This is a genomic window from Barnesiella sp. An55 (genome assembly GCF_002161555.1).
Taxonomy (GTDB): Bacteria; Bacteroidota; Bacteroidia; order Bacteroidales; family Barnesiellaceae; genus Barnesiella; species Barnesiella merdipullorum.
The window spans coordinates 1-54633 of the sequence record NZ_NFHZ01000019.1 but is presented as its reverse complement, the minus strand read 5'-3'; the positions used below and the strand labels follow the sequence as shown (position 1 = coordinate 54633).

Below are 54633 nucleotides of genomic sequence, written 5' to 3'. Positions count from 1 at the left end.
TGTATATCTTGTTTATTTATTTTCATACCTTCGAAGATCTCCCGGCCGAATTGACTTCGTTCTCTTTTCTCTCTTGTACTACACTTGCTTCTTTTCAGTCTTGTCAATGAACTTTATCTCCCTCGCTTTCCCGGGGCTTCGTGGCCCCTTTTCAGCGGCGAAAGTGATGCAAAGGTACACCCTTTTCCCCTTTCACTCCAAATTTTTTACCAACTTTTTTTCAAAAAATTTTCGAGCATTTTCTGAAAAAATCTACAACATTTTTATTCTCTGATTGTTATAGAAAGTTATGTCGTTTGTCATTTTTATACAAAACCCCTCTCCGACAAAAGCCAGAGAGGGGTTTATGTATCTTTTTCGGGCATTACAGCCTATTGTTTATAGCAATTTGAATCGCAACCGCAATATGCCGTCGTTGTAGTCGTGACTGATGATTTTGAATGTTCCTATCTCGGCGGTATTCTCGACATGGCGACCGATGCAGAGGCACTCGTCGTAATCGCCCACCTTGACTACGCGCACCGTCTCGGATGCATTTTGAGGCAAGCGTCCCAGATCGAAACGATCGCGAGCTTCGGCCTGGGTTATGTATTGGGTGGTTACGGGCAAATGTTCCTGGATGATCCGATTGACACAGATCTCGATTTGCTGTATCTGTTCTTCTGTGGGAGGTTGAGACAACTTGAAATCGAGTTTGCTCTTTTTCTTTTCGATATGTGCCGATACGGCACGACCACACCCGAAGAGGCGAACCATCGTCTGATTGACGATGTGCTCGGTGGTGTGCATGGGTGGATATTCTTCTTTGTTATGCTCGTTGAGTTGGGGTATATTGTCCATAGGGGGATGTATTTATTTGGGGGATTTCAACAAAAAGTCGTATCGAAACGAGAGCAGCACGCGGGTAAAGTGGATGTTGTCGTTGAGCGGGATGGATAGTTCGGGTCGCACCCATAGCTTGCGGGCTCGAAACAGGAGACCGGGTACGATGCGGTGCTCGGGCATACGATACTCGGGGATATTGGTGAAGTTTACGACAATCGACGCCTCCTGAATGATGCGACAGCCGGCATGCACCGTGTAGCAGGTGTTGTAGCCCATCTCGGAGTCGTAAAGTGCCATGGCTCCGGCTCCGAAACTGAATCGACCCAGGGTTTTGTCGAGGCCGACTTTTAAGCTGCCATCATAGAAACGACCGGCATAGTTAACGCCGGCAAAGGCGTCGGCCGAGAAAATTACGTTCCACAACCCCGTGTTCAACCGATACCCTCCGGTGGCCCGGATGTACTGCTCTTTGGGAGTGCGTGTCCACAAGGTATTCTCGAGTCCTACCGACCACGACCCTGACTGGAAGCCGATGCAGGCATACTCGTTGTTGCGCAGCCCTACGTAAATGGATTTTGTGGAGAGGGAGTCGGTCTGTGCCCAACTGTTCCACGAGAGAAGGGCGGCGAGAAGAAGTAACAGATGACGTGTTTTCATAACTCTTTCGACAATCTTACGTTGAGTATATTATATCCTAAATTATTCAAATGGAGACCGTCGAGCGAATAGTTCATGTTCAAGGCACCTTCGTATAAAAAGCTATCATAGACATCGACAAATACGCCATATCCCAATGAGGCAACCATCTGGGCAAGCGCTGTATTCAACTCTTCGATGCAGGTGTTGAAAAACTCGTCGTCGCCTTCGAAGTTCCGGGGCAAAATCGAGAGAACAAAGACCCGACGAGGTGCCAGCGTCTCGATGGTGTGCCGATACTCGGCCACAAAATCGGCAATAAACCGGGGGCGCGTCTCTTCGTTGAGAAGTTCGCCGCCCAGATTGTTTGTACCGATGAGCATGACTACGTTTTTATCCCGATAGTTGAGATTCCAGGTGAGAATATCCTCTATTCTGGCACCACTCACCCCGTCGTTATGGGTGAGATAGGTGGGAAACGACGACTTCACATCCCACCCGGCGACCAGCGAATCGCCCACAAAATACAGTTCGGAAACGCCATCGTCGGAGCACGATGTCACGAGAGCTAAAATCGCCAGCATGGCTCCCCAAATTTTAGTCCTTACCCGTTTCATTGTTCTTATTTTTTACATTTCGATAAAAATCGCTTTTCAAAATCTGGTTGATAAACATCTCAGTAAAGAGCCGAGCCCCATCGCCATTGAGGTGCATGTTGTCGTAAAACAGCTCGGGCCTTTGCGTGGAAAGACAAAGATTAGCACACAATTTACCACGGCGTACAACACCCGAAGAGCTTTCACATTCGGAGATAGTCTGTTTTCTCGAGGCCCACAATCCATGCCCCAATTGACAAATATCCCAACAAGAAAGAGAATATGTGCGCCACTTGAGACCCGGCAGCAGGAAATAGACCACACAGACTATGGGGAAAAACAGAATAAATTCTAAGGAATTGAACAGCACAATCTCGAATCTTTATTTCATCCAATGAATAATTTGACCCACAAATGTAATATTATTTTGAGAAGGAATGAGGCAATTGGGTCCAAATTTACATTCCCTGAAGCATTTACCTCAACCCCGCCTTTCTCTTATATATAAATAGAAGGGAAAGGCAAACCGGCATATCCGAGCTCGAAATTCCACAGGGATTTCGTTTGTCTCTGCACTCGCCTTTCACTATCTTTACAAAAAAATATTTGAGCGATGGAAAAGGAAAACTATTCACGCAAAGTGCCCGGCTGGTTCAAAGTATTGATACTGATAACCGCTTTGCCAATCTTCGCCTGGCCCTGGCTCATGAGCCGGGCTACCGAAACGTTTACCAACAGCGGCACCGACAACAGCCTGCCGTGGGCATTTGTCATGTTATTGCCGCTGTATGTGGTACTCTCTACCTGGATTAGCTATCGAGTTTACGCTTCACGCCGCGAGGTATCGTGGATTCTGCAGGGGCTCCAGATTCTGGTTTACATAGCCATGGCCATGCTGGTTGCATAGGGATTCGGGATCAAGGGTTATAGAGGTCGGGATTGGAGAAGTTGATAATCTCCATTACCATCTCGTAGGCTTGCCGGGCAGGGCTCTCGGGGTTGATTTCGGTAGCCTTCAGATAATTCTCGATAGCCAGTTTCCAGTTACCCTGTTTCCAGAAAAGCGACCCTTTGAGGTAATAAGCGGCATCGTCCTGCGGGTTGCCGGCCAGGCGTTCCTCGAGGTGGACGAGAGCCTGCTCCAAGTTATTTTCGCCAATAAGCTTGTTGATATCTTCGATTGAAATCATATCCTTTTTCGTTTTATCATACGGCAAAGATAGTGAAAGGCCGGTGTAGAAACAAACCGAGACAAAGGATTCACGCAGGGAAACGACTCAAGCACATCGACATCGGCATCGCCCGAATACTAACAAATTTGAGATTAAAAAGTAAAAAAGGTGTCAATATAAAAATTTGGTGTACCTTTGCCCCCAAATTCAAACACACAAAAAATTATGTCAACTTATACCGAAGACACTCGTAAAGTAACGACTCACCGCCTGATGGAGATGAAACTCCGCGGTGAAAAAATCTCGATGTTGACCGCCTATGACTTTTCCATGGCGACTCTTATAGACCAGGCCGGAATCGACGTGATTCTGGTAGGCGACTCGGCCTCCAATGTAATGGCGGGCAATGTGACCACCCTGCCCATTACCCTCGACCAGATGATTTACCACGGCAAGTCGGTCGTGCGCGCCGTCAAACGGGCCCTGGTCGTGGTCGATATGCCTTTCGGGTCGTATCAAGGTAACTCGAAAGAGGCTGTAGCTTCGGCCATCCGCATCATGAAAGAGACACACGCCGACTGCGTGAAGATGGAAGGCGGTGCCGAAATTCGCGAATCGGTAGAGCGCATACTCAGTGCCGGTATCCCCATCATGGGTCACCTGGGACTCACCCCCCAGTCGATCAACAAATTCGGCACCTATACCGTGCGGGCTCGCGAAGAGGCCGAAGCCAACAAGCTCATCGAGGATGCTCACTTGCTCGAAGAGATTGGCTGCTTTGCCCTCGTGCTCGAGAAGATTCCAGCCACGCTGGCAGCCCGGGTAGCTCAAGAGCTGACTATCCCCGTGATCGGCATCGGAGCCGGCGGCGGTGTGGACGGTCAAGTGCTCGTGATGCACGACATGTTGGGTATCAACAAAGGGTTCTCGCCCCGGTTCCTCCGTCGGTATGCCGACTTGAGCACCACCATCACCGAGGCCGTACAAGCCTATATCAAAGATGTAAAGACCCGCGACTTCCCCAACGAGAAAGAGCAGTATTAAATCGCTACGCGACAAACACATATACCCGAGAGAGACCTCCTGCCACCCGGCGAAGGTCTCTCTCGGTGTTTCATAGCCCTGCTATTTGGACTCCTGAGCCTTCAACAGGTCCCTGATCTCGGTGAGCAATTTCACCTCGGGCGAAGGCTCGGGAGGAGCCGCCTGAGCCTGGGCCTTTGCTTGAGCCTTACGCTTCTCGGTGATACGAGTTACCAGTTTGATAAACAGGAATATCGAAAAAGCGATAATGAGAAAATCGAACGTCGTCTGCAAGAAATTCCCATAGTTGAGCGTAACAGCCGCCTGCTCCACCCCGTTGACCTCGCGGGGAGCCTTCATCACCCATTTCAAATCGGTAAAGTTGATACCCCCCACCAGCACGCCCAAAACCGGCATGATGATATCGGCCACCAGCGACGAGACTATTTTGCCAAAAGCCCCACCAATAATCACACCCACAGCCAGGTCGATCACGTTGCCTCGCATCGCAAAATTTTTAAAGTCGGTCCAAAAAGAACTTTTCATAACGGTACAATTTAGTATGATCAGATAGATTACTCACATTCAAGGATATGCAAATAAAGAAATTTTTCTTTTATTTTCACATTCGCATACATTGTATTCAAAAAAAATATATACCTTTGCACTGCAATTTTAGGAGTAAAGTATAAAATTATGAAATATAAAATTGCCTTCTTGCTGGTTTTGCTCCTCCTCATGAGCAGTTGCGCAACTCCATGCGGTTGTTAAACAATAGGACAAGAGCAATTGTTTTTAAGAGAGCAAGGCAAAAGAGAAGAAAAAACGCGAGACATTATTTTTATTCAATAAACACTTAAAGTTTTATTACAATGATTAAAGTAGGTATCAATGGTTTTGGCCGCATCGGACGTTTCGTTTTCCGTGCAGCACAAACAAGAAACGACATCCAGATCGTAGGTATTAACGACCTTTGCCCGGTTGACTATCTGGCATACATGTTGAAATATGACACGATGCACGGTCATTTCGACGGTACGATCGAGGCTGATGTTGAGAAAAGTCAATTGATCGTAAACGGTAAAACGATTCGTGTTACCGCCGAAAAGAATCCTGCCGACCTGAAATGGAACGAGGTAGGTGCTGAATATGTAGTAGAATCTACGGGTCTCTTCCTGACCAAAGAGAAAGCTCAAGCTCACATCCAAGCTGGTGCCAAATATGTAGTTATGTCGGCTCCCTCCAAAGACGATACCCCCATGTTCGTTTGCGGTGTAAACGAGAACACTTACGTTAAAGGTACTCAATTCGTATCGAACGCTTCTTGTACGACCAACTGCTTGGCTCCTATCGCCAAAGTATTGAACGACAAATTTGGTATCGTTGACGGTCTTATGACGACTGTTCACTCGACTACCGCTACTCAAAAAACCGTTGACGGACCTTCGATGAAAGACTGGCGTGGTGGTCGTGCCGCTTCGGGCAACATCATCCCCTCTTCGACGGGTGCTGCCAAAGCCGTAGGTAAAGTTATTCCTTCGTTGAATGGCAAACTGACCGGTATGTCGATGCGTGTTCCGACTTTGGATGTTTCGGTTGTTGACTTGACGGTTAACTTGGCTAAACCGGCTACTTATGCCGAGATTTGCGCCGCTATGAAAGAGGCTTCTGAAGGCGAACTGAAAGGTATTCTGGGTTACACCGAAGATGCAGTTGTTTCTTCTGACTTCCTGGGCGACACCCGCACCTCTATCTTCGACGCCAAAGCAGGTATCGCTTTGACCGACACCTTCGTAAAGGTTGTTTCTTGGTATGACAACGAGATCGGTTACTCCAACAAAGTTCTCGACCTGATCGCTCACATGGCCAAAGTAAACGGTTAATCATTATCTCACAGATAATTCACAAGAAAGCCGACCCACTGCTGGGTCGGCTTTTTTTGTCTCAATCCGACAGGTACACCCTCGCTATATACCCTCAAAGGCATCCTTCTTTGTGCCACGCCACACCTCTCGGATTTACCACAAAAACACATCGTTCACACATATACAACACCATAACTCGACAAAAAGTTATTCAGCACCGGCAAAATATCGCCCACGGCCTTACCCATGTTGCCGGTCACACGCACCGGCATATCGGTATATTGCGGTTCAATGCCACAAATCATCGACACGGCCCGATGCTCCCGCTCGGCCAAACCAATCTCACACATCAGCATGTAGGCCACACCGTCAAACTCAATCTCGGTCTCATGCCGCACCCGCTTCCGCGGTGACTCGTCGCGCTCATAGGCCACCAGCCAGTGCGATACAGCCAGGGCTGCCAGGGCCGGTGCTTCCCATTCAATCGTCATCATATCATTTGCTCCTTTCTTTCGAATCCATTCTGCCAGGGTATATTCACACTGCTTTTACCTGTTTTGCCTGTGCAACTCTCCCTCTGTTTATAAATCACATAGGTAATATACCCCGGCAGAATATCATCAAATATGTTAATTATTAGTCGATTATTTCGTTTATCCAAAAAAGTTTCATACCTTTGTGTGTGGTATTAATACCACACAAATATACCACATAAAATCACAGTATGCAAATTATTAAGGGTAATTTTACCATTTAAAATTTATACCCGTATGAAGAATGACGATAAAATAATCAGAATCAAAACCTTAATCGAGAATCAAGGAATCACCCAATCGGAGTTTGCCAAACGTATTGCCATCGACGCATCCAACTTTTCGAAGCATTTGACTGGTAAATTACCCATAAGCGACTCGCTTATCAACAAAATCGTAGTCGAGTTGGGGGTCTCGAAAGAGTGGCTCTGTACGGGAACAGGCCCCATGTACAGCTCCAACATAGTTGATACGGGGAGTAACGACACCCACACCCACATACGCACCCTCACCCTTCCCTCGGGGGCCATCGTACCCGAGGTGCGCAACGGGGCCAAAGTATATGGACTCGACGTCACGGCCGGGAATCTGGGGCGCGAACGCATGTTCACCGACGACCTGGTTATCGGCAGTATCGACGTTCCCTTCATCAACCCCGACTGCAGCATCGTCAAGGTAAGCGGCGACAGCATGAAACCGGTCATCAACAACGGCGACATGATTGCCATCCGCGAAATCAAGAACCCCAACCTCATCTTCTGGGGTCAGATCTACGTCGTGCTGCTCGACGACTACCGCATGGTCAAATATGTGCGCAAGCACGAGAACCCCGACCGGGTAATCCTGCGCAGTGAAAACAAAGAGTATGACGATATCGAAATCGAGAAGCGCGACATCCGCGACCTCTTCATTGTCGAGAACATTATCCGCATCGATAACCGCATTTAACCACCCGTAAAACGACTGAATCATGCGCACCTTAAAACAGGTTATCATCGAGTCGAACGACGATATCGAACTATGGTCGTCGATTACCGTATGGGAGGGTCCGCGGCACGAGCTGGCCATCCAGCTCGAGTTTATCGACCACGACGACCACACCCGAGACCACAAAATCACGGCCACGCTCGATCGAGGCGAAGCTACCCTCCTGGCCGACCGTCTGGGAATTGCTCCCGAAGCCATACCCCAAACGCTATTCGACCGGTATGGCGACACCAGCAACACGTCCGTACCCTCGGGAGTCGAAGCGCTCTTCGAGGAGATTCTCAACTTTATCCTCGACCACGGTGCCCGCTACCGGCTCATCCGGGAGTGAGACCAATAGAGAAAAGGAGCAAGTTGGCCCGACACATAGCGGCATACCCGGGCACAATCCCCGGCAAATAAAACTTTTTTTCTCTCTCTTTTTTGTGCTATCTTTGCACCCAAATCACGAGCGGTTTATTACAGGGATGAAACAGTTACTATATATCACACTACTACTGTTCTGCGGGCCCGGTTTGCTGGCAGCCCCCTACACCTGCCGCACCGAAGCGGGCGAACTGCAAAGCCACATCGCCACCTCGGGCCAATCGATTACCCAGCTCACCGTCTCGGGCACCATCGACGCACGCGACCTGACCTACATAAGCGACTCGCTCACCCACTTGACCGATATCGATCTGCGGGAGTGCTCGATTGCCGCCTACGACAGCCGCGACACCTACCTGGGCAACCAATCGCGATTCGAGGCCAATGCCTTCCCAAGCTATACCTTCATGGGATTCCAATCCCTCATAGCGGTAAAATTACCACAATCCACGCAAGCCATAGGCTCGGCTGCCTTCGCCGGATGCCCGGCCCTGACTACTGTCGAATGGGGCGACCAGCTGCAAACAATAGGCGACATGGCCTTCTCGGGCTGCTCGGCTCTCGACTCGCCCCTCCCGGCCACCCTGCAACACATAGGCGAATACAGTTTTGCCCAATGCACCGCTTATACCAGTCTGGACCTCGAGGAGGCTCCCCTGCAATCGATCGGAGCAAACGCATTCCAAAACTGCACACGCCTGTCCTCGGCGACCTTGCCCGCCTCGTTGCAGACGATTGGCGACAAATGTTTTGCCGGATGCTCATCGCTCACAGCCATCACACTCCCCTCGAACCTGCAAAAGTTGGGCGAAAGTTGCTTTGCCTACTGCACCTCGCTGACACAGGTCGAGATGGAGCAAGTCTCACTGCCCAGCCTGCCGGCCTACACCTTCGACCACTGCACGAGCCTCACCTCGGTAGCGGCTCCCCAGACAATCGAACGAATCGACGAAGGGGCCTTCTACTATTGCACGGCTCTCGTCGAGTGCAGCCTGCCCGCCTCGCTGCGCCAGATTGGCGACTATGCCTTTGCCGGATGCAGCCGCATGATACACCTCACGTTCCTGCCCGAGGGGCTCGAACAGATAGGGCGATGGCCTTTCTACGGAATGCGGCAGCTCTACACGGCCTCGATACCCTCGACGGTAACCTACATTGGCGACCACGCGTTCGACAACTGCACACGCCTGGCAGCGCTCATGGCCTACCCCACCGAGCCCCCGATGCTGGGCGAGGCGGTCTTCTGTCAGGTGCCGCAAGCCAATTGCAAGTTGGGAGCTCCCGACGAGAGCTTCGAGCTCTATCGCACGGCACCTCAGTGGCAGGAATTCGACATCCGCCACTTCTCCGACAAGCAGGAGGTAGCCGCCGACAACTCGCTCCAGGCCTACTTCGTACACGAAACACTCGTAATCAAATCGACCACCCCCATGCGGCAAGTTGCCCTCTACACCCTCGACGGGCGCCTTGTACACCGCGGAGAGGGAGAGACTACCGAATGGAACATCGACACGACACCATACACAGGGCGCCTGTTTGTCCTCTCCATACAAATGCAATCGGGCAAATACCATCACCTGAAGGTGGGTCGATAATCCGCCGAAAAGAGCTAAATTCAATATGGGAAAAAACAAACTGAAAAAATTTGACGATCTGCAGGGTTACCCCCACGTATTCCAATACCCCTTCGCCCTGTTGAAGGAACGGGAATTTGAGATGCGAGGCAAATGGGGCGAGAGTTTCTTCAAGAACAGCAACCCCATCGTGCTCGAGCTGGGCTGCGGCAAGGGCGAATATGCCGTGGGGCTGGCCAAACGATTCCCCCAAAAGAACTTCATCGGCATCGACATCAAGGGGGCCCGCATGTGGAGCGGGGCCAAACAGGCCCTCGAGGAAGGTATCCCCAATGTAGCCTTCCTGCGCACCCACATCGAGCTCATCGATCGCTTCTTTGCCCCGGGCGAAGTGTCGGAGATATGGATTACCTTCCCCGACCCGCAGATGAAAAAGGTGCGCAAGCGGCTCACCTCGACCCGCTTCATGCAGCTCTACCAGCAGATTCTTACCCCCGACGGGCTCATCCACCTCAAGAGCGACAGTCCCTTCATGTACACCTATACCTGCGAAATGGTCAAGGCCAACGGCTACCCCGTGCAGGTGGCCACCGACGACCTCTATCACTCGGGTATCGCCGACGACATACTCGAAATAAAAACCTTCTATGAGCAACAATGGCTCGAACGGGGCATGACCATCAAGTACATACGGTTTGTGTGCCAGCCTCGCGAACAATTTGTCGAGCCCGACGTTGACATTCCCTACGACTCCTACCGGAGCTTCAACCGGGGGAAACGCAGCGGCAAACAGAGCAGTCAAGAAGATACAACCTCAAAATAACTTTATATCATGCAACTATATCCTAAACTGATACTCGACGCACTGGCCAAGGTGCGTTATCCCGGCAACGGAAAAGACCTCGTCGCCAATGGTATGATCGAGGACGACATCCGCATCGACGGCAACAAGGTGAGCTTCTCCATCATCTTCGAGAAGCCCAATGACCCCTTCATCCGCTCGGTCGTAAAAGCCGCCGAGACGGCCATCCTTACCTTCGTCAGCCCCGACGTGGAGATCAAAGGCAATATCAACGTCAAGAGCAAACAGATAGCCCGACCCAACCCCGAGAACCCGCTCCCCGGCGTGAAGAACATCATCGCCGTATCGTCGGGCAAAGGCGGTGTGGGCAAATCGACCATCGCCTCGAACCTGGCAGTGGCTCTGGCCCGGCTGGGCTATAAGGTAGGACTGCTCGATGCCGATATCTTCGGTCCCTCGGCACCTACCATGTTCGATATCGAAGATACCGATGTCTATACCGAGAACATAGGCGGCCGCGACCTCATCCTCCCCGTCGAGCGCTATGGGGTGAAGATTCTCTCCATCGGCTTCTTCGTGCGGAAGAACGACGCCGTGCTGTGGCGTGGCGGCATGGCCAGCAATGCCCTCAAGCAGCTCATCACCGACGGCGCCTGGGGCGACCTCGACTACTTCGTACTCGACCTGCCGCCGGGCACCAGCGACATACACCTCACCCTCGTGCAGACACTCGCCATTACCGGCGCCATTGTCGTGACTACCCCGCAAGAGGTGGCTCTGGCCGATGCCCGCAAAGGCATCAGCATGTTCACCGGCGACAAGGTGAATGTGCCCATCCTGGGTCTGGTCGAGAACATGAGTTGGTTTACCCCGGCCGAGTTGCCCGAGAACAAATACTACCTCTTCGGCAAAGACGGCGGCAAGCGGTTGGCCCAAGAGGCCGGCGTACCCCTGCTGGGACAAATTCCCATCGTGCAGAGCATCTGTGAGAGCGGCGACTCGGGACACCCCGTAGCCCTCGACGACTCGGTCACCGGGCTGGCCTTCAAACGGCTGGCCGAGGCTGTGGTCAAGGCTACCGACGAGCGCAACGCCACCCGCCCCTCGACCCAACGGGTAGAGGTTCACAAGTAACTCCCTGCGAGCTGTAACCCTATAAACAAGAGGCTGTCTCAAAATAGAATTGCAAAAGTAAAAATCTTATAGATTAAAACCTAGAAGTAAAAAATCTCCTGCTTTAGCCCTTGTTTATTGCAATTATAGGACTAAAAGCAGGAGATTTTTATGTTGTAGCTTATAGATTGTAAGTAACCCTATCTCTATTTTCTATTTTGAGACAGCCTCTTGCTGTTTTTTTACATTGTCTTATATTATGCCTCGCCGGCCAGCAAACGCGCTATCGTAGCCGGATAGAGCTCATGCTCGGCAGCATGCACCAGCGTGAAGAGCTCATCGATATCCTTCCCCTCATAGGGCACGGCCCGCTGGGCGATGATACGCCCGCCATCGACCGTCTGATCGACATAGTGGATGGTCACGCCATAGACCTTCACCCCATAGGCCATAGCCTGCTCCACCGCCCGGGCTCCGGGGAACGCGGGCAACAACGAAGGGTGAATGTTGATGATGCGTCCGCCGTAGCGCGACAGCAGCGTATCGGTGATGATGCGCATATAGCCGGACAGACACACCAGGTCGATGCCGGCCTCGTCGAGACGGTCGGCAATGGCACTCTCCATATCGGCCTTCGTGGCAAAAGACTTGGGCTGGAAAGCAAAGCACTCGATGCCATGGCGGGCAGCCCGTTCGACCACGGCCGCGGCCGGTTTGTCGCAAACCAGCAGGGCCACCTCGGCGTCGATGCGACCCGATTCACAGGCCGCCGCTATCGCTTCGAAGTTGGTGCCGGTGCCACTGGCAAATATAGCAAGACGTTTTTTCTGAGACATATTGGACTATCCTTTCTTGATTATAGAAATTGAAAATGGCGCTCAAAGAGTCGGTCATACCGTCGGTTCGAGCGCCATATAGGGTTTGTGGAAACCGGGAATTACTTCACCTCCCAGGTCTCTCCGCTCAACAGGAATTCATGCAGCGACTTGTAGGGAACCTTGGCGGTTACCTCTTTCACCTGGCGAGCCACCTCCTCGTCGTAGGCGGGAGCATCGACATTGCGTATCACGCCGATGGCCAGCGGCAGGTCATGGCCGTCCATCATGGCCAGACTCTGGTGCAGGAAGTTGCCGGGCGACTTGGCATCGTGTACCAGAATATCATCGAGCGTAACGCCGTTCTCGCCAATGGTTACTGCCTTAAGTTTATAACCGTCGAGTACAAGCCCCCGGTTGTGATCCTTGCCGAAAATCATCTTCTCGCCGTGGCGCAGATGGATGGTACGATCGGCACGGAACTCCTTGTCGGCCACATAGCTATGAATATTGTTGTTGAATATCACGCAATTCTGCAACAGCTCTACGACCGAGGTGCCTTTGTGACGGGCAGCCTCGACCAGCACCTCCTGAGAAACCGGCAGCTCCACGTCGAGCGACCGGGCGAAGAAGGTACCCCGGGCACCAAAGACGAGCTCGGCGGGAATGAAGGGATCTTCTACCGTACCGTAAGGCGACGACTTGGTCACGAAACCACGGTCGCTCGTAGGAGAATACTGTCCTTTGGTGAGGCCATAGATTTTGTTGTTCATCAGCACCACGTTGATATCGACATTACGGCGCACCGAGTGGATAAAGTGGTTACCACCGATGGCCAGGCAGTCGCCATCGCCCGACACCTGCCACACGGTCAGGTCGGGGTTGGCCGTCTTCACGCCGGTAGCCACAGCAGCGGCACGCCCGTGAATGGTGTGGAAGCCGTAGGTATTCATGTAGTAGGGCAAGCGCGACGAGCAGCCGATACCCGACACGACGACGGTCTTGTGCGGCGGTATGCCCAAGGTGGCCATCGCCTTCTGCAACACGTTTACGATCGAGTGGTCTCCACAGCCGGGACACCAGCGCACATACTGATCGCTCTTATAATCTTTTGCCGTATATTCTTTTTGTTCTTCCATATCTTATTCCTCCTCCAAAAGCTTTGTAAAATGGTCAATCAACTCGCTCACCATAAAGGGTTGTGCCTGAATCTTGTTGTACCGCAGGAAGGTCTTGCCGGGAACTTTGCCCGACAGATAGGCGGCAAACTGACCGTTGTTCAGTTCACACACAACCACCCGTTTGTACCGGCGGAGAATCTCCTCGGTATTCAAGGGCAGAGGATTGATATAGTTAAAGTGGACGAATGCTACCGGTTTGCCGGCGGCGTTCATGGCCTCAACAGCCGAATAGAGATGACCGTAGGTTCCGCCCCAGCCCACTACCAGGAGGTCGGCATCGGGGTTGCCCTGTACCTTGAGCAGCGGCAGGTCGTTGGCAATGTTATCGACCTTTTGCTGACGGGCCCGCACCATCTTCTCGTGGTTCACGGGGTCGGTAGAGATGGCACTGGTCTTGCTGTCTTTTTCGAGACCGCCCAGGCGGTGCATGAATCCCTCGATACCGGGTTTGGCCCAGTAGCGCACCGAACGCTCGTCGCGGTCGTAGGGTTTCCAGGCACCCAGTTGCTCGGGTTTCACATAGTTGGGTTTTATCTCGGGATACTCGTCCATGTCGGGGATACGCCAGGCCGAAGAGCCGTTGCCGATGAAACCGTCGGTAAGCAGGATGACTGGCGTCATATGCTCGAGCGCAATCTTGGCAGCCTGGAAGGCCATGTCGAAGCAGTTGGTCGGCGTCGAAGCGGCCACCACAACCACGGGGCTCTCGCCGTTGCGACCATAGAGCGCCTGCAACAGGTCGGTCTGCTCGGTCTTGGTAGGCAGACCGGTCGAAGGTCCACCACGCTGAACGTCGATAACTACCAGCGGCAACTCCGACATCACGGCCAAACCGATACCCTCGCTCTTCAGCGCCAAACCGGGACCCGAGGTTGAGGTTACGGCCAGATTACAGGCAAACGAGGCACCGATAGCGGTACATACGCCGGCAATCTCGTCCTCTACCTGAATGGCTTTCACACCCAGGTCCTTACGCTTGGCCAGCTCGTGCAAGATATCGGTAGCAGGAGTAATGGGGTAACTGCCCAGGAAGAGGGGGAGCCCCGATTTCTCCGAAGCGGCAATCAAGCCCCAAGCCGTAGCCGTGTTGCCGTTTACGTCGGTATAGATACCGGGGCGAACCTGTGCCGACTCTACCCGATAGGTCGATACCGATGCATGTATGTTGTGGCCATAGTTGTAACCGTCGCGCATCACTTTGGCATTGGCCTCGTAGATGGCCGGTTTCTTGGCAAACTTGTTCTTCAGCAAATGTTGAGCCTGCTCCAGCGGACGGTCAAACAACCAGCACACGAGACCCAGTGCAAACATGTTTTTGCACCGCACAATCGACTTGTTGTCGAGGCCCGAGTCGGCCAACGAATCTTTCACCATCTGGGTAATGGGCACCGGCACCACCTGTGCATGTGACAGCCCGGCCTCCTGGATGGGATCGTCGGTCTTGAAGGCCGCTTTCTCCAAATCGCTGGCCCGGAAACTGTCCGAGTCGATAATGACCACTCCCCCCCGCTTTACATGGCGGGCGTTTGTCTTCAAGGCGGCAGGGTTCATGGCCACCAGCACATCGGCCAAATCGCCCGGCGTATGAACGCCCCGTCCTATATGAACTTGAAAACCGGATACCCCTCCCAGCGTACCTTGCGGGGCCCGAATCTCTGCCGGATAGTCGGGGAAGGTCGAAATTTCATCTCCGATACCGGCCGAAACATTGGAAAAAATATTTCCGGCCAGCTGCATGCCATCGCCAGAATCGCCGGAAAATCGTACTACGACTTCTTCCAATACTTTCACTTTCGTTTTTTCTGTCATGTTTAGATTACATTTTTAATTCAACAGAGCTGTTTTTGATTTTATATTAAAATCATTTTGACAAAGATAGTGTTTTTTTGTAAGCATTTGAAATATTTTCATAGAAATGTGTAAGTATCCTTACCTCTTTCTATTTAAAACATGGCCATGAAAAGTGCCATGTCGTAATAGGGCAGCCCCAGTCGTATGCTCAACTCTTTATGGGTAAGTTTCCCACCAAACAGATAGACGGCGTTGCGCAACCGGTCGTCGCTCTTGATGTGTCCATAAATCATGGCGGGGTCGTTCAGCGAAACCAGCAGGGGCACCAGCAGGTTGCTCAGCGCCATCGAGGCCGTGCGGGCCACGGCGCTCCCCACACTCGAGAGGCAGTAGTGCAGCACGCCGCACTGTTCATACACCTTGTTGCAGGGAGCCTCGCTGCAACTCGAAGTTTCGAAGCAGCCTCCCTTGTCCATGCACAGGTCGAAGAGCAGGGCTCCCCGTTTCATCATCTCGACATAGTTCATGCCCAGCCGTCCCTGTTCGGGCACCTCGGTACCAATCACGACGTCGGCCGAACGCATGGCATTCTCCAGTACATGAGGATGCATATTGGAGGTGAACAGCGACGGACCCACCTCGAGCTGAGTGGCCCGCAGCCGATAGAAATCGTTGTCGAAGATACGCACCAGTGCCCCTAATCCACTGGCGGCACGAGCTGCCGCGCGGCCGGCCAATCCGCCCCCGATAATCAGCACCTCGGAGGCAGCCACCCCGGGCACACCACCCAGCAGCACACCTTTGCCGCCGCTGCGGTTGCTCAGCAGCTCCGAGGCCAGCACGATGGCGGCCCGACCGTCAATCTCGGCCAGAATGTCGGCAAAAAGATAACGGCCCTGCTCGTCGGTAACCCGATCGATAGCTACGGCCGTGACCCGTTTCTGCATCAGCACCTTGAGTACCGAAGCCGACTGGTATTGGGGTTGCAGAAGGGTGAGCAGCAGCACGCCCGGCCGAATGAGAGCCGCCTCATCGCCGTTCAACGGGGTAATCTTAAGCACCACGTCGCATTGGAACACCTCGGCAGCCTCGACCGCCTGGGCCCCCGCTTCGGTATAGTGCAGGTCGCTGTATTTGATACCTTCGCCCGCACCGCCCTCGACCAGCACGACAAACCCCTGTCGGGTGAGCAGGGCCACCCCCTCGGGAGTCAGGGGAAAACGCTTCTCTCCACCATTATGCTCGGCCGGCAACCCTATCGACAAATGTCGGCCACCGGGTTTGACGCCCAGCAACTGTTCCTGAAGCGCCACCCCCACCTTCGATTCGCAAGCAATACCACCAGCCATACGTGATTCGTTTTTAGATTTATCGGGACTAATATACAAATATACTTTGGTAAAAACCGGTTTGCCTCGCGATATTTATTCGACAGGCTCATCGCCGGCCTCTCCCCGCATCAGTTGCGAGAGTCGTTGCACCGCCTCATCGACCGAGGGGGCCGATTCGTAACGGTCGGCCTCGAACGTATAATCGGCCTGCCGATAGTAGGGTTCACGCTGCGCCAGCATCCCGGCGATGCAATCGTCCAGCTCTTCGGCCGTCTTGCCGGCTACCAGCGGACGCTTGACCCGCGCCCGCAACAACCGCCGGCTCAATGTAGGTACCGAGGCCGACAGATAGACCGTGACGCCCCGGCTGCGCATGTATGCCATGTTGTCGAAGAAGCAGGGGGTACCCCCGCCCGTAGCCACCAACACGTTGTCAAACTCGGCCACCTCGTGCAGCATGCGCCGCTCGATATCGCGGAAACCCGCTTCGCCTCGCTCGGCAAAAAGGTCGGAGACCCGCTTGCGATACCGTTCCTCGATATAGGCATCGAGGTCGATAAACTCCACATTGAGGAGTTGTGCCGCCCGCCGACCCAGCGTGGTCTTGCCGGCGGCCATATATCCGACGAGGAAAACAGGTTTCATGACTGCGTGGTATTAGAAGTACTATCGGCCGGGGCTTCGGCAGCACTCTGCCCGCCACCCACCAGAGCCTCGTGCTTGGCTCGCCACGTCTCGCCGAACTGGCTGAGCTCGAAACTGGCCAGACTTTCGGTGAGCATCTGCCTGTCGGTCTCCTTCACCGGCAGACCCGCGATAAACTCGAGGGCCTTTTCCTTGCCTTCGAGGCCCGCCACCAAAACGGTCTTGTTGAGCAGATAATCCAGATTGGCCGGCTCCTCCTGCAAATACGACTCGTAAAGGGCCAGCGCCTGCGACAACTGTTCACGGGTTTCAGCCTCGTCGCCCCGGTCATAGGCGATGAATCCCTTCACGGTATAGAAGTAGGCTTTCAACCGATTCTTCCCTTCGGGGCCAATCTTCTCGATAGCGACCGAGGCGGTATGGTAGGCACTATCGGGGCGCCACAAGTTCAACTCGTTGAGCACCTTCCCGAAATAGACATCGATATTCTCGTCGTCGGCCTCAATAGCCTGCTCCAGCAATCCCTGAGCAGCCATACAATCGGCAATCGACACATCGTCGCCGGCCAGCAGCGACACCGCCTCGTTATACAGGCGGTTACTCTCCTCGCGGTCGCTCTTCCCGGGGGCACAAGCCACAAGCCCACACAACACGACCGACAGGACGCCACACATCACGATTTTCTTCATCTTCTTCTCCTCTTTATGCCCCACCCCGAAAAGCAAGCAGCCCTACCCGCACAACGAGCACAGCGGCACTTCCTCTCCTATTGGGGCTAAGTCGTGTAAAGATACGACAAATTTCGTTATTTTTGCACCCGTCAACCAAACGATAACACAATTATGGCCAAATACAAATATTATGTCGTGTGGGAAGGTCGAGCCCGGGGCATCTTCAACTCGTGGGAAGAGTGCAAAGAGCAGGTCGAAAATTTCAAAGGAGCCAAATACAAGAGTTTCGACGACCTCGAGACGGCGACCGAAGCCTTTCGCAATGCCCCCGACGACTACTTCGACGTGCTGCGCAAAATCGGCGACCACTCGCGCGAGAAGCTCTCGGCGCCCGCCCTGCCCTCGACCGTCATCGCCGACAGCCTGTCGGTCGATGCCGCCTGTAGCGGGAACCCCGGCCATATGGAATACCGTGGAGTAGATACGAAATCGGGAATCGAACTGTTTCATGTAGGCCCCATGGCGCAAGGCACCAACAACATAGGCGAGTTTTTGGCCCTGGTACACGGCCTCGCCTATCTGCAACAACGGGGCTCGACGGTCCCCATCTACTCCGACAGCCGCAACGCCATCGCCTGGGTGAAGCAAAAGAAATGCAAAACCAAGCTGGCCCCCACCGCAGCCAATGCTCCCATATTCGACCTCATCGCCCGGGCCGAACGCTGGCTGCAAACCCACACCTATACCAATCCCATCATCAAGTGGGAGACCGAGCGGTGGGGCGAAATTCCCGCCGACTTCGGGCGGAAATAGACCGTTTCAATATTCTCCATCTCTAATACAACAGGGGCCGCCTCCGCATTGAGGCAGCCCCTGCTCATTTTATATTTTCATCCGGCCCAAGGGCCGCAGGGTCAGCGTCTCACAACCTTGGCAGTAGTCATAGTGCCCGACTCATCGACAACCTGGACAACCATGATTGCCGGAGCAGAAGCACCGAGGTCGAGCGTGAAATAGGTCGCATCTGGAGCCGACTGATGGAGCAAGCGCCCGTAAAGATCATAGACGCAGACGGCGCTTAGCATCGCATGGCTACGCACGACAAGTTGACTGTCATAGGTATAGACACGGACAGCAGCGTCATCACTCTCCTCGGTCAACTCTATACGACCGCTGGCTTGCGGGTCTTCATACTCACCTGCCGGGATAATCTCATAGAGGGTCGGGATATTGTGCTCGTTCCACTCAATGCGCACGGCAGTCACCATCTCGTAGTCACGCGTGTCGATAACCGTGCCCAGGCGGTCGAGTGTGCCTGCTTCCACCCATTGAGTACCATCATAGAGCGAGACAGTGGGCAATTCGTAGTTGTTATCAAAGGTCGTGTTGTGATAGATCTCCACAGCCTCAATGTCTATATTCTCGATGAACGTGTGCTCCACGTAACCCGCCTCTTCGGCACGATAGCTTGTAATCATGTTCTTGTCGGACAACGCCGAAATCATCGCCTGGTTATGGTCGGTAGTCTGTGTCACACGATCGGCCATGACACAACTGAACTCTGCGACTTTGAGCCAATAACTACCGACAACATTGGTGATATACAGGCGGAGATACTTACCCGTAACGCCATTGGCGTTGGTGGTGAAAGTGCGGGTGTTGGCGTTGATGCCGCCACTGTCGTAGGCGGCCACCTTCGTCCAGTTTTTCCCGTCCAACGACACCTGGAACTCTCCACTACCGATGAGCTGGTCGTTCTCCATGAAGGTAACCGTTATCTCAAAGATCGAATGAGGCTCGGCATACTCGAGTTGCAACCAATCGCCCACCTGCGGCTCGGTGTTGCTCCAGAAGTGCGTACTGGGGTTACCGTCCACGATATTGCCGATATTGTAGGTCTGGTAGGTACCAAGCGAAGTACTGGGTGTGGGTGTGCCTATCTCGGCTACGGCACCCGCCACGGAGCAGGAGAATTCGGCCAACTGCAACCAGAACGACCCCTCGACACTAGTCACCATCAGTCGCACATAACGAGCGTTGGCACCATTGGCGGCACAAGTATAACGATTATTGACCAGGCTTCCGTGGCTGTATTGAGCTATGGTAGTCCAATCGTTTGCATCGGTCGAGAGTTGGATATCTGCCGTTCCGGAAAGGATATCCTTGCCTGTAAAGACGAGGGTAACATTGTCGATGGAGAAAACATCGCCATAGTCAAGTTGAATGTAATGACCCTTTGCTGTGTTTTCACCACTCCAGAAGAAAGTTTCGGTATTGCCATCGACAGCCAGATTGAGAGGATAAGAGACATTGCCATCGGTGTAAACCTTCAGGTTGGACGAAATTGTGGGGGTAGGTACGACGACTGAACCCGACGAGAAAGATACTGTCAACACATCAAAATCGAGCGCACCAGCCTCGCCGTCGGTACTGCTGCGAATCAGACGAACGTAAGCCGCATTCTGCGACGACATGGGCAAAGTGGCAGGAGTCCATATCTTACCATTGATCGAAGTCTCCAGGGTCACGCCTTCTGGCAAAGTCATCTCGTCCACCGATACCTTCTCAATCGATCCCAGGTAGAGACCCACATAATCGCCGTCGGCCAACTCGACACCACTCAACCCCGTGAGGGTGGCTGCGGCATCCGTCACGGTCAGGTTGAATACCGCCGGGTCCAAGTTGGTGACAACTTGCGGTTGCTCGGGTTCCGGCCAGTCACCGGGAAGTTTAGCGCCCAGCGTCTCATACAGATAGTCCACAAACGGCCGAGTGTAGGAGTTGGCAGGATGCACCTCATAGCTCACCACATGCGAGTCGGTGCCGTAACCCTCAAGTTCGGAGATAAAGTACTGCGGCTCGATACCCAAACCCGTGTAGAGCGAAATGATGCTCGCAAACGACGACCAAGACTCGGAGCGACTCATCGAGTCACCGTTCTCGAGCAGGTCGAGCGACTTCTGAATGAGGATAGCGTAAGCCTTCAACTTTGCACACCATGCCTTGACATCGGTGGCAAACAAGCGGTAGTCGATGTTGTCACTGTTTGCCATCACGGTCTCGATATATTCACAAGCGGTTTGCAACCGGGCCATCTCCTCACGAATGGCAGAGCCCTCTGTGGGGAAGTTCCCTTCGCTATATTTTGTCTTAAATGCCTCGTAGAGGTCAATAATCTCCTGATCCTCATAGATGGCATCCGTATAGCGGGCAAACAGTCGCATCTGCTTGGCCGTCTCCATATCGCCAGCCTTGGCGAGGTAGTCGAAACAGTCGTTCCAGTTCTGCATCACGTCAAACTGATCGGGATTCCAGCAATAATCTGCCAAACCGAACAGGCCCACCTTGGCAGCCTGCGACTGCTTCTCGGGGTTGAGGATGACACCGCCTAACGTGCCGATGCCTCCCTTCTCGGGAACGAGGGCATAGTGAGCCGTGAGTTCACGCATATAGAGGCGGTCGTCGTTGTTGTCGTTGACCGTCGCGTTCCACCAGAACAACGGGTTGCGCCCTATGTAGCCCGCCATCGCATCACAGTCCTTCTTGTCAAGGTCGCCACACACGGCATAACCGGTAAAGCCGATGACTACGTCTTTGTCAACACTTGCCATCTGACTCAAATAAGAAGCCGCTCCTGAATACATCAGAGCGTATGTCGCAGGAACATAGAAAAGGGGAGCTATCTTCTCGTCCTCGGCCTGGCTGGGAAATTCCTCCTTCAGCCGCTTCTGCGTCTGGTCTGGCAAATGCGCCTGCATCTGCGCCGACGGATTGCGCTCCATGTCGTCGATACATACACTGAAAGCACGCACGCCAAGGTCATACATGTGGTGATATTTCTGCATCAGCAGCTCGACACCTTCATTCACCGTCGCCGTGCTGGAGAAATCCATCGACACTTGACCGCCGGGAGCAAGCCCCGGATGGGCTGCCCAAACAAAGTGCACATTGCAAGCACGGGCGGTCTCGGCCATGCGGCGCACGTCATCTTGAGTAATCCATCCCATGCGACGTTGCTCTTCACTGATCTCTGTCGGATACTCCTCGGTCCAATAGCCCAAGTGATAAGGGTCCATCTTGGGAGCATAGATGAAGACGTTCATCTTGAAACGTTTGAAGAACTCGAACAGACTGCAGTGAGCATCCACCGAATAAGGATTGCCATAGAATCCCTCGATTGCACCACGCCACTGGCAGTGTGAGTAATCCTCATAAGTCACCTCGTGCAGCGCAGCCCCTGCGGCCTGCTCCAGAATCTGCTCCAGAGTGGCGAAGGCATAGTATTCCGAACGCTCGCCATTGCCCAGCACCACAATATTACCGTCGGCAATCTGCATCACATGAGCGTCAAAACGGTTAGGCGCCTCGGTGAACACCTCCTTGGAGACACCTTGACTCGTGGCATAGGTATCTGCCACGTCGCCAGAACCAGCCACGCCCACATACAGATTGGTCAACTCGGACGAAGCCGACTCACCCAGTTGGCAGACGTAGCCAGCCTCCTCCAGCACCTCCTGAATACGTTCCTTGGTCACATGGCCAATGCCAGAGCCGCACACCACGTTGATGGTCTGCGTCAGCTCCACCGTACCACTACCCTCGGTAACCCGCTGGGGGATAGGATAAATGGAATAGGTCTGGGCATTAACCACAGTCATACCAATCAAACATGCAATTAGTAATAAGATTTTTCTCATTGGATTATAGAATTAGGTTAACATGTATTAGCCAGTTACATATATCTGCAAATTTGATGATCAGCAGAATTATTACACTTATATTATATTGATAGCCAAAGCTATATGAGTAAAGTCCGCTATAATCACTGAAGCCAAAGTTAATGAATTATTTTATATGGGTAATAACTTCGATAATTTTTTTGACACCATGATGAGCAGTTCGATCTCATCGCCCGGACCGAACGCTGGTTGCAAACCCACACCTATACCAATCCCATCATCAGGTGGAAAGCCGGAAAATGGAGAGAGATTCCAGCCAACTTCGGCCGCAAATAAGGCTCCCGAAAAGCCTCCCCAAAAAGCCTGATATGAGCCTCACAATCAAAAAGAACAGGGATGAAAAGGACTGTGCGAGGCTCTAAATTTATATAGCGAATTATTTGATTCTTTAATTTTTATTTATACTTTTGCCATGAATTGCCACTGTGCCGATTGATTTCAATCCGGCCAGAAGGGGGCTAACATATCAAAAGGCGTTTACTTTGCGCTATTGATCTTGACAATCCTGAATCTCGCAAATTCATCACCTGTCCAAGAGAGAGCAACAGTAGATGCCCGGCTGATATGTTATGGTATCGGATTTTTCAGATACTATATACATATCGGCGTGGGTTTCTGTGTTGCGAGTCCCGACAGGAATGGCAATGCGAGAGCCTAGGATTGTGGGACGAGTAACAGGTACAGACTCCCACGTCTTTTGTTTTTATAGGGATAATATATTTTATTGAAAGAGGGGGGACCTTTCAAGACGCACAAAATTCTTCACATGATGAAAAACGTATTATTGTTAGTGGTATTGGCTCTGTTTTCTCTTTCAACCTACGCCGCTCGCGAAAGTGTACTTGTAAAACCGTTCACCCACAGCACCTCTGTCAGCCAGACTTATTGCAACTCTGTACGCAACAAAGTTATGGAAGGCATCAACAACAAAGGCCGTGTCAAAGTGCTCGACAGTGCTACCGACGACGGTGCCGAAGCCGACTACACGCTCGACGGACAAGTAGTCTCCATCACCTACACCACGGGGCGCAACGACAAGGGTACCACCTACTCGGCCAAAATCAACTATCAATTGAAAGTTACTCGCATCAGCGACAACGAAATCATTGCCAATAAAACATTCGAAGCCACAAGCTCGACACTCTTCTCGACATTCTATACCAAACTCGACGCCGTCAACTCGGCCGTTGACTTCATCGACGCCCAAATTCCCGACTTCGTGGACGAGGTATTCAAATCCTACGGTACCGTCATCGAAGTAGCCGAAGTGAAGAAAGATGCCGCCAAGAAAGTTTATATCTCGCTCGGCAGCGAAGACGGAATCCTCAAAGGCCAGAAACTCGATGTACGTGTTGAGAAGACAATCGGTGGCCGCACCATCAACAAAGTAATCGGCGAAATCAAGGTAGAATCGGTAGAAGGTGCCGACATCTCGCTCTGCAAAGTAACCAAAGAGGGTAAGGAAATTCAAAAAGCCATGCTCGAAACCCCCGACGCCGTAACGGTTGTCACCAAAGTAAACACCAATATTTTTGGTCTCTAAGATCTCTATTTTACTTATCTCGTTAAGGGTGAGATATGACAATCTCACCCTTAACGGGTAATAACCATTTATCACAGGTCTAATGAAAAGAATTACATGGTTACTCCTGCTTCTCACCTCAATGGTGGCTCTACATGCAGAAGATTACTTTTCAAGGGATGTCATATACCTCGGGGGTGAGGGACCTACCATAACCCTGAAGTCCACCGCCACTTCGACCGAGAAGAAACAAGCCATCCCGATGGCCGTAAAATCGGCTATCGACACCTATTTGTTTGCCGGTATCCAGGGAGTGGACAACGGCAAACCCATCCTGAAGGAAGCAGACCGCACGGCTCACTCCTATTACTTTACACGCCTCTACGACAACAACCGATATGCCGTGTTTGCCAAGGCTCTCGACGACCCCAAACCCAAGAAAAACTACCTCGGGTTGTGGGAGGTCACCGTCACCGTGCAACTCTACAAGGATGCCTTTGACCGCGACCTGCTGCAAAACGACCTGCGGGCTCCCGAGGCTTCGGAGATGAGTGCCGAAGAGGTATCGGACAGCGGTATCAACCCCACTATCATGGTGGTTCCCTACAAACAGGACGGCGAAAGCTACAAAGAGATTCTCTCGAGCGATGCCGACAAGCGTATCGCCATCAGCAAGGTGCAGGAAGAGTTCCGCGAGATAGGTGTCACCACCATCGACTTCGAGGCCCGCTACAATGCCGCCCTCCGCTCCAACGAATTTGAATATGACAATGCCAACACGTTCGACGCCCAACTCATTCGAAGCAGCGGCGCCGACATCTATGTGAGTGTCGATATCACCAAGCGGATGACCGGCTCAAAAGGCAGCGTATCGCTCGCCCTCAAGGCCTACGAAACCGCCACAGGTAACCTGCTCTCTACCAAAAACTCATCCTTCTCGGGCTCGACCACATTCGACCGTCTGTGCGTAGGAGCCATACACAAGGTCTCCGAAGAGTTCATCGGCGAGGTAGTTGAGAGTCTGGCCAAGAGTATCGATCGGGGTACGTCCGTTACCCTGCGCGTAAGCATCGCCGGCACATCCTACAAGACCCTCGACGACGAGGTGGGAACGGCGGGCTTTGGCATCTCGGACTACATACGCTCGTGGGTTCGCAAAAATGCCGTCGGCGGACGATTCCACCAACAAGGCAAAACCGATGTGCTGCTGATTCTCGATAGCGTACAAATTCCCAACAAAGACGAAAACGGGGCGCTGCAAGATGCCAACGACTTTGCCGTACGCCTCACCCGCTACCTGAAGAAACAGGGTATCAACGCCTCCAACCGGCTCGACGGTAATACCATTTACATAACCATAGACGATTGACCATGAAACGTATTCTCGTATCATCTATATCCTTGTTTATCGGGATGGTTGCGACCTTTGCCGGCACTACACCGGCATGGGTCAAAGCCAAGCCCATCGACAACGACTATTATATAGGCATTAGCTCGGCATTGGTTACCGAGAACAATTTCCAGCAAGTAGCCCGCGACAAGGCGCTGGGCGACCTCATCGGCGAAATCAACATCGAAATCGAAAGCACGTCGCTGCTCAATCAACAGGATATCAACAGCGTGTATAGCGAGTCGTTCAACCAGGACATCAAGAGCACGGCCATCGCTCAACTCGAAGGACACGAACTGGTCGATAGTTACAACGACGGTGAACGGTACTGGGTATATTATCGACTGAACAAGAAAGAGTATGAACTGCTGATGCAAAAGCGTCTGTCCGAAGCCACCACCCGAGCCTATGACTATTGGGTAAAAGGCGTCCAGGCCGAAGACTCGGGCCGTCTCACCGACGCCATGGACCTCTACCTGTCGGGGCTTGCATCGGTCGAAGCCTATGCCAACCGCCATCTCACGGTCGATCATCAGGGTCGCACCATCGATATCGGCATCGAGCTATACAATTCGCTCAAGGCTCTCTTTGCCGACCTGTCGATTCTCACCACCCCGCAGAAGATTACGGCCCAGGCCTTCAGCAAAGAGGCCACTCTGGCACAAATCGAAGTGCTATCAAACGGGACGCCCGCAATAGGCATCCCCTTGAAAGCTCGCTTCTCGATTGGCGAAGGCTCAGTGTCGCTCGACGCCAAGACCCAAAGCAACGGGACAGCCACGCTCACCATCACCAATGTCACCTCGAAACAGCCCTACCAAGAGATTGAGTTGCGGGTCGATGTATCGGCTCCTGCAAAATTCAACACCGACTACATGAAGCGGTTGACGGCCGACCTGTTTGACCACATCCCGGTCATCAAGTTGCCTGTAGTGGTCGAGCAAGCGCCTCTCAAAGCGATACTCTATACTCAGGACAACCGCATATCGGGACTGTCGAACAACATCTCGAGCTACCTGAACGACTACTTCGATATCGTTCACGAGAAAGACAGCGCCGACCTCTCGGTCACTGTCAACTCGTCGATTCGCAAAGGCGGTATCATCCCGAGCGAGATGTATGACCTCATCGAGGTTTTCGCCTCCTGCAACATCTCCATTATCGATTTGAGTACAGGCAACACCGTTGCCAACTTCGGGCCACAAGACGTCCGTTCGCTGCTCCCGGTCAACAGCTCCAACTCCAAGATACAGGCCACCGTGCAACGCGACCTGTTCAAGGAACTGCGGCCCATGCTCGAACGCAACTTGAAAAACGCTCACTTCTCCCGCAAAGCTCAACAAAACAGCAACGCGATTGACAACGAAGCCGACGACGACACGTCGATGCCCGAAATCATAGAATAGACACATTCACATCATTATTAACACTAAAACTTTATTGAAAATGAAAGCAATCAAACTGTTACTGATATCACTGGGCGTGATATCGCTGGCATCATGTTCATCGACCAAACAAGCGGCCAATAGCGGCGAGCAGGAGGTTGAACAACTGTGCCACTTCCTCACCAGCGAAGAGTATTTCTATGCCAATGCCACGGCCGAGAGTACCGATATGCAAATGGCCAAGGACAAAGCCGTGAACTCGGCTCGTGCCTCTATCGCATCGTCGATCTCGACCGCCGTAGAAAACTTCTCCAAACGCTACCGCAATGATATCAACACCGAACTGAACGAAAAGACCGAAGAGCGTCTGCAACTTATCACCAAACAGACTCTTTCGGGTTCGACAATCGTATGCGACCGCATCGTGCGCACCGCCGACGGTAAATACAGAGCTTACATCTCGGTAGGTCTCTCCAAAACAGAAATCACCGATGCCATCGAGAAAGCCATTCTGGAAGACGAGAAACTGAAACTCGACTACCAACAGGCTCAATTTGACAAAGTAGCCGACGAAACGATTGCTAAGTCGGGCGTACAATAATCTCGATTCCACAGGGGACTTAACGTATAACAAAGCAACAGGGGCTGCCCGCATGGGCAGCCCCTGTTCATATATAGGTATTTCTCGATCAGTCGATGATATCGAAACCGCAGTAAGGTACCAGCACTTTAGGAATCTTGATACCTTCGGGGGTTTGGTTGTTCTCGAGCAATGCAGCGACAATACGAGGCAAAGCCAATGCACTACCGTTGAGGGTGTGGCACAGGTGCATCTTCTTGTCGGCACCACGATAACGACAGTGCAGACGGTTGGCCTGGTAGCTCTCGAAGTTGGATACCGAGCTAACCTCGAGCCAGCGTTTCTGAGCGGCCGAGAATACCTCGAAGTCGAACGTAATGGCCGAGGTGAAACTCATATCGCCGCCACACAGACGCAGAATGTGCCAAGGCAATTCGAGGCGCTCTACCAGACTCTGCACATGATCTTTCATCTCCTCGAGAGCCTCGTAGGAGTGGTCGGGGTGCTGTATTTGCACAATCTCCACCTTGTCGAACTGGTGCAGACGGTTCAAGCCACGCACGTCCTTGCCGTATGAGCCGGCTTCGCGACGGAAGCAGGCCGAATAGGCCGTATTCTTGATGGGCAGATCGCTCTCATTGAAAATCACATCGCGGTAGAGGTTGGTCACCGGTACCTCGGCGGTAGGAATCAGGTAGAGGTCATCCTCGTTGCAGTGGTACATCTGACCCTCTTTATCGGGCAATTGTCCCGTTCCGTAACCCGATGCGGCATTTACCACATAGGGAGGTTGTATCTCGAGGTATCCGGCCTCGCGGGCAGCATCGAGGAAAAACGAAATCAAGGCACGTTGCAACCGGGCACCCTTACCCTTGTAAACGGGGAAACCGGCACCGGTAATCTTCACACCCAGTTCAAAGTCGATCAAGTCATATTTCTTGGCCAACTCCCAGTGGGGCAGTGCATCCTCAGGCAGATTGGGCATGACACCACCAGTCTTCTCGACAATGTTATCGGCGGCGGTACGACCCTCGGGCACACCGGCATAAGGCAGGTTGGGGACTGTCAACAAAATATCGGTAATCTCTTTCTCGGCCGATACCATCGAATCCTCAAGAGCCTTTGTCGATTCTTTCAGGGCAGCCGTCTGGGCCTTCACAGCCTCGGCTTCCTCTTTTTTACCGGCTTTCATCAATTGTCCGGTTTGAGCAGCCAACCGCTTGAGTTCGGCCAGTTTGCCATCGAGCTCGGCTTGCGAAGCGCGACGTATTTTATCCAGTTCGAGTACCCGGGTTATGGCCTCTCGCCCGTCGAATTGCTTGATAGCCAACCGGCGTATCACCTCTTCGGGATTCTCTTTAATGACACTTAGTGTAAGCATAGTCTAATGTTGGTATATTGTATTCTTGTTTTTAAGACAACAGTTCTTTTACTTTGGTCGAGATGGCACGACCGTCGGCACGCCCGGCCAACTGCTTGGTGGCCACACCCATCACCTTGCCCATCTCCTGCGGTGTGGTGGCTCCCACCTGGGCAATAATAGCCTTGAGGGCAGCCGTCAGCTCCTCGTCGGTCATCTGCTTGGGCAGATAGGTCTCTATCACGGCAGCTTCGGCCAGTTCGGGTTCGGCCAAATCGGGGCGATTTTGCTCCGAGTAGATTTGAGCGCTCTCCTTGCGTTGTTTCACCATCTTGGCCAATATCTTCATCGCCGTCTCGTCCGACAGTTCACCATCGGCCCCTTTGGCGGTCTTTGCTTCGAGAAACTCTTTCTTGATACCCCGCAGGGCTTCGAGTCTTACTTTGTCTTTTGCCAGCATGGCACTTTTGATGTCGTTGCTGACCTGATCAAATAAATTCATAATCTATACTATTTTACAGGTTTCAATCAAAATTTTATGGAGCGACGGCTGCTCCCGCTCTCCTCGTGACGCTGCTTTTCGCCGCCCTCGAAGTTGTCGCGGAAGTCTTTGGGACGGTCATAGGCCGGCGCATTCTCGAGTTTGTCGATGAGCTCGTTGTTGTCGAGCTGGTCGGGACGCAGCACAATGTACTGCGACTGGGCAATGTGCTCGTCGGCATCGCCTCCGTATTCGCCCTTGAAGGTGAGGTCCGACACCTCGAATCCGGTAGCCAGAATGGTAATCTTCACCTTCTTGCCCAGCGACGAGTCGTGGGTGTAACCCCAAATTACCTTTACCCGTTTCTTGAAGCGGGTCATAAAGGCGCTCAACTCTTTCGACTCCTCGATGCGAAGCTCGTCCGACTCCTCGGGCGAGAAATAAAGGTTGAACAATACCCGCTCCGAGTCATAGATATCGCTCTCCTTGAGCAACGGCGAGATGAGGGCATTCTGTATGGCTTTGCTCATACGGTGCTCGCCTTCGCCTTCACCGGTACTGATCACGGCGGCGCCACCATTCTTGAGAGTAGTGCGCACATCGGCAAAGTCGAGGTTTATCTTACCGTTCTTCGACACCAGTTCGGCAATGCTGCGGGCGGCGTTGGCCAAGGCATCATCGGCCTTGGAGAAGGCGTTGGTCCACGAGAGGTCGGGATAAATCTTACACAACCGTTCGTTGTTGATCACCAGCAGCGCATCGACGTGTTTACGCATCTCCTCGACACCGGCAAAGGCCTGCAAGATCTTGGGCTCACCCTCGAAGAGGAACGGGATGGTGACGATACCCACCGTGAGCATACCCTTCTCCTTGGCAATGCGCGCCACGACCGGGCCGGCACCCGTACCGGTGCCACCTCCCATCCCGGCAGTGATGAATACCATGCGGGTCTCGTCTTCGAAGAGGGCCGAGATGCGGCCGTCCTTCTGCTCATACTCCTCGGCCAGGCGCTTGCCCTCCTCGGGCTCGCCTCCGGCTCCTTCGTCGCCGATAGCCACCTTGATAGGCACCAGCGAATCGCTCATGGCTTGAGGGTCGGTATTGCAGAGGGCCAGACTCACCCCCTGGATATTCTGACGGTACATGTAGTTGACGGCATTACCTCCACCGCCACCTACACCTACTACCTTTATCTTGATAGGCTCATCTTTTCTTGCATCGGCTCCGGGAACGATGAAGTCGGGCAACTGAGCGTTGTTGATATCCAATTCGTTCATGACGTTCTTCTTTTAATAGTTATCGTTTTCATCATCGAGCAGAGTCTCGGCCTTCCTGAGCATATCTTTCACCTTGCCAAAAAGACCGGGGCCTTTGGATTTTTCCTTCTCCTCCTTCTCTTTCTCCTTGCGCTCTTTCTCACGCTTCTTGGCCTCTTCGGCCTCGCGTTTGCGACGCTCTTTTTCGGCACGTTTGCGACGCTCCTGCTCCTCTTTCTCTCGAGCTTTCTGTTCTCTCGGATCTACGGGCACCTCTTCCACAACGGGTTCTTTCTCCTCGTCGTCGATCGACGATGCCTCGGTCTCGACGCAGTTCTCGCGACCCGAATAGAGCAGGCCCAGAATCTGCAGATAGTCGGAACTTTTCGATTGAGAGGCCACATCGAGCAACATATCCTGACGAAGTGCACCCTTGCGCACCTTGATGTCGCATTTTTCGGCCAACAGCTCGGTGAGGTTGGAGAGCTTAGAGGCTCCACCCACAATCACCATCCCGGCACCCAGGCTCTTGCGGTCGCACTTGGCATAATCGAAGTGGGCATTGACATTGGCTACAATCTCCTCGATACGAGCCTTGACCACCTTGGAAAGATCGAGGCTCTTGATCTCGGAGTTATTCTCGCCACGCAACGTGATATTCGACTCATCGCCCATCACCTTGGCCGATCCCAGGCGCACCTTGAACGATTCGGCCTCGGCAGCGGTTACATTCAGCGTCATAATGTCGCGTGTAATATTCTGCCCGCCCAGCGGTATGGTAGAGAGATAGCGCAAAAAGCCATCTTTATAGATCGATACCGAAGTGGTGTCGGCCCCAAAATCGACCAACATCACACCGGCCTGGCGGTCTTCGTTGCTCAAAGCCACATAGGCTGTCGAGAGGGCCGTGGGGATGTAATGCACAACACCAAGACCTCCCTGGAAACAACGGGCGGCGCTTCGCTTAAGCTCGTCGCGGGCCACTATCAGTTTCACGCCCATCTTCAGGCTCGAGCCCATCAACTCGTCTCTACCGGTGCGCAGGCGGCCATCGACCGTTACCTCGGTACGCACCACCTCCAGAATATCGGCGCCGGCGATAGGCATCTCGCGGGCCTCTTCCTGCAAGTGTTTGATAATATCCTCGGTGATGAGAGTTCCCTCGGGGAAATCACGACTTATCATGTGCTCTTCGGCATGGAGCGATTGACCGCTGATGCCGACATATACTTGTTTTATCTTTTTCGAAGTCCCTATGCGGTTGCTCAACTTAAATATCAAGCGTTTGATTTTCGCCGACACCTCATCGGGTCGCACCACGAATCCCCGTTTTACGCTTCCGTTCAACGGTTCGGTATCTACGCCAAGCACAGTAACGACCCCTTTCAGAGAGCGGGTTCCTATGGCTCCTCTTATTTTCGAGCTCCCGATCTCAATAGCTACTATGTATCTCTCCGTATCCATATCTCAATTGTTTTTTATTTCACCACTTTTTCCTACGAGTACAAACTACCTGGTCTTTGAACTTCAACGAAACGGTGTCGTACATCGACCAACCGGTCTCGTTGAAAACCTTCTTATAGACCAACATCAGGTTGTCGAACTTCGTTTCATAGTCTTGAGCCGACCCCAGCAGAATCGTCTGATCGCCTACCCGGGGCACCAGTTCTATCTCATGACGCTCATTGACATAAATTTGTTCAATCTGGGCATTCCAGAAGGGGTGCTCATATACATACCGGGCTATCGGCAACAGCTCACGATAGGTAAATACACTGTCCAACTGGCCCGTCACCAACGGCAGATGCGCCCGATATTGTCCCCCGGCAGCCATGCGCTGGCCCTCGGTATCGACATAATAGTTACTGCCGTTGGCCATCACCCGCATCACGGGGACGCGCTGGGTTACCCCCACATACAGGGTTCCTCCCGCCCGTTTATAACACTCGACCGAACCCAGCACACCGTTCAGCATGAGGGTTCGTTCTATCTTCTCGGTGTCGATCTCGCCCATGGGTTTCCCGCAAGGATCCAGATCGTACTCCTCGATATAGCCATATATGTCAGCCGGCGAGATATAATGCCGCGCAGTGCTGTCCAAGACCTCGACCTGCAAGTCTATGCACTTGTCCTCTGCCGCTTGGGAGCGGAGAATAAAGAACGAGACAAACAGGTAGGCTACCAGCACTACCATGAACAAAAATCTCAACAATGCCTTCATTTCGCCTCCACGATTGACGCTATTTGGGGGAGCAACCGGTCTATGTCACCGGCCCCCATCGTCAATAAAATGTCAAAGTTACACTCTTTTATCCGTTCTAACAACTTTTCGCGCAAACAAAGTTCTTTATCTCTGCACGTTATCTTGTCAAAAATAAGTTGCGAGGTGACTCCCGGTATGGGCTGCTCGCGAGCCGGATAGATATCGAGCAGAATCACCTGGTTGGCCATCGAGAGCGCCTCGGCAAACTGGGGGGCGAAATCCCGCGTGCGACTGTACAGGTGCGGCTGGAAGATTACCGTGAGCTTGCGACCGGGATAGAGGGCCCGCACCGAGCGGATGCTGGCCTTCAATTCGTCGGGGTGATGGGCATAATCGTCAATCATCACCCGGTCGTTGCGTTTTACCCAAAACTCAAACCGGCGTTTTGCGCCTTTGAACGAGGCCATGGCCCGCCGCATATCGTCGTCGGCTACTCCGTTCAACCGGGCAATCGCCATGGCGGCCACGGCGTTCTCGATGTTGATATCGACGGGGACTCCCAACTCGACATCGGCCACCACGCCGTCGGGGGCCACGAAATCGAACACAATCGTGCCGTTGCCCACCCGTATGTTCTCAGCATGGAAATCACCGCCGTCGCAGGCCGAATAGGTATAGACCTTCACCCCCTCCTGCACACGGGGCACCAGCTTGATACCCTTCTTGATAACCAGGCAACCGCCCGGCTGGATGAGCGAGGTGAAGTGGGCAAAGCTCTCGAGATAGGCCTCCTCGGTCCCGTAGATATCGAGGTGGTCGGGATCGGTAGCCGTCACCACGGCCATATAGGGATGCAACCAGTGGAACGAACGGTCATACTCGTCGGCCTCGATGACCGTGAATGGTGAGTGGTCCGACAGGATGAGGTTGCTGTTGTAGTTGCGCAGAATACCGCCCAGGAAAGCGTTGCAGCCAATGGGCGACTCGTGGAAGATGTGGGCAGCCATGCTCGAAGTCGTGGTCTTGCCATGCGTTCCCGAGAAACAGAGGCCCTTGCTCGACTGGGTAATGAGCCCCAGCAACTCGGCCCGTTTCACGACCTTGAAGCCCTGCTCTCTGAAATAGACCAACCCGGCGTGTGTGGCCGGAATGGCCGGAGTATAGACCACCAGCGTGGTAGCCGCATCGCGACAATAGTCGGGGATGAGAGCAACCGACTCGTCATAGACAATCTCCAACCCCTCGGACTGGAGTGCTTCGGTAAGGGGCGAAGGGGTGCGGTCGTAGCCGGCCACCCGATAGCCCTTGGCCAGGAAATAGCGTACCAGCGCGCTCATGCCTATGCCGCCGGCACCTATGAAATAGAGTGATGTATAGTTTTTCATTGCTTATCGACTATATCAAAAATTATATCGGCAATACGCGCAGCCGAATCGCGCTGGGCCAGCAGCGATATCTGCCGGCTCATCGACTGGAGTGCCTCCTCGTCGTGAACCACCGAGAGGGCACAGGGCATCAACCGCTGACGAGCCTCGGCATCACGCACCAGTATGGCGGCCCCTTTCGAAGAGAGGGCCTCGGCATTCTTGGTCTGATGGTCCTCGGCCACATTGGGCGACGGTACCAGAATGGCAGGCTTGCCCAGCAGGCAAAGCTCCGAAATGGAACTGGCTCCGGCACGCGAGATTACCAGGTCGGCAGCCTTGTAGGCCAGGTCCATGCGGGCGATAAAAGGCATCTGCTTGATGCAGGCCGGATTGCCGGCCGCTTCCATGGCCGCCCGAGCCCGCTCGTCAAACCGTTTACCACACTGCCAGATGAGCTGTACGCCGCTCTTCACAATCTCGGGTATCGACTCTACCACGGCGGTATTGAGGGTGAGGGCACCCAGACTACCCCCAATGAGCAGAATGGTTTTCTTGTGAGGGTCGAGTCCGAAAAACTCGAAAGCCTCGTCGCGAGTGAGCCTGTCGTTACACAAGTCCTGTCGCACGGGATTTCCCGTGAGCACGATTTTATCGGCCGGGAAGAAGCGCTCCATCCCCTCGTAGGCCACACAGATGGTGTGCGCCTTCGAGGCCAGCAGTTTATTGGTGACCCCCGCATAGGAGTTCTGCTCCTGGATGAGGGTGGGCACCCCCCGATGGGCAGCCGCCCACAACGTGGGGCCACTGGCATATCCGCCTACCCCCACGGCCACGTCGGGGTTGAACCGACGCACAATACCGCGCGCCATCCTCAAGCTCTTGCCCAGTCGCCACAGCACCTTGAAGTTGGCCAGCAGATTACTGCGGTTGAAGCCGCTCACGGGAAGCCCCTCGATGGGGTATCCGGCCGCCGGCACCTTCTCCATCTCCATGCGGTTCTCGGCCCCTACAAACAGAATGTCGGCCTCGGGGCACCGGGCCTTTATCGCGTTAGCGATGGAGATGGCGGGGAAGATGTGTCCCCCCGTACCGCCACCGCTTATCAATACTCTTATGGGTCGTTTCATAATTGCCTCCTTATGCTAAATTGGTGGGATTGGCGGCCTGCAAATCTTCGGGCAAGTCGCTCTCCCGCTCCGACTTGATGTTACTACCTGTATCTTTTACGGCATACCGGCTCACGCTGAGCATGACTCCGAAACCGAAACTCATCATCCAAATCGAGGTTCCTCCCTTACTGATGAGCGGCAGCGGCTGTCCCGAAACGGGGAACACCCCTACCACAATGGCCATGTTGAAGAGGGCCTGCAACACAATCATCACCGCCATACCCATGACCAGCAGGGCCGGGAAGGCTTTGGTACAGCGCCGGGCTATGAGCCCCGCCCGCGCCAGTATCATGAGATAGACCAGCAAAAGCCCTACCCCGCCGACTACAAAGCCCAAGTCTTCGATAATGATGGCATAGATGTAGTCGGAGAAGGCCAACGGCAACCGCGACGACTCCCGACTGTTGCCGGGCCCCACACCGGTAATGCCTCCGTGTGCCATGGCCATGGCGGCCCGATGCTCTTGCAGATTGTCAGGGGTGGTAGGCTTCTCATACTCGGGCGTAGGGTCGAAAAAGTCGTCCAAGCGGCTCTTCCACGTCGAGGAGCGGGCAATCACCCTTTTCTCTTTTCCTCCATTCTGCGTCACGACCTCCTGGGTCTCAGGCGATGCCTTGGCCTCGGTAATCAGGTCCTTGGCCTGCATCACCGCCAGCGCCAGGATGGCATAGACCAAAAAGATACCCAGCAGTTTATACAACTCCACCCCGCCGATAAGCATCATGCACACGCTTATCCCGATAAAGAGCAGCGTGTTGGTAAGGCCCTGGGTAAACAGCAGGCCGCTGAAGATGGTAACCAGCGCAACCACCCATATAACACCCTTCATATTCACCCCTCGCTTAATCTGGTTCTTGGCCAAGACGGTAGCCATCGCCAATACAATCGTTACCTTGGCCACCTCCGAGCCTTGCAGCGAGATACCCATTATCGGGATGGTACGCTTGGCTCCATTGATGGTCTCGCCCCAAAAGAGGATACTCACCAGCAGCACGATGGCCAGCGGTATCATCAGATAGGCCACCATCTTGAACCACTTGTAATGAATCTTCGAGGTGAAGTAGGTGATGAGGAAGCCCGAGAAGAGGAGCATCACATGCTTGATGATAGGAGAATAGACATCGCCACCCGTAATCTCGCGGCTTATCGCACTGTAAACCTCGACTACCGACACGATATACAGGATGATGATAATCCCCCAAATGTAGGGATCGCTCCTCTTGGTATTCTCCACTGTATCGACTTTCATAAGCGTCTGTTCCTCTTTTTCTTATAATGCTCTTACACAAGCCTTGAACTGGTCGCCTCTATCTTCGTAGCTCTTGAACAGGTCGAAGCTGGCGCAACAGGGCGACAGCAATACCGTATCGCCCGGCGAAGCGAGGGCATATGACTTGTCCACCGCCTCTTTCATCGAGCGCGCCTCGGTTATGTAGGGCACCTTGCCCTCGAAGAAGGCGTGCAGCTTGCTGTTATCGACACCAAGGAATACCAGTGCCTTCACCTTGTCGCGCACGAGTTGTTCGATTTCGGTATAGTCGTTTCCTTTGTCTTTCCCGCCCAGGATGAGCACCACGGGAGTCTTCATACTCTCCAGCGCATACCAGCACGAGTTGACATTCGTTGCCTTGGAATCGTTGATAAACTGCACACCCCGCACCGATGCAACCCGTTCGAGCCGATGCTCTACCGACTCGAAGTCGCTCAAAGCCTTGCGGATGGCCTCTTTTTTCACATTCAACAAGCAGGCCGAAAGCCCGGCAGCCATCGAGTTGTAAAGGTTGTGGCGGCCATGCAGCGAGAGTTCGTCGGTATTCATGGTGAGTTTCTCCTCGGGCGTGTCGATGGTGAGCTCTCCATGATCGGTATAGGCCTGGGTGCCGGGCTCGTGAGTCTCGGCAAACGGATAGCGCTGCGACTTGAGGGTTATCGTTGACAGCTTTTCGTTGATGACGGGGTCGTCGTTCCAATAGATGAAGGCATCGTCCTCGGTCTGGTTGCGGATGATGCGGAACTTGGCATCGACATAATTCTCCATCTTGTAATCGTAGCGATCGAGATGGTCGGGAGTAATGTTGAGCAGCACGGCAATATTGGCCTTGAAGTCATACATGTTGTCGAGTTGGAAACTGCTCAACTCGATCACATAGTAGTCGTAGTCGCAAGTTGCTACCTGCAAGGCCAGACTCTTCCCCACGTTGCCGGCCAAACCCACTTTCAAACCGGCACTCTTCAAGATATGATAGGTGAGCAGGGTCGTGGTGGTCTTGCCGTTGCTACCGGTAATGCAGATCATGCGGGCATGGGTATAGCGACCGGCAAACTCGATTTCGGAGATAACGGGGATATTCCTTTCCCGCAAAGCCACAATCATGGGAGCATTGGTCGGGATACCGGGGCTCTTGATCACCTCGTCGGCATTCAAAATCAACTCGGGGGTGTGATGCCCTTCTTCCCAGGCAATTCCATACCGGTCGAGCTGCTCTTTATATTTGTCTTGAATCGACGACATGTCCGAAACGAACACGTCGAAACCTTTCACTTGGGCCAACACGGCGGCTCCGGCACCGCTCTCGCCAGCCCCCAACACGACAATTCTCTTTTTCTTTTCCATATCGAAACAACCTTTCTAACGCATTTTCAGCGTAATTATGGTAATAGCTGCCAGCATGAGACCGACGATCCAAAAACGGACAACGATTTTAGACTCGGGCACGGCCTGCAGCGGTTTTTGTATTAAAGCGTTGATACCTGCATTCCCCGGTTTCTGGAAATGGTGGTGCAACGGTGTCATCTTGAATATACGGCGACCCTCGCCATACTTGCGCTTGGTTATCTTGAAGTAGGCCACCTGCAACATTACCGACAAATCCTCGGCAAAGAAAATGGCACACAAGATGGGAATGAGCAGCTCCTTGTGGATGCACAGGGCAAAGACGGCAATAATACCGCCCAAGGTCAAGCTGCCCGTGTCGCCCATGAATACCTGGGCGGGATAGGCATTGTACCACAGGAACCCGATGGTGGCTCCCATGAAGGCGCTGGCAAAGACCACCAGCTCTTCACTGCCCGGGATATACATTATATTTAAATAAGAAGCATAGGCTATGTGTCCCGACAGATAGGCCAGAATACCCAATGTGAGACCGATAATCGCCGAGGTGCCCGTAGCCAGGCCATCGAGTCCATCGGTCAGATTGGCGCCGTTGGAGACGGCGGTCACCACGAATATGGTGAGCAGGATGAAGATAATCCATCCACCGGTTTGTGCATGCTCGCCCAGGAAGGGGACCAAGTCGGCATAGTCGAGGTTGTTGTTCTTGAAGAAGGGGATGGTAGTCTGGGTCGATTTGATATTCTCCGACTCATACTTCACCACCTCGGTATCGCTACCGGGAGCCTGCACGGCCACATTCTCGCGGATAACCACATCGGGGCTCAGGTAGAGCGTGAGGCCCACGATGAGACCAAGGCCCACCTGACCTACAATCTTGAATCGTCCGTGCAGCCCCTCCTTATCTTTCTTAAACACCTTGATCGAGTCGTCGAGGAAACCGATGGCACCCAGCCACACGGTCGTGATGAGCATGAGTATCATGTAGATGTTGCCCAACCGGCCCACCAGCAGGCAGGGTACCAGGATGGCAATGATGATAATCACCCCTCCCATCGTGGGTGTACCCTTCTTGGCCATCTGCCCCTCCAGACCCAGGTCGCGTACCAGCTCACCGATTTGCCGTATCTGCAACCGGTTGATGATGCGCCGGCCGATGATGGTGGCGATAAACAACGACAGGATAAAGGCGACTACCGACCGGAACGAGATGTAGGAGAACAACCGCGCACCCGGAATATCGAACATCGATTCGAGATATTGGAATAGATAGTATAACATATTGGTCTTTGAGTTTCGGGGTTAATATCAAGCCTGCTCCTCGGCAAACAGTTTCTCTACCTCTTCCTTGTCGTCGAAGTGGTGTTTCACACCCTCGATTTCCTGGTAATCCTCATGCCCCTTGCCGGCCACGAGAATCACATCGCCGGGATTGGCAAACTGGGTAGCGGTACGAATCGCTTCACGACGATCGACCTGAGTGAGAGTCTTGCGACGCTGCTCGGCATCGAGCCCGGCCAGCATGTCGTTCAAGATATCGTTGGGATTTTCGAACCGAGGATTGTCGGAGGTGAGAATAACCCGATCGCTCAGGTTCACCGCCTCGCGGGCCATCATGGGACGTTTGCCCTTGTCGCGGTTACCGCCGGCACCCACCACGGTGATGATGTGCCCCCGGTTGCCCAGTACCTCGCGAATGGAGGTGAGCACATTGTTCAACGCATCGGGAGTGTGAGCATAGTCCACGATGACGGTATATCCGCGCGAAGAGTGCAACGTCTGGAAGCGGCCGGCTACCGGTACCAGCAGACTCATCCGGCGCAGCACCTCGTCGGGGTCCTGTCCCAGCAGACAGGTGGCTCCATACACGGCCAGCAGGTTATAGGCATTGAATTTGCCCACAAAGCGCACCTCGACCTCCTTGCCGTTTATCTCGAGGGCCATGCCGTCGATGCGGCTCTCGATGATGCGCACCCTGAAGTCGGCCATCGTGCGCAACGAGTAGGTGTGTTTCTCGGCCCGGGTATTTTGCAGCATCACCATTCCGGCCTTGTCGTCGATATTGGTCAAGGCAAAAGAGCCTTTGGGCAGCCCGTCGAAGAACGACTTCTTGGCTTTGAGATAGGCTTCGAAGGTCTTATGATAATCGATATGATCGCGGGTGAGGTTGGTGAAAATGGCTCCGTCGAAGTCGAGCCCGGCAATGCGGTGCTGTGCAGCCGAGTGTGAGCTCACCTCCATAAAGGCATACTGACAACCGGCATCGACCATCTCGCGCAGCATGCGATGCAGATGCAACGGGTCGGGAGTGGTGTGAGTGGCAGGCTCCCGCACCTCGTCGATATAGTTGCACACGGTCGAGAGCAGACCGGCCTTGTAGCCCAGCGAACGGAACATCTCGTACAGCAGGGTAGCCGTGGTGGTTTTGCCGTTGGTACCGGTTACCCCCACCAGGGTGAGTTCGCGCGACGGATTCCCATACCAGGCCGAAGCCAACAGACCGAAAGCAATCGAACTGTCATCGACCCTGACATACATCACCTCGCTGTTCAGCTCGGCGGGAAACTCTTCGCATACCACCACCTTGGCCCCTTGTGCTATGGCCTGGGGTATGAAGGTGTGGCCATCGACCGAGACACCTCGCACGGCTACAAAAAGGTAGCCCTCCTTTACCTGGCGCGAATCAGACTCCACGCCCGACACTTCTGTAACGACAGCGCCTTTGCGCTCTGCCACTACAATTTCCGATAATAACTCTTCTACACTTCTCATATCATCGTATTCTTTCTATTTCAATCTTAAAATCACCGTTGTTCCCGGCTGCAATGCCGCACCACGGGGTATCGACTGCTCATAGACCCGACCCCGGCCCTGAATATTCACATTCAGTCCGGCCCGCTCGAGCATATATAGAGCATCGCGTGCACCCATACCTATCACATCGGGCATACTGTCGCAATAGGTTTCAATGTCGCAGCAACCGCTCATGTCGCCCCGCACACCCAATTGCTGCAGTACCTCACGCGTCTCGGTGGCATCGCCTCGCTTCACGGTGGGAGCAAAGGTCAGGGTCGAGTCGGAAGGCAAGGTCATGGGCATATCGAGGCGCCCCATCGAGTAGAGCGTTTCGGCAATCTTCTTCAGCACACCGCCGCAATAATGTCCGGCCGAAGGCATACCCGGCAGATTGGGTTTTCCCAACAGCACGATACACGAGTACTGCGGTTTCTCATAGGGGAAGAAACCACAGAAGGTAATGCGGTAACGGCTCTCATATTTGCCATCGGCACCAATCACACGCACCGTACCCGTCTTGCCGGCAATCGAGACCTTGGTCGATCGGGCGCGCCGTCCCGTACCGTCGTTGTCGTTCACCACGGCATAGAGCATCGCTCTCAACTGCCGGGCCGTCTCGGGCTTGCAAGCCTGCTCTCTGATGTAACTGATGTTAAACACAGTATCGGGTTTCCCGTCGCGCAACAGCTCTTTAACCAAACGGGGCTTTACAAACTTGCCGTCGTTGGCAATGGTGTTATAGAGAGCCAGGGTATAGATGGGCGGTATCTTGGTCGTATAGCCATAAGACATACGCGTGAGGTTGATGCGATCTTGCACGGTGGGCTTCAGGTGACGTATGGTAGGACGTGCCGTACCGGGGATGCCGAGGTCGAAAGGCTCCATGAAGCCCACTTCGTAGATGCGCTGCACGAAACGGTCGGGGTCACGCTCGTAACCCCGCAGAATGATTTCAGACAAACCAATGTTCGACGAATACTTCATTGCCTCGGTGGCCGTCATCGAAGCCCGGCCGTGGGTGTCGGTAATGGGACGCACCTTGACTCCGGCCGGATAACGGAACACCCCGTTGTGACCGTTGATGACATCATTGGGGTGAATCACGCCGTCGTCGAGAGCAATCATCATCGACAACGGTTTCACCACCGAACCCGGTTCATACCCCTGCACAGCGTTGTTCACCGTCTCGAGATACTCTCCGTTGGGCAGTCGCGAGAGGTTAGACATGGCCTTGATTTCGCCCGTGGCCACCTCCATGACAATCGCCACGGCAAACTCGGGTTGCGTCTCTTCGATGGTCTCGAGCAGAGCCTGCTCGGTAATATCCTGTATATCGATATCGATTGTCGTCTTCACATCGAGCCCTCTTTGCGGCGGATCGGAAACCCAATCGACAATGCCCGACGGAATCTGTTTCTTGATGGTCCGTCCCGGCACACCATACAACAGGGAGTCGAGCGCCTTTTCCAGGCCGCTGTTGCCGTGGAAGGTCTCGTCGAGTCCGCCAATGGCTCTCGAGGCCATGGTACCATAAGGTTTCTCACGCTTGATAATCTTCTCGCGGTTGGGGTTGATATAGAAACCCGAGTAGGGTGTCGGGTAGTTCAAAAAGGGGAATGTCTTCAACAACTTATAATCGTGGCCGGTAACCTCGCGCACCAGCACGAAGTAGCGCTTCTTCTCCAAAAAGGCCTTGCGCATCCCCTTCTCATAGGCGGTCGCTGTCTTCGAAGGGAAATATTTGGCCAGCATACGGCTCAGAATCGCCACGCTATCGTTAAACTCCTCGGCCTTGAACTTGGGCACGCCAAAGTCGATGATAGCCCGATAATAAGTCATGTTGGTAGCCAGCACCTCGCCGTTCTGAGCCAGGATATCGCCACGCTCGGGCATCACCTCGTGGGTAATCGAGAGCATTTGGGCTGCCTTCTCGTTCCACTTGTCGGCATGAATAATGCACGTATCGGCCGCCTTCTTGATAATGGCGATACTGAACAAGAGCACCCCTACGATTACCAGGGCATACCGCAACAATATGTGATTCCTATTCCTTGTCTCCATCGGTCTGCATCAGTTTTACAGGAGGAGTATCGGGTATCTCGAGTCCCAAATGATTTTCGTTGACGAGCGTCATGATTCTCGAGTGGCGCACCAACCCCATGTAGCGGGCAGCAGCACGCACCCGCTCGGTCTTTGCATTGGTCAACTCAAAGCGCAACTCCTTGATAGTCTCCAACTTGGTTTGACACACATAGCGGTTGGCTATCGACAGGCAAAAAAGAAAAACCACCGAAGCGATAAAGCCCCAGTGCGATCTGAAAAAATCGAGCGAAAAAATACGCCCCTGGATAACCATTTTCAGATATTTAATGAATCCTATCTTTTCGTTTTTTGTCTTCTTTGCCATTATTCTATACCCTCTCTGCTATTCTCAACTTGGCGCTGCGCGACCGGGGATTCCGCTCAATCTCGGCCTCATCGGGGACAATCACCTTGTGGTTGACAGCCCTGAACGGGGTCTCTATGCGGCCGAAGAAATCCTGCTCGGCACGCCCTTCGACATTGCCCGTGCGTATGAAGTTCTTGACCATGCGATCTTCGAGCGAATGGTAGGTGAGTATCACCAGCCTGCCACCGGGGGCAAGCAACTCGACCGACTGCTCGAGCAACCGACGCAGGCTCTCCATCTCGCGGTTGACCTCGATGCGCAGGGCCTGAAACAGTTGCGCCAACTCTTTTTTCTCTTGCTTGCGATTGACATAGGGCCGCACCACCTCGAGCAACTGCTCGGTCGTTGTGATGGGCGACGAAGCCCGCGCCGAGACCAACGCCGAGGCAATGCGACGCGCACTCTTCAACTCGCCATACAAGAAGAAGAGATTGGCCAACTGCTCTTCGCTATACGAGGCTACCACCTGGGCGGCAGTCTGTAAAGCCCGCTGGTTCATGCGCATGTCGAGCGGGCCTTCGAAGCGAAACGAAAAACCTCGCTCCGAGTCGTCGAAATGGTGAAACGAGACCCCCAAATCGGCCAAAATGCCATCGACCTGCTCTACGCCATAATAGCGCATGAAGTTTTTCAGATACCTGAAGTTGCTATGCACAAACGTAAAGCGATCGTCGTCCAAACTGTTGCGCCGGGCATCCTCGTCCTGGTCGAGCGAAAAAAGCCGTCCCCCCTCGCCCAGATGTTCCAAAATGGCCCGCGAGTGTCCACCCCCGCCAAAGGTCACATCGACATAGGTACCATCGGGTTTGACCGCCAATCCGTCGATACACTCCTCGAGTAGTGCAGGTATATGATACACAGGCGATTGCAATTCCATTCGATCCTCGTCCTCCAACTTTACATTTTTGCAGGGTAAAGATAGGCATTAATCGCTAATCCCGCAGTGCACTTTTTCACTTTTTTCTCTATTTTTTTCTGTCACGACACAAAAATCAGAGGCCCGTGAATGAGAGATACTGTATCATTCTGTAATAAAAAGCATATTCCTGTCTGTAAAAATAAAAAAAATAGCTTACTTTTGTACACACTTTTTATGGTTAGTCATGAGTTCCGAACCTCTGAAAATCGATATTGAGAAGGTAGTCAGGGAGAAAACGCCCAAATATGCAAAACGAATCCCGGGATTCTTGTTTCGCTATCTCAAGCGGACCATCCACCAGGACGAGATAAACTACGTTCTCAGTACCTACAAGGATAGCACCGGCGTGAAGTTTGCCGACGACCTGCTCGACTACATGAATGTTCACGCCAACGTCATCGGCATCGAGAACATTCCGGCCGAGGGCCGCTTTATCTTCGCCTCGAACCACCCCCTGGGCGCGCTCGACGGGGTCACGCTCATCCGTTTCTTCGGCCACTACTACAACGGAAAAATAAAATTTCTCGTCAACGACTTGCTCATGAATATCAAGCCGTTGGCCCCCGTATTCCTGCCTATCAACAAGTACGGGTCGCAGGCCAAGGAGTCGAGCATACAGATAAACAAGGCCTATGAGTCCGACGAGCAGATGCTCATCTTCCCCGCCGGTCTCTGCTCTCGCCTGCAACACGGGAAAATATGCGACCTGGAGTGGAAAAAAACCTTTATTGCCAAAGCCATCCAGTCGCAACGCGATGTAATCCCCATCTATTTCGAGGGACAGAACTCGGCTTTTTTTTACCGATTTGCTAAAATACGTAAAACTCTCGGCATAAAATTTAATATAGAATTGATATATTTGCCCGATGAAATGTTCAACAGTAAAAACAAAACGTTCAACATATACATCGGCAAACCTATCCCCTGGCAGACATTCGACAAGTCAAAAAGTCTTCAAGAGTGGGCCCAGGTTGTAAAAGAGAAAGTCTATCAGATTAAAAATCAATAGCATGGAACCGATTATTGCGCCCGTTGACAAAGAACTCATCAAGTCGGAACTTACCCCCGACCGATTTATGCGAGATACCCGTAAGGGCGGAAACAAGATATACATCGTCGATTGTAACAATGCACCCCACGTGATGCGCGAAATAGGAAGGCTGCGCGAAATCGCTTTTCGTTACCCCGGTGGTGGCACCGGCCTCGCCCTCGACATCGACGAATTCGACACGATGGACCCACCGTGCCAGCAACTTATTGTGTGGAACCCCGAAGCCGAAGAGATTATCGGCGGCTATCGGTTCATCCTGGGCGAGAACATTCGCACCGACGAACAGGGTCGCCCCCGCATCGCCACCTCGCACCTCTTCGACTTCTCCGACAAGTTTTTGCATGACTACCTGCCCCACACCATCGAGTTGGGTCGCTCGTTTGTTACCCTCGAGTACCAGTCGTCGCGCGCCGGAGCCAAAGGGCTCTTTGCTCTCGACAACCTGTGGGACGGACTGGGGGCTCTCACGGTCGATTATCCGCAAATCGAATACTTCTTCGGGAAGGTAACCATGTATCCCACCTACTCGCACGAGGGGCGCAACATGATTCTCTATTTCCTGAACAAACACTTCCCCGACCCCGAGCACCTCGTATGGCCGCGTCATCCGCTCCAGACCAATACCGACGAAGAGAAGATGAGCCGGCTTTTCATTCACGACGACTTCAAGGAGGATTACAAGATTCTGAACCAGGAGGTGCGCAAACTCGGGTACAACATACCCCCGCTGGTCAACGCCTACATGGGACTCTCGCCCACGATGAAGATGTTTGGCACGGCCATCAACGACGAATTCGGCAACGTGGAGGAGTCGGGTATCCTCATCGCCATAAAGGATATCATCGCAGAGAAGCGAAGCCGGTATATCGAGACCTACGACAAACTGCCTCCGATAAAAATATCGTAACGGCGCCACCGTCTTTTTTATCGGAGAAAACATACTTATACTCGCATGAAATATAGTTTTCTCCTGCCCGCTGCGCTCATGCTTCTGCTGTGTCAATGCAGTGGCAACACCTCGTATATACTCACCGAGACCGACTATATCCCGGTTTTCGCCGGCGACTCCTGTCTCTATATCGACCGCGACGACGAACCTCGCTTCGTAGGCCCCTACACCAGTGCCTCGCTCTTCTACGACGATATGGCTCTGGTGCGCAACCAGGCCGATGATAAATGGGGATATATCGACGACAAGGGCGAACTCGTCTATCCCGCCGTCTATACCGCGGCTACCATCTTTCACGAAAACCGCGCCTGGGTGGTGCGCCCCAACGAGGCTCCCTGTGCCATCGACACCAAAGGCCGGCTGCAGCTCACCCTCACCCAAGCCTCGCAAGTGATGATCTTCTGCGAAGGGATGGCGGCTTTTGCCCAAAAGGAGAAGGATGGCGAACGGTGGGGATTTATCGACAAGAGCGGCAACGTGATTATCAAACCTATTTATCGCGAAGTGAAACCCTTTGCCCAAGGAGTGGCCGCTGTCAAAAACGAAGAGGGATTGTGGGGATACATCGATGCCCAAGGGGTGGAGAAGATAGCTCCCTGCTACGAATCGGCCGAGTCGTTCTCGCCCCAGCAGCAGGCCGTGGTGCAGGTAAAACCGGGAACGTTCCGCGTCATCGGGTTGCAGGGCGACTCGATTTGGCAAACCGACTGCGAAGCTCTTGTCTCAGACGGTACCCTCTTTCGCATCCAGATAGAGGAGAAATGGGGCTGGTGCGACCCACAGGGAAAGATGCTCATCGAGCCCGCCTTCGACGATAGCCGAGCCTTCGGCCAGGCCGAACTGGCTCCCGTAAAATGGCAAGGCAAATGGGGCTATATCGACCGTCAGGGCCAGTGGAAAATCAAACGACAATTTACCGATGCCCTCCCCTTCTTCGACGGATTGGCCCTGGTAGAGGCCGGTACCCTATATGGATTTATCGATACCAAAGGGCGCTACCGCATCAATCCGCAATACGACCGTGTGGCCGATGATTACCTGCAGCAGGCCCGTGGAGCAGGCAGCGCCTTCACCACAGTCAAAAGCGACCACGCTCGATACAAGTAAGACAGAAGAGAAGCCCGGGAAAGGAGACGATTATTTCCCCTCGAGCGAGCGGACCGAGAGTTCGCCCAACGAATTTTTCTTAATCTCGGGAGTTCCCCGGTAATAAACCTCGCCATTACCCGTAGCCCAAGCCGACAGTTTTTGGGTGGCATGACACCCGATGACTCCGTTGCCCGTGATGCGGCAAGTCACATCGCGAGCGACCAGCCCGTCGGCCTCGACTTGACCCGTACCAGTTACCGAGAGTTCGGCCTCGCGGCATTTCCCCGTGAGCGAAACCTTGCCGCTACCGGTCAACACCGAAGCCTTCACGATACCATAATCGATCTGGCGGCCCATAATCGAGCCGTTGCCTATCACCTTGGCCTGGAAAGCCGCGCCCGATATGGGCGATGCAATCTGCACCACACCCAGGCCGTTGTTCTCAACATACTCCAAGGCGGTGGAATAGACAATGATCGAGCCTTGCATCTGCTCCTTGTCGCAGGCCCCCTTATACTTGATGGTGAGCTGTCCCTTCTTGGCCACGCACTCGATCTTGTCGATATCGGCGGTAGCCGCCATAATCACGATGACTCCGGCCGAGTCGGCATTCTGCCTGTACGACACGTCGAAGTTGTTATACACCTTCATCTTGTAAAAATCATCGACCGCAATCTGTTTTACCGAAGTCTCCACGGCCTGCGCCCCCATAACAGAAACAAGGCACACGGCCAACATACCGAATATCTTCTTCATCATCTTTTCGTGTTTTATACTTGGTTGGGTAATATTTCATATTCAATCTTGTCGAGGATAGCCGTGAGCTCCTCTACACTGTCGGCCCGCAACATGGCAATGCGCGTCTCCCTGAAGTTGGGGATACCCTTGAACAGCGGGGTGGCTGCCAAGTGCCGGCGTATGTGCAGGATGCCCCGGTGCTCGTCGAGCCGGGCCACACTCTCGAGCATCTGCCGGCGCAGGGCCGACATCTTCTCGTGAATCGAGAGCGGTGGCAACTCTTCGCCCGTGAGCAGATAGTGTTTCATCTCCTTGAAAATCCAAGGGCAACCGAAACTGGCCCGCCCTACCATCACGGCATCGACTCCGTAGCGGTCGAACTTCTCCTTGGCTATCTGCGGGGTGGTCACATCGCCATTCCCGATGATGGGAATGTGCATGCGGGGATTGTTCTTCACCTCCCCGATGAGGGTCCAGTCGGCCTCGCCGGTGTACATCTGGCTGCGGGTACGCCCGTGTATGGTGAGGGCGGCAATGCCGCAATCCTGCAACTGCTCGGCCAGTTCGACAATGATGCGCGACTCCTGGTCCCACCCCAGGCGGGTCTTCACCGTAACGGGTATCTTCACGGCATCGACTACGGCCCGGGTGATTTTCAACATCAGCGGCACGTCGCGCAACATGCCGGCTCCGGCCCCTTTGCCGGCTACCTTCTTCACCGGGCAACCGAAGTTGATATCGAGCACATCAGGGTGAGCCTCTTCGCACATGCGGGCGGCCTCGACCATAGCATCGACAAAGCGCCCGTAAATCTGTATGGCCACGGGACGCTCCTCGTCGTGTATGTTCAGTTTGCGGGTGGTGCTGTTGATATTGCGCACCAGCGCATCGCTCGACACAAACTCGGTATAGACCATATCGGCGCCAAACTCCTTGCACATGAGGCGGAACGACTCGTCCGTCACATCCTCCATCGGCGCCAGAAACAACGGATACCGGCCAAAATCGAGATTACCTATCTTCATACCTGTTGCTTATTGAGAATACGAATATACAAAAAACTATCGGCCTCGCAGCCATAAGGTTATAAAAATTAACAAATATTCTATTCGCAAATTAACATAGACAGTCTGTCTTCGGCCAGCACCTCATTGGCAATCGCCAGCAGGTCGTCGGCCGTAATCTGCTCGACCCGGCGGGCTATCTCCTCCAGCGAGTCGAACTGTCCATAGCGTAGGAAGCTCTTGCCCAAGGCCAGCGCTACATTCTCCGAGTTGTCGGTCGATACCTCTATCTGCCCGATAAACTGACGCTTGGCCGCAGCCAGTTTCGAGGTCGAGAGACGCTGCTCGCGCATCCGCTTCAACTCTCGTCGCACCAGGTCGATGCAGCGTCGGGTATCGTGATGATCGGTACCGAAGTAGATGGTAAACAGACCGGTATCGGTATAAGAGGTAACCGACGACTCTACCGTATAGACATAGCCCCGCTTCTCGCGCAGACTCACATTCAGCACACTGTTCATGCCGGGACCGCCCAGCAGGTTGTTCAGGAGCAGCAAGGCGCGGCGACGCTTATCGTGCAGGTCGTAGGCCCGTGCCCCGATAATGACGTGCGACTGGTGCGTATCGCGATCGATCGTGCGGGTAAACGACGGGCCGGCGGATGGCAGCTGCCGGTTCATCGGCTTCGTGGGGCGGGACAATCCACCCAGATAGCGCTCGGCCAAGGCTTTGACCCGGTCGAAAGGAGTAGCTCCCATAGAGAAGAAAACCATATTCCCGGGCGTATAGTAGTCGGTGAGGAACTGCCGGGCCACGGCAGAAGTCATACGATCGAGCGACTCGACCGACCCCAGGATATTGCGGCCCAATGCACACCCCTCGAAAAGCAACGACTCAAACTCATCGTAAATCAGTTCGGCAGGAGTATCGAGATAGAGGTTTATCTCGTCGGCCACCACCTCGCGCTCCTTGTTCAGCTCCCGCTCAGGGAATTGCGAGTTGGCTACCAGGTCGCCCAACAGCTCCATGGCCCGGGGCAGATGCACACCCGGGAAAATCGAATAGACCACCGTCTCCTCCTTGGCCGTGTAGGCATTCAGCTCGCCCCCCACCACTTCCATGCGGTTGAGGATATGCGACGCCCGCCGGTGAGTCGTACCCTTGAACAGCGTGTGTTCTACAAAATGAGCCAGGCCGTTGTAGGCCTCACCTTCGTCGCGAGTACCGGCATTGACCGTAAAGCCACAATACGAGACGGCCGACCGTGTGGGTCGGTGAATGAGACGCAGCCCGTTGGACAAGGTACAAATCTGATATTCTTCCATAAATAAACCGTCCTCTGTTAGAAGCTGCAAAAATACGACATTCCCGCCCGTTCCACAAAAAACGGCGATATTATTCTGTCCCCATACAGGTGGACCCTCTTTCCGTATCCTTTTTTGAATAAGAAAGACAAGAAATTGTTCGTAGGGAGAGATTTATCATCGGTCTTCAAAAGTAATGAAACACATAACCGATTGACAAGAAGATACTCTGGCTCAACTCTCGCTTGGGCACATAAAACTTCTGCCCATTATCCAACGTAATATTCCTCCGCCCGGAATAATAGTCCAGATTCGAGACAGAATACCCGCCCCTGAATATAAAACGATCAATGGCAAAGTTGATCGAAACCCTTGCATTCCAGTAGAACCATTGGAGCCCTTTATTGGGAAATGTGCGATAATCTACGGTCTGGCTGACAGCTCCCGAAAACTGCTTGATTTCATAGGTCAAAGAGTTTCGGAAAGGGCACGCCAAACTGAGCCCCGGCTCAGCCTGAACCCAAAGACGACAGTCGTTATCCGCACTCGCCCAGATAGCTGGAGATTTAATGACCAACGACGGCTTCAATATCAGCCACCCGATGTTTCGCTCATTGTCGGCAAGCTCGGCTTCATGCCCGTCAACCACAGTCTGACGGCTCGGTTGATTATATTGACCCGTCAACTCCAACCCAAGCGCCACACCGAGATGCTTATGGAAAAGCCAGCTGACGGAAGGTTCTAATTGCCAGGCTTGTTCATTGTTCAGGTACACTCCTCCGTACAAGTCGGCCGTAAAAGCCGGAGCCTTGTCTTGCGCATACACCCCTGCAGGTCCACAGCACCATACGGAAACAAATAAAAGCGTCATATACCGGCTCAATCTCATAACAATTATATACAACTCGTTCTAGAATCATCTGTGGCAAATATATGCAAATCCTGAATTTTCCCCACACCTTGTAGCGCAATTTATAATCTCGCCTCTTATTCTCGTTTATAAAACAAGAGACCATATATCGAAAATTTCATTTTCTATTTGTCTCGATAGCCACCTTTCACTATCTTTGGATAAGATAGGATGCAGTTCGGCATAGTCAAATTTGAAAACATGGTTTTCATTTGCCTCTGCGCTCACCTTTCACTATCTTTGAAAAAACGAACGACACTATGCAAAGCATTACCGTATTTTGCTCGGCTTCCGATGCCATCGCCCCCGACTACAAGCACGAGGCCGAGGTGCTGGGCCAATGGATAGGCACCCACGGCTACCGGCTGGTCTATGGCGGGGCCAATGGTGGACTCATGGAGATTGTAGCCCGGTGCGCCCGCGACAACGGAAGCCCCGTACTGGGAGTCATCACCAGCCACATCGTCCGGTTAGGGCGATCGAGCCAACAGCCCACCGAGCTCATTACCACCGACAATATGGGCGAGCGCAAACGGCTCCTCATCGAACGGGGCGACATCATCGTAGCCCTGCCCGGCGGCATCGGTACCATCGACGAACTCTTCGACGCCATCACCACCAAGATGCTCGGCCACCACGACAAGCCCATCGTCATCTGCAATACCCGAGGCCTGTTCGCCCCTCTCGTGCAACAGCTCGACCTGCTGCGCCAGCAAGGCTTCCTGCGTTACGATCGTCCCGACCTCTACCAGGTAGTGCCCGATGCCCGAGCCTGCTGCGAACTTCTCGCGCAACAAATCCGTTAATAACCCAAACTGCCAACGATATGAAAAAAAGCAACCTCTACACCCTCACCGGCGACAAAGGCACCACCTCTCTGGTGGGAGGCCTGCGCATCTCGAAAAACGACCCGCGGCTCGAAGCCTACGGTACCATCGACGAACTCAACGCCCACATCGGTCTGCTGCGCCAGATGGGCAACGATCCCGACGACGACGCCCTGCTCCTCTTCATCCAGAACAAACTCTTTGTCGTAGGCTCCTACCTGGCCACCGACACCTCGTTCACCCAGTTGCGCGAGGCCAGCCGACTGCACCCCGACGACATCGCCCGCATCGAGAATCGCATCGACACCCTCGACTCCATCGTGCCACCGCTCCATGCCTTCCTGTTACCCGGCGGGACAGCTGCCGCCGCCCAAGCCCATGTGTGCCGCACCGTATGCCGACGAGCCGAACGCCGCATTTGCCAGGTAGCCCAAGAGGTATTGGTCGATGAAAACATCATGAAATTTGTCAATCGTCTCTCCGACTACTTCTTTGTTTTAGCGCGATTTAACAATTATGTCAAAAAACAGGACGAAATTTTCTGGGATAAAGATTGCTAATGAAAATAAATGAGCTATTTTTGCGAACATTTTATAGAAAGACCTATCAACAAGTTAAAATTTTAACACTATGTACTGGACATTGGAATTAGCATCGAAACTCGAAGACGCACCTTGGCCTGCAACAAAAGAGGAGTTGATCGACTACGCTATGCGTTCCGGGGCACCTCTTGAGGTTATCGAAAACCTGCAGGAGATGGAAGACGAAGGGGAAACTTATGAATGTATCGAAGACATCTGGCCCGACTACCCCAGCAAAGAAGATTTCTTCTTCAACGAGGAAGAATATTAGCGCGATTTTAAGCACAAAACAGCTATTAAATCCCTGTCAATCAATAAGATTGACGGGGATTTAATTTGTTTGGACAACAGCGTCTGACCGCCTCAAATGGCGCGGTTTATTTGGACAAAATACGTTTTTTCGGGAAAAAATCGGGATTTGTTTGGACAAAATTCATTACCTTTACAGAGGTTTGTGAGTATTACCGCAACCTCTGTTTTTTTAATTTCAAACATCTCCAGTATGGGACGACCGAAACGACTATATCCATTGGGACGCTATCGCCTGCATATCCGGGGTGAGATCGATCCTGCCAAACAGTATCTTGTCCAGCTTGAATACACCTGGAACCGGCAGGTGATACGCAAGGGTATGAATATCTTTGTCCGGTTGGGAGACTGGAACGAGAAAGCCAACAAGGGACGTGGCGGAGTCAGGGCGAGCTATGGCCCGGAAGCCAACCGTATCAACAGTCTGTTGCTTGCCAGGGTAGATAAGATTGACAGCCTTTTGGCCGAGTTTCAGCAGAAACATCCAAACCAGATTACGGAGCAGGTAATATCAGATCTTTTGGCCGACAAACCGCTCACACGGGAGGACAAAGGAAAGGATTTTATCGAGTTTGTTCAGGAAAGGCTTGAATCCGATTATTCGAGAAACCGAATCGGACGCAGCCGCTATGAGAACGGCAAGAGCGGCATGAATATTTTCCGTATCTTTCTCCGTGCAACAAAGAACGGTACCTATAAGCCGGACAGTATCTATTTAGGTGAAATATCGGTTGAACTGATTGACGAATACATCAGGTGGCGCCGCGAGATAAAACAGAATAGCGATGCAACAATCAACCATGCTTTGACTCCGATTCTGAAGGCGTGTGCCTATGCTTCCGAAATGAAGATGATAGACCATGCCGTCAATGCGAGGATTCAGGATATGCGTATCACCTCTAAGATATCTCTTTCGGACGAAGACAACGAGTTTGATGGCAAGTACCTTTCAAAGGAACAGATGTCTGCGCTGTTGGAATATTACAATACCTGTACAGAACCGCGCCGTAAGGAATTTTTGGAAATGTTCTTCTTTGCCTTCCATGCCTGTGGACTCCGTGTTGTCGATGTGATGACATTGCAGTGGGGCCATGTCAATTTTGAGAAGAAGGAACTGAGAAAAATCATGATCAAGACGAACAAGCGCCATGTAATTCCTCTTACAGAACCTGCCTTGCATATACTACATCGGTGGCAGGAGAAACGTGCCGGATGCCGGTATGTATTCAACTTAGTAAAGGATGATCTGGATCTTGATGATGCGGAGGCTCTGTACAAAGCCCGTAACAATGCAACGAAATGTATCAATCAGTCGCTGGCGGTTGTCGGAGGACAGATAGGGCTTCCGTTTACCCTCTCAATGCATGTGGCCCGGCATTCGTTTGCGGTCTTTGCACTGAACAATGGACTTTCCATGTCGGTTGTCAGTCGTTTGCTCGGCCATGGAAGTACGGATGTCACCGAAAAGGTATATGCCAAATTCCTGCCCGAAACGCTGTCGGCGGAAGTGGCTCGTCTGAAAGAGGATTTTGCATCTCTGGAAATTGTCTGATAATTGTAGATGGCTATTATAAACAATCATTAATTTTATATCTAAAACACTGCTGTCCGGAGAAATTTTACCATAAAGTAGGTTGCTCGACAGAACCCGCCTCCGGAACACAAACGGGAGTTGTCGGCTGATTATAAATTTCACGGATATCCGCCCTCTGGAA

52 protein-coding genes and 1 pseudogene are annotated in these 54633 nt (G+C 53.1%); 22 read left to right on the top strand and 31 right to left on the bottom strand.

Going from position 1 to position 54633, the window contains the following annotated elements; translation table 11 throughout:
* Positions 1–378: 378 nt before the first annotated feature.
* From B5G10_RS11280 to B5G10_RS11270, 3 genes are read right to left on the bottom strand one after another with little or no spacing between them, the layout of a single operon-like run.
* A complete protein-coding gene (locus tag B5G10_RS11280) occupies positions 379–840 on the bottom strand; it encodes a hypothetical protein (protein ID WP_087424833.1) in 462 nt (153 codons plus the stop codon).
* Positions 841–852: 12 nt separating this feature from the next.
* Positions 853–1482, bottom strand: a complete 630-nt coding sequence (locus B5G10_RS11275) for a hypothetical protein (RefSeq protein ID WP_087424832.1) — start codon at positions 1480–1482, stop codon at positions 853–855.
* On the bottom strand, positions 1479–2045 hold the full coding sequence (locus B5G10_RS11270) for a GDSL-type esterase/lipase family protein (RefSeq protein WP_158098821.1): 567 nt from the start codon (positions 2043–2045) through the stop codon (positions 1479–1481). Before B5G10_RS11270 ends, B5G10_RS11275 begins: the two co-directional genes overlap by 4 nt.
* Here B5G10_RS11270 and B5G10_RS12725 point away from each other — a divergent pair.
* Positions 2044–2412 (top strand): hypothetical protein, encoded by a 369-nt coding sequence (locus B5G10_RS12725; RefSeq protein WP_158098820.1) that lies wholly within the window; start codon positions 2044–2046, stop codon positions 2410–2412. The two genes, B5G10_RS11270 and B5G10_RS12725, sit on opposite strands and share 2 nt — an antisense overlap.
* Positions 2413–2670: 258 nt before the next feature.
* On the top strand, positions 2671–2964 hold the full coding sequence (locus B5G10_RS11265) for a hypothetical protein (RefSeq protein WP_087424830.1): 294 nt from the start codon (positions 2671–2673) through the stop codon (positions 2962–2964).
* A gap of 10 nt (positions 2965–2974) precedes the next feature.
* Here the strand turns inward: B5G10_RS11265 and B5G10_RS11260 are convergent, their stop codons facing one another.
* Positions 2975–3247 (bottom strand): tetratricopeptide repeat protein, encoded by a 273-nt coding sequence (locus tag B5G10_RS11260; protein WP_241147762.1) that lies wholly within the window; start codon positions 3245–3247, stop codon positions 2975–2977.
* Between the two features lie 207 nt (positions 3248–3454).
* Here B5G10_RS11260 and panB point away from each other — a divergent pair, with 207 nt between their 5' ends.
* On the top strand, positions 3455–4273 hold the full coding sequence (gene panB, locus B5G10_RS11255; RefSeq protein ID WP_087424829.1) for a 3-methyl-2-oxobutanoate hydroxymethyltransferase: 819 nt from the start codon (positions 3455–3457) through the stop codon (positions 4271–4273).
* 81 nt (positions 4274–4354) lie between these two features.
* Here the strand turns inward: panB and mscL are convergent, their stop codons facing one another.
* Positions 4355–4798 (bottom strand): large-conductance mechanosensitive channel protein MscL, encoded by a 444-nt coding sequence (mscL, locus tag B5G10_RS11250; RefSeq protein WP_087424828.1) that lies wholly within the window; start codon positions 4796–4798, stop codon positions 4355–4357.
* Between the two features lie 326 nt (positions 4799–5124).
* Between mscL and gap the strand changes: the two genes are divergently transcribed.
* Entirely contained in the window at positions 5125–6135 is a 1011-nt protein-coding gene (gene gap / locus B5G10_RS11245) for a type I glyceraldehyde-3-phosphate dehydrogenase (RefSeq protein WP_087424827.1), read from the top strand.
* A 155-nt stretch (positions 6136–6290) separates the two neighbouring features.
* Here gap and B5G10_RS11240 read toward each other — a convergent pair whose 3' ends face one another.
* Positions 6291–6611, bottom strand: a complete 321-nt coding sequence (locus B5G10_RS11240; RefSeq protein WP_087424826.1) for a hypothetical protein — start codon at positions 6609–6611, stop codon at positions 6291–6293.
* Between the two features lie 276 nt (positions 6612–6887).
* Between B5G10_RS11240 and B5G10_RS11235 the strand changes: the two genes are divergently transcribed.
* From B5G10_RS11235 to B5G10_RS11215, 5 genes are all read left to right on the top strand, one after another.
* Positions 6888–7598, top strand: coding sequence for a LexA family transcriptional regulator (locus tag B5G10_RS11235; RefSeq protein WP_087424825.1), 711 nt, complete (start codon positions 6888–6890; stop codon positions 7596–7598).
* 22 nt (positions 7599–7620) lie between these two features.
* Entirely contained in the window at positions 7621–7968 is a 348-nt protein-coding gene (locus B5G10_RS11230) for a hypothetical protein (protein WP_087424824.1), read from the top strand.
* Between the two features lie 136 nt (positions 7969–8104).
* Positions 8105–9598, top strand: coding sequence for a leucine-rich repeat domain-containing protein (locus B5G10_RS11225; protein WP_158098819.1), 1494 nt, complete (start codon positions 8105–8107; stop codon positions 9596–9598).
* Between the two features lie 25 nt (positions 9599–9623).
* Positions 9624–10400 (top strand): tRNA (guanosine(46)-N7)-methyltransferase TrmB, encoded by a 777-nt coding sequence (gene trmB, locus B5G10_RS11220; protein WP_087424822.1) that lies wholly within the window; start codon positions 9624–9626, stop codon positions 10398–10400.
* A gap of 9 nt (positions 10401–10409) precedes the next feature.
* On the top strand, positions 10410–11513 hold the full coding sequence (locus tag B5G10_RS11215) for an Mrp/NBP35 family ATP-binding protein (protein ID WP_087424821.1): 1104 nt from the start codon (positions 10410–10412) through the stop codon (positions 11511–11513).
* Positions 11514–11749: 236 nt separating this feature from the next.
* Here B5G10_RS11215 and purN read toward each other — a convergent pair whose 3' ends face one another.
* The 6 genes from purN to B5G10_RS11185 form a co-directional block, all read right to left on the bottom strand.
* Positions 11750–12328 carry a phosphoribosylglycinamide formyltransferase gene (gene purN, locus B5G10_RS11210; RefSeq protein ID WP_087424820.1) on the bottom strand — a complete coding sequence of 193 codons (579 nt, stop codon included), beginning with the start codon at positions 12326–12328 and terminating at the stop codon, positions 11750–11752.
* 101 nt (positions 12329–12429) lie between these two features.
* On the bottom strand, positions 12430–13446 hold the full coding sequence (locus B5G10_RS11205; protein WP_087424819.1) for a 2-oxoacid:ferredoxin oxidoreductase subunit beta: 1017 nt from the start codon (positions 13444–13446) through the stop codon (positions 12430–12432).
* Between the two features lie 3 nt (positions 13447–13449).
* Positions 13450–15297, bottom strand: a complete 1848-nt coding sequence (locus tag B5G10_RS11200; RefSeq protein WP_087424818.1) for a 2-oxoacid:acceptor oxidoreductase subunit alpha — start codon at positions 15295–15297, stop codon at positions 13450–13452.
* A gap of 134 nt (positions 15298–15431) precedes the next feature.
* Positions 15432–16628, bottom strand: a complete 1197-nt coding sequence (locus tag B5G10_RS11195) for a hypothetical protein (RefSeq protein WP_087424817.1) — start codon at positions 16626–16628, stop codon at positions 15432–15434.
* A gap of 75 nt (positions 16629–16703) precedes the next feature.
* Positions 16704–17255 (bottom strand): shikimate kinase, encoded by a 552-nt coding sequence (locus tag B5G10_RS11190; protein WP_087424816.1) that lies wholly within the window; start codon positions 17253–17255, stop codon positions 16704–16706.
* Entirely contained in the window at positions 17252–17944 is a 693-nt protein-coding gene (locus B5G10_RS11185) for a hypothetical protein (RefSeq protein WP_087424815.1), read from the bottom strand. Before B5G10_RS11185 ends, B5G10_RS11190 begins: the two co-directional genes overlap by 4 nt.
* A gap of 153 nt (positions 17945–18097) precedes the next feature.
* Here B5G10_RS11185 and B5G10_RS11180 point away from each other — a divergent pair, with 153 nt between their 5' ends.
* Entirely contained in the window at positions 18098–18739 is a 642-nt protein-coding gene (locus B5G10_RS11180; RefSeq protein ID WP_087424814.1) for a viroplasmin family protein, read from the top strand.
* A gap of 101 nt (positions 18740–18840) precedes the next feature.
* On the opposite strand, the gene B5G10_RS11175 is transcribed toward B5G10_RS11180, so the two are convergent.
* Positions 18841–22584, bottom strand: coding sequence for a beta-N-acetylglucosaminidase domain-containing protein (locus B5G10_RS11175; RefSeq protein WP_158098818.1), 3744 nt, complete (start codon positions 22582–22584; stop codon positions 18841–18843).
* A 240-nt stretch (positions 22585–22824) separates the two neighbouring features.
* On the opposite strand from B5G10_RS11175, the pseudogene B5G10_RS12985 reads away from it, so the two are divergent.
* The 5 genes and pseudogenes from B5G10_RS12985 to B5G10_RS11155 form a co-directional block, all read left to right on the top strand.
* Positions 22825–22941, top strand: a pseudogene (locus B5G10_RS12985) (ribonuclease H); the annotation flags it as partial.
* Between the two features lie 634 nt (positions 22942–23575).
* Entirely contained in the window at positions 23576–24208 is a 633-nt protein-coding gene (locus B5G10_RS11170) for a hypothetical protein (RefSeq protein ID WP_143241138.1), read from the top strand.
* A gap of 82 nt (positions 24209–24290) precedes the next feature.
* Positions 24291–25556 (top strand): DUF6175 family protein, encoded by a 1266-nt coding sequence (locus B5G10_RS11165; RefSeq protein WP_143241137.1) that lies wholly within the window; start codon positions 24291–24293, stop codon positions 25554–25556.
* Between the two features lie 2 nt (positions 25557–25558).
* Positions 25559–26983 (top strand): LPP20 family lipoprotein, encoded by a 1425-nt coding sequence (locus B5G10_RS11160; RefSeq protein WP_143241136.1) that lies wholly within the window; start codon positions 25559–25561, stop codon positions 26981–26983.
* 40 nt (positions 26984–27023) lie between these two features.
* Positions 27024–27563: an LPP20 family lipoprotein gene (locus B5G10_RS11155; protein ID WP_143241135.1), complete on the top strand. Its 540-nt coding sequence runs from the start codon at positions 27024–27026 to the stop codon at positions 27561–27563.
* Positions 27564–27651: 88 nt separating this feature from the next.
* Here B5G10_RS11155 and serS read toward each other — a convergent pair whose 3' ends face one another.
* Genes serS through rsmH form a run of 14 tightly spaced genes read right to left on the bottom strand, consistent with a single transcriptional unit; the run spans position 27652 to position 44114 of the window.
* Positions 27652–28923 (bottom strand): serine--tRNA ligase, encoded by a 1272-nt coding sequence (gene serS, locus B5G10_RS11150; protein ID WP_087424808.1) that lies wholly within the window; start codon positions 28921–28923, stop codon positions 27652–27654.
* 31 nt (positions 28924–28954) lie between these two features.
* The gene (locus B5G10_RS11145) at positions 28955–29404 is read right to left on the bottom strand and encodes a GatB/YqeY domain-containing protein (RefSeq protein ID WP_087424807.1); all 450 of its coding nucleotides are present in this window, start codon (positions 29402–29404) and stop codon (positions 28955–28957) included.
* 26 nt (positions 29405–29430) lie between these two features.
* Positions 29431–30660, bottom strand: a complete 1230-nt coding sequence (gene ftsZ, locus B5G10_RS11140) for a cell division protein FtsZ (protein WP_087424806.1) — start codon at positions 30658–30660, stop codon at positions 29431–29433.
* A 12-nt stretch (positions 30661–30672) separates the two neighbouring features.
* A complete protein-coding gene (locus B5G10_RS11135; RefSeq protein WP_087424805.1) occupies positions 30673–32103 on the bottom strand; it encodes a cell division FtsA domain-containing protein in 1431 nt (476 codons plus the stop codon).
* Positions 32104–32122: 19 nt separating this feature from the next.
* Positions 32123–32860 carry a cell division protein FtsQ/DivIB gene (locus B5G10_RS11130; protein ID WP_087424804.1) on the bottom strand — a complete coding sequence of 246 codons (738 nt, stop codon included), beginning with the start codon at positions 32858–32860 and terminating at the stop codon, positions 32123–32125.
* Positions 32857–34227, bottom strand: coding sequence for a UDP-N-acetylmuramate--L-alanine ligase (gene murC / locus B5G10_RS11125; protein WP_087424803.1), 1371 nt, complete (start codon positions 34225–34227; stop codon positions 32857–32859). Before murC ends, B5G10_RS11130 begins: the two co-directional genes overlap by 4 nt.
* Positions 34224–35336 (bottom strand): undecaprenyldiphospho-muramoylpentapeptide beta-N-acetylglucosaminyltransferase, encoded by a 1113-nt coding sequence (gene murG, locus B5G10_RS11120; protein ID WP_087424802.1) that lies wholly within the window; start codon positions 35334–35336, stop codon positions 34224–34226. The genes murC and murG overlap by 4 nt, the downstream gene beginning before the upstream one ends.
* Positions 35337–35346: 10 nt before the next feature.
* The gene (locus B5G10_RS11115; protein WP_087424801.1) at positions 35347–36627 is read right to left on the bottom strand and encodes an FtsW/RodA/SpoVE family cell cycle protein; all 1281 of its coding nucleotides are present in this window, start codon (positions 36625–36627) and stop codon (positions 35347–35349) included.
* 21 nt (positions 36628–36648) lie between these two features.
* Positions 36649–37992, bottom strand: coding sequence for a UDP-N-acetylmuramoyl-L-alanine--D-glutamate ligase (gene murD / locus B5G10_RS11110; RefSeq protein ID WP_087424800.1), 1344 nt, complete (start codon positions 37990–37992; stop codon positions 36649–36651).
* A gap of 15 nt (positions 37993–38007) precedes the next feature.
* The gene (gene mraY, locus B5G10_RS11105) at positions 38008–39273 is read right to left on the bottom strand and encodes a phospho-N-acetylmuramoyl-pentapeptide-transferase (RefSeq protein WP_087424799.1); all 1266 of its coding nucleotides are present in this window, start codon (positions 39271–39273) and stop codon (positions 38008–38010) included.
* A 27-nt stretch (positions 39274–39300) separates the two neighbouring features.
* A complete protein-coding gene (locus B5G10_RS11100; RefSeq protein WP_087424798.1) occupies positions 39301–40764 on the bottom strand; it encodes a UDP-N-acetylmuramoyl-L-alanyl-D-glutamate--2,6-diaminopimelate ligase in 1464 nt (487 codons plus the stop codon).
* A 15-nt stretch (positions 40765–40779) separates the two neighbouring features.
* On the bottom strand, positions 40780–42849 hold the full coding sequence (locus tag B5G10_RS11095) for a penicillin-binding protein (protein ID WP_087424797.1): 2070 nt from the start codon (positions 42847–42849) through the stop codon (positions 40780–40782).
* Complete coding sequence (locus B5G10_RS11090) at positions 42833–43195, bottom strand: FtsL-like putative cell division protein (RefSeq protein WP_087424796.1); 363 nt, start codon at positions 43193–43195, stop codon at positions 42833–42835. The genes B5G10_RS11095 and B5G10_RS11090 overlap by 17 nt, the downstream gene beginning before the upstream one ends.
* A 4-nt stretch (positions 43196–43199) precedes the next feature.
* Positions 43200–44114: a 16S rRNA (cytosine(1402)-N(4))-methyltransferase RsmH gene (rsmH, locus tag B5G10_RS11085; protein WP_087424795.1), complete on the bottom strand. Its 915-nt coding sequence runs from the start codon at positions 44112–44114 to the stop codon at positions 43200–43202.
* Positions 44115–44340: 226 nt separating this feature from the next.
* Here rsmH and B5G10_RS11080 point away from each other — a divergent pair, with 226 nt between their 5' ends.
* From B5G10_RS11080 to B5G10_RS11070, 3 genes are read left to right on the top strand one after another with little or no spacing between them, the layout of a single operon-like run.
* Entirely contained in the window at positions 44341–45165 is an 825-nt protein-coding gene (locus tag B5G10_RS11080; protein ID WP_087424794.1) for a 1-acyl-sn-glycerol-3-phosphate acyltransferase, read from the top strand.
* Position 45166: 1 nt separating this feature from the next.
* Positions 45167–46114 (top strand): GNAT family N-acetyltransferase, encoded by a 948-nt coding sequence (locus B5G10_RS11075; protein WP_087424793.1) that lies wholly within the window; start codon positions 45167–45169, stop codon positions 46112–46114.
* Positions 46115–46159: 45 nt separating this feature from the next.
* Complete coding sequence (locus B5G10_RS11070; RefSeq protein ID WP_087424792.1) at positions 46160–47263, top strand: WG repeat-containing protein; 1104 nt, start codon at positions 46160–46162, stop codon at positions 47261–47263.
* A 30-nt stretch (positions 47264–47293) separates the two neighbouring features.
* On the opposite strand, the gene B5G10_RS11065 is transcribed toward B5G10_RS11070, so the two are convergent.
* The 4 genes from B5G10_RS11065 to B5G10_RS11050 form a co-directional block, all read right to left on the bottom strand.
* Positions 47294–48004, bottom strand: coding sequence for a DUF2807 domain-containing protein (locus B5G10_RS11065; protein ID WP_087424791.1), 711 nt, complete (start codon positions 48002–48004; stop codon positions 47294–47296).
* Positions 48005–48015: 11 nt separating this feature from the next.
* Positions 48016–49008, bottom strand: a complete 993-nt coding sequence (gene dusB, locus B5G10_RS11060; protein WP_087424790.1) for a tRNA dihydrouridine synthase DusB — start codon at positions 49006–49008, stop codon at positions 48016–48018.
* Between the two features lie 80 nt (positions 49009–49088).
* On the bottom strand, positions 49089–50312 hold the full coding sequence (locus tag B5G10_RS11055; protein ID WP_087424789.1) for a pitrilysin family protein: 1224 nt from the start codon (positions 50310–50312) through the stop codon (positions 49089–49091).
* 166 nt (positions 50313–50478) lie between these two features.
* Complete coding sequence (locus B5G10_RS11050) at positions 50479–51162, bottom strand: hypothetical protein (protein ID WP_087424788.1); 684 nt, start codon at positions 51160–51162, stop codon at positions 50479–50481.
* A 299-nt stretch (positions 51163–51461) separates the two neighbouring features.
* Between B5G10_RS11050 and B5G10_RS11045 the strand changes: the two genes are divergently transcribed.
* The 4 genes from B5G10_RS11045 to B5G10_RS11030 all read left to right on the top strand — a co-directional run bounded on the left by B5G10_RS11045 (position 51462) and on the right by B5G10_RS11030 (position 54470).
* Positions 51462–52007: a TIGR00730 family Rossman fold protein gene (locus B5G10_RS11045; RefSeq protein ID WP_087424787.1), complete on the top strand. Its 546-nt coding sequence runs from the start codon at positions 51462–51464 to the stop codon at positions 52005–52007.
* A gap of 20 nt (positions 52008–52027) precedes the next feature.
* Entirely contained in the window at positions 52028–52588 is a 561-nt protein-coding gene (locus tag B5G10_RS11040) for a cob(I)yrinic acid a,c-diamide adenosyltransferase (RefSeq protein ID WP_087424786.1), read from the top strand.
* A 70-nt stretch (positions 52589–52658) separates the two neighbouring features.
* A complete protein-coding gene (locus B5G10_RS11035; RefSeq protein WP_008863178.1) occupies positions 52659–52880 on the top strand; it encodes a DUF2795 domain-containing protein in 222 nt (73 codons plus the stop codon).
* 231 nt (positions 52881–53111) lie between these two features.
* On the top strand, positions 53112–54470 hold the full coding sequence (locus tag B5G10_RS11030) for a tyrosine-type recombinase/integrase (protein WP_087424834.1): 1359 nt from the start codon (positions 53112–53114) through the stop codon (positions 54468–54470).
* Positions 54471–54633 lie beyond the last annotated feature (163 nt).

Coding starts and splice junctions, on each gene's coding strand:
- B5G10_RS11280 (WP_087424833.1), bottom strand. CDS start 840: ATGGACAATATACCCCAACTCAACGAGCATAACAAAGAAGAATATCCA.
- B5G10_RS11275 (WP_087424832.1), bottom strand. CDS start 1,482: ATGAAAACACGTCATCTGTTACTTCTTCTCGCCGCCCTTCTCTCGTGG.
- B5G10_RS12725 (WP_158098820.1), top strand. CDS start 2,044: ATGGCTCCCCAAATTTTAGTCCTTACCCGTTTCATTGTTCTTATTTTT.
- B5G10_RS11270 (WP_158098821.1), bottom strand. CDS start 2,045: ATGCTGGCGATTTTAGCTCTCGTGACATCGTGCTCCGACGATGGCGTT.
- B5G10_RS11265 (WP_087424830.1), top strand. CDS start 2,671: ATGGAAAAGGAAAACTATTCACGCAAAGTGCCCGGCTGGTTCAAAGTA.
- B5G10_RS11260 (WP_241147762.1), bottom strand. CDS start 3,247: ATGATTTCAATCGAAGATATCAACAAGCTTATTGGCGAAAATAACTTG.
- panB (WP_087424829.1), top strand. CDS start 3,455: ATGTCAACTTATACCGAAGACACTCGTAAAGTAACGACTCACCGCCTG.
- mscL (WP_087424828.1), bottom strand. CDS start 4,798: ATGAAAAGTTCTTTTTGGACCGACTTTAAAAATTTTGCGATGCGAGGC.
- gap (WP_087424827.1), top strand. CDS start 5,125: ATGATTAAAGTAGGTATCAATGGTTTTGGCCGCATCGGACGTTTCGTT.
- B5G10_RS11240 (WP_087424826.1), bottom strand. CDS start 6,611: ATGATGACGATTGAATGGGAAGCACCGGCCCTGGCAGCCCTGGCTGTA.
- B5G10_RS11235 (WP_087424825.1), top strand. CDS start 6,888: ATGAAGAATGACGATAAAATAATCAGAATCAAAACCTTAATCGAGAAT.
- B5G10_RS11230 (WP_087424824.1), top strand. CDS start 7,621: ATGCGCACCTTAAAACAGGTTATCATCGAGTCGAACGACGATATCGAA.
- B5G10_RS11225 (WP_158098819.1), top strand. CDS start 8,105: ATGAAACAGTTACTATATATCACACTACTACTGTTCTGCGGGCCCGGT.
- trmB (WP_087424822.1), top strand. CDS start 9,624: ATGGGAAAAAACAAACTGAAAAAATTTGACGATCTGCAGGGTTACCCC.
- B5G10_RS11215 (WP_087424821.1), top strand. CDS start 10,410: ATGCAACTATATCCTAAACTGATACTCGACGCACTGGCCAAGGTGCGT.
- purN (WP_087424820.1), bottom strand. CDS start 12,328: ATGTCTCAGAAAAAACGTCTTGCTATATTTGCCAGTGGCACCGGCACC.
- B5G10_RS11205 (WP_087424819.1), bottom strand. CDS start 13,446: ATGGAAGAACAAAAAGAATATACGGCAAAAGATTATAAGAGCGATCAG.
- B5G10_RS11200 (WP_087424818.1), bottom strand. CDS start 15,297: ATGACAGAAAAAACGAAAGTGAAAGTATTGGAAGAAGTCGTAGTACGA.
- B5G10_RS11195 (WP_087424817.1), bottom strand. CDS start 16,628: ATGGCTGGTGGTATTGCTTGCGAATCGAAGGTGGGGGTGGCGCTTCAG.
- B5G10_RS11190 (WP_087424816.1), bottom strand. CDS start 17,255: ATGAAACCTGTTTTCCTCGTCGGATATATGGCCGCCGGCAAGACCACG.
- B5G10_RS11185 (WP_087424815.1), bottom strand. CDS start 17,944: ATGAAGAAAATCGTGATGTGTGGCGTCCTGTCGGTCGTGTTGTGTGGG.
- B5G10_RS11180 (WP_087424814.1), top strand. CDS start 18,098: ATGGCCAAATACAAATATTATGTCGTGTGGGAAGGTCGAGCCCGGGGC.
- B5G10_RS11175 (WP_158098818.1), bottom strand. CDS start 22,584: ATGACTGTGGTTAATGCCCAGACCTATTCCATTTATCCTATCCCCCAG.
- B5G10_RS11170 (WP_143241138.1), top strand. CDS start 23,576: ATGGAAGGCATCAACAACAAAGGCCGTGTCAAAGTGCTCGACAGTGCT.
- B5G10_RS11165 (WP_143241137.1), top strand. CDS start 24,291: ATGAAAAGAATTACATGGTTACTCCTGCTTCTCACCTCAATGGTGGCT.
- B5G10_RS11160 (WP_143241136.1), top strand. CDS start 25,559: ATGAAACGTATTCTCGTATCATCTATATCCTTGTTTATCGGGATGGTT.
- B5G10_RS11155 (WP_143241135.1), top strand. CDS start 27,024: ATGAAAGCAATCAAACTGTTACTGATATCACTGGGCGTGATATCGCTG.
- serS (WP_087424808.1), bottom strand. CDS start 28,923: ATGCTTACACTAAGTGTCATTAAAGAGAATCCCGAAGAGGTGATACGC.
- B5G10_RS11145 (WP_087424807.1), bottom strand. CDS start 29,404: ATGAATTTATTTGATCAGGTCAGCAACGACATCAAAAGTGCCATGCTG.
- ftsZ (WP_087424806.1), bottom strand. CDS start 30,660: ATGAACGAATTGGATATCAACAACGCTCAGTTGCCCGACTTCATCGTT.
- B5G10_RS11135 (WP_087424805.1), bottom strand. CDS start 32,103: ATGGATACGGAGAGATACATAGTAGCTATTGAGATCGGGAGCTCGAAA.
- B5G10_RS11130 (WP_087424804.1), bottom strand. CDS start 32,860: ATGAAGGCATTGTTGAGATTTTTGTTCATGGTAGTGCTGGTAGCCTAC.
- murC (WP_087424803.1), bottom strand. CDS start 34,227: ATGAAAAACTATACATCACTCTATTTCATAGGTGCCGGCGGCATAGGC.
- murG (WP_087424802.1), bottom strand. CDS start 35,336: ATGAAACGACCCATAAGAGTATTGATAAGCGGTGGCGGTACGGGGGGA.
- B5G10_RS11115 (WP_087424801.1), bottom strand. CDS start 36,627: ATGAAAGTCGATACAGTGGAGAATACCAAGAGGAGCGATCCCTACATT.
- murD (WP_087424800.1), bottom strand. CDS start 37,992: ATGGAAAAGAAAAAGAGAATTGTCGTGTTGGGGGCTGGCGAGAGCGGT.
- mraY (WP_087424799.1), bottom strand. CDS start 39,273: ATGTTATACTATCTATTCCAATATCTCGAATCGATGTTCGATATTCCG.
- B5G10_RS11100 (WP_087424798.1), bottom strand. CDS start 40,764: ATGAGAAGTGTAGAAGAGTTATTATCGGAAATTGTAGTGGCAGAGCGC.
- B5G10_RS11095 (WP_087424797.1), bottom strand. CDS start 42,849: ATGGAGACAAGGAATAGGAATCACATATTGTTGCGGTATGCCCTGGTA.
- B5G10_RS11090 (WP_087424796.1), bottom strand. CDS start 43,195: ATGGCAAAGAAGACAAAAAACGAAAAGATAGGATTCATTAAATATCTG.
- rsmH (WP_087424795.1), bottom strand. CDS start 44,114: ATGGAATTGCAATCGCCTGTGTATCATATACCTGCACTACTCGAGGAG.
- B5G10_RS11080 (WP_087424794.1), top strand. CDS start 44,341: ATGAGTTCCGAACCTCTGAAAATCGATATTGAGAAGGTAGTCAGGGAG.
- B5G10_RS11075 (WP_087424793.1), top strand. CDS start 45,167: ATGGAACCGATTATTGCGCCCGTTGACAAAGAACTCATCAAGTCGGAA.
- B5G10_RS11070 (WP_087424792.1), top strand. CDS start 46,160: ATGAAATATAGTTTTCTCCTGCCCGCTGCGCTCATGCTTCTGCTGTGT.
- B5G10_RS11065 (WP_087424791.1), bottom strand. CDS start 48,004: ATGATGAAGAAGATATTCGGTATGTTGGCCGTGTGCCTTGTTTCTGTT.
- dusB (WP_087424790.1), bottom strand. CDS start 49,008: ATGAAGATAGGTAATCTCGATTTTGGCCGGTATCCGTTGTTTCTGGCG.
- B5G10_RS11055 (WP_087424789.1), bottom strand. CDS start 50,312: ATGGAAGAATATCAGATTTGTACCTTGTCCAACGGGCTGCGTCTCATT.
- B5G10_RS11050 (WP_087424788.1), bottom strand. CDS start 51,162: ATGACGCTTTTATTTGTTTCCGTATGGTGCTGTGGACCTGCAGGGGTG.
- B5G10_RS11045 (WP_087424787.1), top strand. CDS start 51,462: ATGCAAAGCATTACCGTATTTTGCTCGGCTTCCGATGCCATCGCCCCC.
- B5G10_RS11040 (WP_087424786.1), top strand. CDS start 52,028: ATGAAAAAAAGCAACCTCTACACCCTCACCGGCGACAAAGGCACCACC.
- B5G10_RS11035 (WP_008863178.1), top strand. CDS start 52,659: ATGTACTGGACATTGGAATTAGCATCGAAACTCGAAGACGCACCTTGG.
- B5G10_RS11030 (WP_087424834.1), top strand. CDS start 53,112: ATGGGACGACCGAAACGACTATATCCATTGGGACGCTATCGCCTGCAT.